48 protein-coding genes are annotated in these 52880 nt (G+C 42.0%); 21 read left to right on the top strand and 27 right to left on the bottom strand.

Annotated elements, in window-relative coordinates; genetic code table 11:
- The first annotated feature begins 253 nt into the window (after positions 1-253).
- The gene (locus RG47T_RS00975; protein WP_139235700.1) at positions 254-850 is read left to right on the top strand and encodes a DUF6624 domain-containing protein; all 597 of its coding nucleotides are present in this window, start codon (positions 254-256) and stop codon (positions 848-850) included.
- Positions 851-1036: 186 nt separating this feature from the next.
- On the opposite strand, the gene RG47T_RS00970 is transcribed toward RG47T_RS00975, so the two are convergent.
- The gene (locus RG47T_RS00970) at positions 1037-1912 is read right to left on the bottom strand and encodes a hypothetical protein (RefSeq protein ID WP_074487466.1); all 876 of its coding nucleotides are present in this window, start codon (positions 1910-1912) and stop codon (positions 1037-1039) included.
- A 718-nt stretch (positions 1913-2630) separates the two neighbouring features.
- Here RG47T_RS00970 and fabG point away from each other — a divergent pair.
- The 4 genes from fabG to RG47T_RS00950 all read left to right on the top strand — a co-directional run bounded on the left by fabG (position 2631) and on the right by RG47T_RS00950 (position 6406).
- Positions 2631-3374, top strand: a complete 744-nt coding sequence (fabG, locus tag RG47T_RS00965) for a 3-oxoacyl-[acyl-carrier-protein] reductase (protein ID WP_074487465.1) — start codon at positions 2631-2633, stop codon at positions 3372-3374.
- Between the two features lie 38 nt (positions 3375-3412).
- Positions 3413-3655 (top strand): DUF3253 domain-containing protein, encoded by a 243-nt coding sequence (locus RG47T_RS00960; protein WP_074487464.1) that lies wholly within the window; start codon positions 3413-3415, stop codon positions 3653-3655.
- A 61-nt stretch (positions 3656-3716) separates the two neighbouring features.
- Positions 3717-5807: a vWA domain-containing protein gene (locus tag RG47T_RS00955; RefSeq protein WP_074487462.1), complete on the top strand. Its 2091-nt coding sequence runs from the start codon at positions 3717-3719 to the stop codon at positions 5805-5807.
- Positions 5804-6406 carry a trimeric intracellular cation channel family protein gene (locus RG47T_RS00950; RefSeq protein ID WP_074487461.1) on the top strand — a complete coding sequence of 201 codons (603 nt, stop codon included), beginning with the start codon at positions 5804-5806 and terminating at the stop codon, positions 6404-6406. Before RG47T_RS00955 ends, RG47T_RS00950 begins: the two co-directional genes overlap by 4 nt.
- A gap of 506 nt (positions 6407-6912) precedes the next feature.
- Here RG47T_RS00950 and RG47T_RS00945 read toward each other — a convergent pair.
- The 16 genes from RG47T_RS00945 to dctA all read right to left on the bottom strand — a co-directional run bounded on the left by RG47T_RS00945 (position 6913) and on the right by dctA (position 21877).
- On the bottom strand, positions 6913-7233 hold the full coding sequence (locus tag RG47T_RS00945) for an FtsB family cell division protein (protein ID WP_317041628.1): 321 nt from the start codon (positions 7231-7233) through the stop codon (positions 6913-6915).
- Positions 7234-7341: 108 nt separating this feature from the next.
- Complete coding sequence (locus RG47T_RS00940; protein ID WP_074487459.1) at positions 7342-8667, bottom strand: DEAD/DEAH box helicase; 1326 nt, start codon at positions 8665-8667, stop codon at positions 7342-7344.
- A 136-nt stretch (positions 8668-8803) separates the two neighbouring features.
- Positions 8804-9730, bottom strand: a complete 927-nt coding sequence (locus RG47T_RS00935; protein WP_074487458.1) for a DUF6268 family outer membrane beta-barrel protein — start codon at positions 9728-9730, stop codon at positions 8804-8806.
- A 32-nt stretch (positions 9731-9762) separates the two neighbouring features.
- Complete coding sequence (locus RG47T_RS00930) at positions 9763-10212, bottom strand: MarR family winged helix-turn-helix transcriptional regulator (protein ID WP_074487457.1); 450 nt, start codon at positions 10210-10212, stop codon at positions 9763-9765.
- A gap of 299 nt (positions 10213-10511) precedes the next feature.
- Positions 10512-11807: a phosphopyruvate hydratase gene (gene eno, locus RG47T_RS00925; protein ID WP_074487455.1), complete on the bottom strand. Its 1296-nt coding sequence runs from the start codon at positions 11805-11807 to the stop codon at positions 10512-10514.
- Positions 11808-11946: 139 nt separating this feature from the next.
- Complete coding sequence (locus RG47T_RS00920) at positions 11947-12678, bottom strand: DUF2490 domain-containing protein (protein ID WP_074487453.1); 732 nt, start codon at positions 12676-12678, stop codon at positions 11947-11949.
- A gap of 73 nt (positions 12679-12751) precedes the next feature.
- Positions 12752-13846 (bottom strand): ABC transporter permease, encoded by a 1095-nt coding sequence (locus tag RG47T_RS00915; protein WP_074487452.1) that lies wholly within the window; start codon positions 13844-13846, stop codon positions 12752-12754.
- A gap of 118 nt (positions 13847-13964) precedes the next feature.
- Positions 13965-14729, bottom strand: a complete 765-nt coding sequence (locus tag RG47T_RS00910) for an ABC transporter ATP-binding protein (protein WP_074493005.1) — start codon at positions 14727-14729, stop codon at positions 13965-13967.
- 154 nt (positions 14730-14883) lie between these two features.
- A complete protein-coding gene (locus RG47T_RS00905; RefSeq protein ID WP_074487451.1) occupies positions 14884-15096 on the bottom strand; it encodes a hypervirulence associated TUDOR domain-containing protein in 213 nt (70 codons plus the stop codon).
- Between the two features lie 52 nt (positions 15097-15148).
- Positions 15149-15568 carry a hypothetical protein gene (locus tag RG47T_RS00900; protein WP_074487450.1) on the bottom strand — a complete coding sequence of 140 codons (420 nt, stop codon included), beginning with the start codon at positions 15566-15568 and terminating at the stop codon, positions 15149-15151.
- A gap of 438 nt (positions 15569-16006) precedes the next feature.
- On the bottom strand, positions 16007-16231 hold the full coding sequence (locus RG47T_RS00895; RefSeq protein WP_074487448.1) for a cysteine-rich CWC family protein: 225 nt from the start codon (positions 16229-16231) through the stop codon (positions 16007-16009).
- A gap of 176 nt (positions 16232-16407) precedes the next feature.
- Entirely contained in the window at positions 16408-16827 is a 420-nt protein-coding gene (locus RG47T_RS00890) for a methionine-R-sulfoxide reductase (protein ID WP_394365250.1), read from the bottom strand.
- 181 nt (positions 16828-17008) lie between these two features.
- Complete coding sequence (locus RG47T_RS00885) at positions 17009-18535, bottom strand: serine hydrolase domain-containing protein (RefSeq protein WP_074487446.1); 1527 nt, start codon at positions 18533-18535, stop codon at positions 17009-17011.
- 328 nt (positions 18536-18863) lie between these two features.
- A complete protein-coding gene (gene sucD, locus RG47T_RS00880; protein WP_074487445.1) occupies positions 18864-19742 on the bottom strand; it encodes a succinate--CoA ligase subunit alpha in 879 nt (292 codons plus the stop codon).
- A gap of 519 nt (positions 19743-20261) precedes the next feature.
- On the bottom strand, positions 20262-20609 hold the full coding sequence (locus RG47T_RS00875; RefSeq protein ID WP_074487444.1) for a DUF7957 family protein: 348 nt from the start codon (positions 20607-20609) through the stop codon (positions 20262-20264).
- Positions 20610-20626: 17 nt separating this feature from the next.
- Positions 20627-21877 carry a C4-dicarboxylate transporter DctA gene (gene dctA / locus RG47T_RS00870; protein WP_074487442.1) on the bottom strand — a complete coding sequence of 417 codons (1251 nt, stop codon included), beginning with the start codon at positions 21875-21877 and terminating at the stop codon, positions 20627-20629.
- A gap of 137 nt (positions 21878-22014) precedes the next feature.
- Between dctA and leuS the strand changes: the two genes are divergently transcribed.
- The 4 genes from leuS (at position 22015) to RG47T_RS00850 (ending at position 29252) form a co-directional block, all read left to right on the top strand.
- Positions 22015-24891, top strand: a complete 2877-nt coding sequence (gene leuS, locus RG47T_RS00865; protein WP_074487441.1) for a leucine--tRNA ligase — start codon at positions 22015-22017, stop codon at positions 24889-24891.
- A 277-nt stretch (positions 24892-25168) separates the two neighbouring features.
- A complete protein-coding gene (locus RG47T_RS00860; protein WP_074487440.1) occupies positions 25169-27664 on the top strand; it encodes a TonB-dependent receptor in 2496 nt (831 codons plus the stop codon).
- 91 nt (positions 27665-27755) lie between these two features.
- Positions 27756-28229 carry a 23S rRNA (pseudouridine(1915)-N(3))-methyltransferase RlmH gene (gene rlmH / locus RG47T_RS00855; protein WP_074487438.1) on the top strand — a complete coding sequence of 158 codons (474 nt, stop codon included), beginning with the start codon at positions 27756-27758 and terminating at the stop codon, positions 28227-28229.
- Between the two features lie 78 nt (positions 28230-28307).
- Positions 28308-29252, top strand: coding sequence for a cation diffusion facilitator family transporter (locus RG47T_RS00850; protein WP_074487436.1), 945 nt, complete (start codon positions 28308-28310; stop codon positions 29250-29252).
- Positions 29253-29370: 118 nt separating this feature from the next.
- Here the strand turns inward: RG47T_RS00850 and RG47T_RS00845 are convergent, their stop codons facing one another.
- Together RG47T_RS00845 and RG47T_RS00840 are read right to left on the bottom strand one after the other, a co-directional pair.
- On the bottom strand, positions 29371-29796 hold the full coding sequence (locus RG47T_RS00845) for a DUF5606 family protein (protein ID WP_074487435.1): 426 nt from the start codon (positions 29794-29796) through the stop codon (positions 29371-29373).
- Positions 29797-29887: 91 nt separating this feature from the next.
- The gene (locus tag RG47T_RS00840; protein WP_074487434.1) at positions 29888-30325 is read right to left on the bottom strand and encodes a peptidylprolyl isomerase; all 438 of its coding nucleotides are present in this window, start codon (positions 30323-30325) and stop codon (positions 29888-29890) included.
- 299 nt (positions 30326-30624) lie between these two features.
- On the opposite strand from RG47T_RS00840, the gene RG47T_RS00835 reads away from it, so the two are divergent.
- On the top strand, positions 30625-31806 hold the full coding sequence (locus tag RG47T_RS00835; protein WP_171972599.1) for an asparagine synthetase B: 1182 nt from the start codon (positions 30625-30627) through the stop codon (positions 31804-31806).
- Positions 31807-31877: 71 nt separating this feature from the next.
- Here the strand turns inward: RG47T_RS00835 and pruA are convergent, their stop codons facing one another.
- Positions 31878-33512: an L-glutamate gamma-semialdehyde dehydrogenase gene (pruA, locus tag RG47T_RS00830; protein ID WP_074487432.1), complete on the bottom strand. Its 1635-nt coding sequence runs from the start codon at positions 33510-33512 to the stop codon at positions 31878-31880.
- Positions 33513-33649: 137 nt separating this feature from the next.
- Between pruA and RG47T_RS00825 the strand changes: the two genes are divergently transcribed.
- Positions 33650-34018: a glyoxalase superfamily protein gene (locus tag RG47T_RS00825; RefSeq protein ID WP_074487431.1), complete on the top strand. Its 369-nt coding sequence runs from the start codon at positions 33650-33652 to the stop codon at positions 34016-34018.
- 5 nt (positions 34019-34023) lie between these two features.
- Here the strand turns inward: RG47T_RS00825 and RG47T_RS00820 are convergent, their stop codons facing one another.
- Positions 34024-34932: a serine hydrolase gene (locus RG47T_RS00820; RefSeq protein ID WP_074487429.1), complete on the bottom strand. Its 909-nt coding sequence runs from the start codon at positions 34930-34932 to the stop codon at positions 34024-34026.
- Positions 34933-35036: 104 nt separating this feature from the next.
- Here RG47T_RS00820 and RG47T_RS00815 point away from each other — a divergent pair, with 104 nt between their 5' ends.
- The 4 genes from RG47T_RS00815 to RG47T_RS00795 all read left to right on the top strand — a co-directional run bounded on the left by RG47T_RS00815 (position 35037) and on the right by RG47T_RS00795 (position 39502).
- Positions 35037-35240, top strand: coding sequence for a DUF2683 family protein (locus RG47T_RS00815; RefSeq protein WP_074487428.1), 204 nt, complete (start codon positions 35037-35039; stop codon positions 35238-35240).
- 342 nt (positions 35241-35582) lie between these two features.
- Entirely contained in the window at positions 35583-36647 is a 1065-nt protein-coding gene (gene lpxK / locus RG47T_RS00805; RefSeq protein ID WP_074487426.1) for a tetraacyldisaccharide 4'-kinase, read from the top strand.
- Positions 36610-37431 (top strand): purine-nucleoside phosphorylase, encoded by an 822-nt coding sequence (locus RG47T_RS00800; protein ID WP_074487424.1) that lies wholly within the window; start codon positions 36610-36612, stop codon positions 37429-37431. Before lpxK ends, RG47T_RS00800 begins: the two co-directional genes overlap by 38 nt.
- Positions 37424-39502, top strand: coding sequence for a putative porin (locus RG47T_RS00795; RefSeq protein WP_245770832.1), 2079 nt, complete (start codon positions 37424-37426; stop codon positions 39500-39502). The genes RG47T_RS00800 and RG47T_RS00795 overlap by 8 nt, the downstream gene beginning before the upstream one ends.
- A gap of 69 nt (positions 39503-39571) precedes the next feature.
- Here the strand turns inward: RG47T_RS00795 and can are convergent, their stop codons facing one another.
- The 5 genes from can to RG47T_RS00770 form a co-directional block, all read right to left on the bottom strand.
- Positions 39572-40243 carry a carbonate dehydratase gene (gene can / locus RG47T_RS00790; protein WP_074487423.1) on the bottom strand — a complete coding sequence of 224 codons (672 nt, stop codon included), beginning with the start codon at positions 40241-40243 and terminating at the stop codon, positions 39572-39574.
- 12 nt (positions 40244-40255) lie between these two features.
- On the bottom strand, positions 40256-41005 hold the full coding sequence (locus tag RG47T_RS00785; protein ID WP_074487421.1) for a YoaK family protein: 750 nt from the start codon (positions 41003-41005) through the stop codon (positions 40256-40258).
- Between the two features lie 111 nt (positions 41006-41116).
- On the bottom strand, positions 41117-41839 hold the full coding sequence (locus RG47T_RS00780; RefSeq protein ID WP_171972452.1) for a carbonic anhydrase: 723 nt from the start codon (positions 41837-41839) through the stop codon (positions 41117-41119).
- A 15-nt stretch (positions 41840-41854) separates the two neighbouring features.
- On the bottom strand, positions 41855-43459 hold the full coding sequence (locus tag RG47T_RS00775) for a SulP family inorganic anion transporter (RefSeq protein WP_083627242.1): 1605 nt from the start codon (positions 43457-43459) through the stop codon (positions 41855-41857).
- A gap of 143 nt (positions 43460-43602) precedes the next feature.
- A complete protein-coding gene (locus RG47T_RS00770; protein ID WP_074487420.1) occupies positions 43603-43938 on the bottom strand; it encodes a hypothetical protein in 336 nt (111 codons plus the stop codon).
- A 476-nt stretch (positions 43939-44414) separates the two neighbouring features.
- On the opposite strand from RG47T_RS00770, the gene RG47T_RS00765 reads away from it, so the two are divergent.
- The 5 genes from RG47T_RS00765 (at position 44415) to RG47T_RS00745 (ending at position 49198) form a co-directional block, all read left to right on the top strand.
- A complete protein-coding gene (locus RG47T_RS00765; protein WP_074487419.1) occupies positions 44415-45956 on the top strand; it encodes an acyl-CoA carboxylase subunit beta in 1542 nt (513 codons plus the stop codon).
- Positions 45957-46060: 104 nt separating this feature from the next.
- On the top strand, positions 46061-46483 hold the full coding sequence (locus RG47T_RS00760) for an endonuclease domain-containing protein (protein ID WP_074487418.1): 423 nt from the start codon (positions 46061-46063) through the stop codon (positions 46481-46483).
- Positions 46484-46562: 79 nt separating this feature from the next.
- The gene (locus tag RG47T_RS00755; protein ID WP_074487417.1) at positions 46563-46979 is read left to right on the top strand and encodes a GNAT family N-acetyltransferase; all 417 of its coding nucleotides are present in this window, start codon (positions 46563-46565) and stop codon (positions 46977-46979) included.
- Positions 46980-47081: 102 nt separating this feature from the next.
- The gene (locus RG47T_RS00750; protein WP_074487416.1) at positions 47082-48200 is read left to right on the top strand and encodes a M42 family metallopeptidase; all 1119 of its coding nucleotides are present in this window, start codon (positions 47082-47084) and stop codon (positions 48198-48200) included.
- Positions 48201-48298: 98 nt separating this feature from the next.
- Positions 48299-49198, top strand: a complete 900-nt coding sequence (locus tag RG47T_RS00745; protein WP_074487415.1) for a nucleotidyltransferase family protein — start codon at positions 48299-48301, stop codon at positions 49196-49198.
- 248 nt (positions 49199-49446) lie between these two features.
- Here the strand turns inward: RG47T_RS00745 and RG47T_RS00740 are convergent, their stop codons facing one another.
- Positions 49447-51843, bottom strand: coding sequence for an ABC transporter permease (locus RG47T_RS00740; protein WP_074487414.1), 2397 nt, complete (start codon positions 51841-51843; stop codon positions 49447-49449).
- Between the two features lie 182 nt (positions 51844-52025).
- Here RG47T_RS00740 and RG47T_RS26560 point away from each other — a divergent pair.
- Positions 52026-52880: TIM-barrel domain-containing protein (locus tag RG47T_RS26560; RefSeq protein WP_253187483.1), on the top strand; the 855-nt coding region annotated here is incomplete at its 3' end.

The following is a 52880-nucleotide window of genomic DNA, read 5'->3' as shown; positions in this document are numbered from 1 at the left end:
TATTTAATAAAATATATAATATATGAAAATGCCTAAACATTTAATTTGCATTCAGCGCCCCATAACTCTTTCCTCCGCGCGGGGTTACTCCGAGAATAAGCTGCAGCGGCATAAAAATTAATCGATTAGATTAATTCCGCAAGGTCCTCTCCCAGAGACCCCGTGCGGGCAAAGAGTCTGTATTTTGCTTTTTAATTTTTCGGCGTTGCCGGAAACAAGTTTTTATTCTATAAATTAATCTAAAAAATTAGTTATGAAATATATCTTGACAATTTGTGTATCCCTAATGCTTTGTGCCAATGCATCCGGTGTATCAAAAATTGACACCGCATTGCAAAAAAAGATTCTGCTGATGTTTAGGCAGGATCAAAAATGGCGCATTGAATCGGACAAAATCAATAATGGGAAATCATCTGCCTATGATGAAGCCACCATCAATAAAAATATGGCAAAAACAGATAGTTTAAACATGATGGAAGCCAAACTAATCATCAAAAAACACGGCTATCCCGGTTACAACCTGGTTGATACCAGCGGTAGTAATGCTTTTTGGGCAATTATACAGCATTGCGATGATGATGTAGCCTTTCAACAACAGGCTTTAACTTTAATGAGCCGGGAGATTAAACGCCACAATGCAAATGGCGAAGATTATGCTTTATTGCAAGACCGTGTATTGGTTAACCAGGGGCACAAGCAGTTGTACGGTACACAGGTACGCATTGATTTAAAGACGCACCATGCCAAACCATTCCCCATTCAGGATTCGTTGCAGGTTGATAAACGACGAAAAGCGGTTGGCTTAATACCATTGCAGGATTACCTTAAAATTTTTGAACCTAAGCAATAGTATTTCATATTGCTTTTCTAAACTTTTAAGTCAGTAAAAAAAGACTTTTAGGTACTAAAAGTGGAACATACACATCAATCAAAAAAAAAATACAATTAGCTGTTATTCAAATAATTAAAATACATTTACATAAAAAAATTTAAGTTTGTAAAATGGACCATGTGGAATGTTCCATCTTATAACATTTTATACTCCTTTTATTTGAGTAATTTTAACATTATTACCTTCATCAGAAAATTCATATATAAACTTACCCAAGCTGTAAATAGTCGGCGTAATTTGCTGATAACGCCCGTGATTTAGCTCTATAAAGTCGTTCAAATCTATATTTCTTCTGTAATGGCAAACTAACAACATTACGAAATTTATCGTTCCAATCTCTGTTGTATGTAATTCGGAATACTTATTCTTAAAAAGTTCTGGCACGTTCGCCAATGCGTCAGACTGGGTATTTACCTCTTTTATAACTTGAGAAATATTATTACCCCAATATTTTTTTGCATATGCTTCCTGTAAGGTTATTGTGCGAGGATTCAATTTCTGAAAATACTTTGCCCACGTGCCTAATCCGTCCAGTGATTGGAAATCTGTTAAATACCCATGGTTAAAATATAAGTAAAATCCGATTTTCTCAACTGGAAAAATCCCATTTGGTTCAGGGTCGTTGATCGGAAGTACCTTGGAAAGAAAATCGATGGTAAGGGATTTATTTGCTACTCCTTTTTCTAAAATATCTCGAACAGTGTAACTATCGTATTCCTCAGCCCAATCGTAACTCCGAAGTCGATGATTAACATCGCGATTGGTCACCTTGAGACAACTGGTTTTAGTCAATACATAAATTATATTCTTAGTGAATGCCTCAAAAATCACATTGCTAATATCATCGTTTTCATTATAATCTGTGTGATAAACCTGAATTTGGTCAGTATGGTAACCCAAGTAGGCGGAGACTCCTACAATCGATGTATCTTCGATATTATCAGTCAATTCACTATAATCGCTACCTTGCGGAATAAAGATCCCTGTTGATTTTTTATTGGAAGAAAAGAAGTATTTCATGAGTAAAAGTAATTGATTTCCGAAGTTCATTATTTTTTTATGCAAGGTATTATCTGCATGAATCCAACATTGTATGTTATTGACTTATTTAGAAGTTATAAATATTGTAATTTTAGGTCCAAGCCAGATGCCTAATAAAAATATTAATATATCTGCACCTATGTTGGTAGCAAAACCAATTTATCTTTCTCGAGCTTTCCTTTATTGAGAGTTTTATCCAATTGTAATAGCAATGATTTGACCTTCTCTTCTTCTAATTCTGCTAATTTGGAATACCTCTCATATTCTTCACTTAATTTCTTTACCTGCTGATTTCTTTATGTAAGTTCAGTTTGTAGTTATGTTAACAAATCTGAAGTTTCTGTTAATGACTCGTATACTTTATTTATTTTTACTTTATAATATCTTTTGATTTTTATGTCTGTAAATAGATTATATATTTCGGTTGCTGGTATGATTGGTATAGACCTTAAAACAAGTTTAATAATCTTTGTTTACTGTATTTTTTGGCAGATCTGCATTCATGCGTTGTAATAGTTAAGTTATTTTATCAAAAATATACATATTAACAAAACAGCCACAAGTATTTTTTCAATTCTGTAAATCATTTCCTGTTTCTTAGTTATTCAACAATTCAAACAGTCCTCCCCCATTCATCCTTTTTCGCACTTCCCGCTTAAATCCTTATCTTCACCGCCCGAAATCATTTTTTTGAATTATGAAACTGTTAGAAGGAAAAACCGCATTGGTTACCGGCGCTTCAAAAGGTATTGGCCGCATGATTGCTCAAAAATTTGCCGAGCATGGCGCCAATGTGGCGTTCACCTACCTATCGTCTGTTGAAAAAGGCGAGGCTTTAGAGCAAGAACTGCAAGCCTACGGCACCAAAGTAAAAGGCTACCGCTCTGATGCTTCGAAATTTGACGAAGCAGAAAAACTGATCTCTGCTATTGTTGCCGATTTTGGCACCCTTAATATTGTTGTAAACAACGCCGGTATTACCAAAGACGGCCTGTTAATGCGCATGACAGAAGAAAACTGGGACGACGTGATGAACGTAAACCTGAAATCGATCTTCAACGTAACCAAAGCTGCATCTAAAATTATGATGAAGAACCGTGCAGGTGTATTCATCAACATCAGCTCGGTGGTTGGTGTGCAGGGTAATGCAGGCCAGGCTAATTATGCGGCTTCTAAGGCTGGTATCATCGGTTTCTCCAAATCTATCGCTAAAGAGTTAGGCTCACGCAATATCCGCACCAACGTGGTTGCACCTGGTTTTATCCGTACTGAAATGACCGATGTATTAGACCCTAAAGTGGTTGAAGGCTGGACAGCCGGTATCCCATTAAAACGTGGCGGCGAAACTACCGAAGTTGCTGACGCCTGCGTATTCCTCGCATCCGATATGGCAACCTACATTACCGGCCAGGTATTGGCGGTTGATGGCGGTATGTTATAGCCCCCGGTTTACGGGATTTAAGTTGAGCGTAAAAGCTAATGGACAAATCAACAATAGCCCAATCTATTATCAGCATGGCAACCGAACGCGGAGCCGATAAATCCATTTGCCCGTCTGATGTTGCCCGACACTTGTTCGCTCCTAACTGGCGTAAGTACATGGATGATGTGAGGGCTGTAGCGATTGACTTGCAGCAGCAGGGTAAAGTTGTGATCACCCAAAAGAATCAACCTGTAGATATCAATCATATCAAAGGGCCTATCCGCATTAAAATTATATAGCTTAACAGCTCAACATACATTTCTTTTAAAAAATAAAAACAGCATATTTGAATTTACAGATATGCTGTTTTTATTTTCGGTAACATGGGGTACAATTTCGGGCTGGTGGTTTTTACCCTGCCTGCTGGCCGGCATATTATATGCCTGGCTGATGTACAAATACCCCACCAATCTCAGCAATAAATTTCGCTATGGCCTGGCTACTGCGCGTGCATTGGTAATAACTGTTATTGCCTTGCTGCTGCTCTCGCCATTAATAAAAACAGTAAGCTATCAGCCGCAAAAACCTTTGGTATTAATTGCGCAGGATAACTCCTCTTCCATTACAAAATTTAATCCTGCCGGTATCAAGCTCAAACAGGTTGTAAGCGATCTGGATAAACTAAAGCAAACCCTGGGCGATAAGTACGACGTGCGTGAATTTCACTTCGATAAAACCTTGCAACAAGGCCTAAGCCCCAACTTTAATGGCCGCCAAACAGACCTTTCGGCCGCCCTGCACCAGTTAAATGAGCAGTACGTAAACCAAAATATTGGCGCAGTAATACTGGCTACCGATGGCCTGTACAACCAGGGTGCCGACCCACAGTACGAAGCCCGCAATTTAAAAGCAAGCATTTATACAATAGCCTTGGGCGATACCACCATCCGCCGAGATCTGCTCATTAGTAACATTAACTATAATAAAACAGCCCTGCTGGGTAATGATTTTGAAGTAGAGGTACAAGCCGAAGCCTACCTAAGCGCCGGCGAAACCATGCTACTCAACATTACCGAAGATGGCAGATCTGTGTTGAGCAAAAGTATCCCCATAGATGCTAACAACTGGCGTAAAACCATCCCCCTGAAACTAAGCGCCGATAAAAAGGGCTTGCACAAATTTACATTTAACCTGGCCCTGGTTAAAAACGAGGTATCGGTACAAAACAATACAGAAAATATTTATATCGATGTGCTGGATGCCCGGCAAAAGATATTGCTGGTTTATAACAGCCCCCACCCCGACATTGCTGCGCTGAAACAATCGATAGAGAACAACCGCAATTATGAGCTAAAAACTATTGAAGTAAGTGACCTGTTTAAAGTTAAACTGGGCGATTATAACCTGCTTGTTTTACACCAGGTGCAATTATCAAATAACCTGGCATTACAGAAGTATATATCGGCAGGCACTACCCCTGTTTGGTACATGGCCGGCGCGCAGACTAATATACTGGACTTCGACCTACAACAAAAGCTGATTAAAATTACAGGGACACGCCCCGATGTACAAGAAGCATTTGCCCAGCCGCAAACAGATTTCGGCAGTTTTACACTGAGCGATTCTACCTTGAATAAACTAAAACAACTGCCACCGCTGCTGGCACCGTTCGGCAGTTATACTGCGGGGTCGACGTCTACTGTGCTCTTTAAACAAAAAATAGGTAACATACCTACCCAGTATCCACTCTGGGCTTTTGAAGACAACCAAGGCCGCCGCAAAGCTACCCTCGCAGGCGAGGGGCTGTGGCGCTGGCAACTATCCGAATACCAGCAATACGGCAACCACAATGCGCTTAACGAACTGCTATCGCAAAGTATACAATACCTAACCGCAAATACCAACAGGCAGCGTTTTAGGGTATACACAGCCAAAAACGTTTTTGATGAAAGCGAACATGTGATCATTAACGCCGAACTATATAACGAAGCCCTGGTATTAACCAATACCCCGGATGTTAAACTTGACCTGAAAGACCAGAAAGGAAAAAGCTACAGCTACCAGTTTAGCCGTACAGGCCAAAGCTACCAACTGGATGCAGGAGTACTTGCGCCCGGTGAATATACTTACACATCAGCCACACAGATTGGCAAGGAAAAACTATCGGCCAGTGGGCAGTTAAATGTGACGTCGATTGATTTGGAAGACAGGCAGAGCACAGCCAATCACCAGTTATTAAGAAATCTGACTAAGCAATCGGGCGCGCAAATGCTGCCACCTGCAGACATAGCTAAACTCCCCGGACTAATTCGCCAGAACGAAAATATTAAGACGTTGGTAAATGAAGATAAACACTACAGCGAGCTGATAGATATTAAATGGGTATTTGTGCTAATACTGGCCTTGCTAAGCACAGAATGGTTTCTACGCAAACGGGAGGGCGAAGTATGATCCTCGATGTAAGCACCATTATTGAAGTGCTGGGTACCATTAGCTTTACTATTTCCGGCGTGTTTTCGGCCATGCAAAAACGGTTGGATATAATGGGCGTTATTATTATCGGCTTTGTTACGGCCATTGGCGGCGGTACCGTGCGCGATGTACTGATTGGCTCTACACCGGTAAGCTGGATGCGCAATATCGATATTCCGCTTATTATCCTCATTACAGCTATTTGTACTATCTTTTTCAAAAAAAGGATTAAAACATTTAAGGTTACCCTGTTTTTGTTCGATGCTTTAGGCTTAGGCTTATTCACTATTATTGGCGTACAGAAAGGGCTTAGCGTTGGCCTACACCCTGCCATTTGCGTAGCACTTGGCACTATTACCGGTTGTTTCGGTGGCCTTATCCGCGATATATTACTCAATACCATCCCACTGATATTACACAAAGAGATCTACGCTTCGGCCTGCATTATAGGCGGTGCTTTTTATTTATTGATGTTACCTTTTATAGATGCGGGCGTAGCTAAAATGGCTGCAGTAATTGTGGTCTGTGGGATCAGGATTGTGGCAGTGAGGTATAGGTTGAAATTGCCGGTTAGTTGATTTTATTCCCTTTTATCATTGCAACCGCCTGTTTAGCAATCTCGTAGTTTACGGAGTCAGTGCCTGAGTTGGCGCAATCGCTATTAAAAGTTGTACAGTACTAATAATTTACGCCAGTCTGCTCATAGCCGCAGTGGCCCAGTTACTTTGTCTTCGACACAAAGTAACCAAAAGTCAAGTCAGAAAAAAGCTTCCCCGCTCTAGGCCTCCGCATGGCCCGCTTTTCTGACAGGCTGCCGCTCCTGATTTGATAGCAAATTTAATCACAGACATTCCTAAGTAACTGCTCAACTACAACTCTCTACAACAATAGGACCCATCTGCGAGCTTTCTTTTGGTTACTATTCTTTGGCGGTCAAAGAATAGTGACATCCACTGACGATCATATACCCCTCTACCCTCACTAATGAAAAACAGATTCTGCGGTATGAATGCCAGTGCTAATGGGTCTGAGATTGCTTCATACCTCGCAATGACGTGTTTTATGAACGTCTTGTTTCTAAAACCTAGTCCTTGCTCTTCTCTTTCACAACCACAAAAATATCCTCATTATCCTTTTTCATGAGATACTTTTCGCGGGCGAACTTTTCGAGTTTGGCTTTGTCGGAGGTTAATTCATCAAGGTCTTTGGATACCTTGGCTGTTTCTTTTTGGTAAAATTCGCTTTCCTGCTGTAGCTTGGTTACCTGCTGGTGGTACTGGTATTGCGAATAGATATCATTTTTATCAAAAAAGATCATCCATACTACAAATGCCACGGTAACCAGGAAGTATTTGTTGCGCAAAAGGTCGAGCAGGCGTTGCATATTAACCGGTTGAATTTTCATTATAAATGTAGTGAAATATATTTAACTGATGCAATAGATTTTATCCAAATAATTGCTTAAACATAACAAAGCCACCCCGACAAGTCGGGATGGCTCTTAAATAATTTATTAGCGTCTGCCGCCGCTGTTGCGGTTACCGCCAGCACTACTACGTCCACTGCCACCAGCAGGCGCGCTATCGCCACTATGGTTACGGCTACGGCCAAAACCCTGCCTGGCTGCGCCACGCTGGCCCGATACCTTTTTAGCTTCTTTTGTTTTCTGATCGAACTTGGCTTTCTCGGCCATAGAAAGTTCGCGCAATGGATAAGGATGTTCGGTTTCAACCGGGATGGCCTTACCAATTACCTTATGAATATCTTTCAGCAGTTCTTTTTCTTCCTCATCGCAAAAAGAGAAAGCAATACCACTTGAACCTGCACGGCCGGTACGGCCAATACGGTGAACGTAAGTTTCGGGAACTTCCGGTAATTCGTACTGAATTACGTGTGTTAGTTCATCAACATCAATACCGCGGGCGGCAATATCAGTAGCTACCAATACGCGTGTACTGCTGTTTTTAAAGTTGGTTAACGCGCGCTGACGGGCATTTTGCGATTTATTACCGTGAATAGCCTCTGCAGTAACATTGGTACGTATCAGATCCTTTACCACCTTATCGGCACCATGCTTGGTACGGGTAAATACCAGTACACGTTTAATGGCTTTATCTTTCAGGATATGTGTTAACAGTAAGCGTTTATCGCCCTTATCAACAAAATAGATAGATTGGTTAATGGTGTCGGCAGTTGAAGACGCGGGTGTAACCTCCACTTTTTCGGGGTTTACCAGTATTGTATTTGCCAATGACTGGATTTCTTTGGGCATAGTAGCCGAAAAGAAAAGCGTTTGTCTTTTAGCAGGTATTTTAGCGATGATCTTTTTCACATCGTGCACAAAACCCATATCCAGCATACGGTCGGCCTCATCCAATACCAAAATTTTGATATGCTCGAGGTTTACATAACGCTGGTTCATCAGGTCTAATAAACGGCCGGGGGTAGCAATTAAAATATCAACACCGCGGCGCAAAGCTTCTGTTTGTGAGTGTTGCGAAACACCACCAAAAATTACCAAATGCTTTAAGCCGGTATGCTTGCCATAGGCAGCAATACTTTCGCCAATCTGGATAGCCAACTCGCGGGTTGGGGTAAGGATAAGCGACTTAATAGTTTTTTGTTCCTTATGTTGTGTACGCTCTTCGTGCAGTATTTGTAAAATAGGGATAGAGAAGGCTGCAGTTTTACCGGTACCGGTTTGGGCGCAACCTAACAAATCCTTACGTTGTAATATAATGGGAATTGATTGTTGCTGTATTGGTGTTGGGGTAGTATAACCCTCGGTTTTTAAAGCCTTGAGGATGGGCTCAATTAAATTTAAATCTTGAAATAACATGTATTCTTTTTAAAGTAAGTATCTGGCTAAATGGGGAGTATATTTACTTTTAAAGATGCCAGATTATGCCGCAAAGATAAGCATTTCTTTTGCAAGCGCCATGTCACAAAAAAACCGGCGAACTTATTGGGATAATTTAAAACTCATAACTAAGCCCAGCCTGAAATATAAATGAGTTTTGACGATAAGATATATTGGCAATCCTATCGTTGAGCTTGCCAAAACCATCAAATGGCACTCTTTGATCCATATTAAATGTTTCCAGTCTTTGCGAAAGAGTATGGCCTGCAATAAGGTTCAGTTTCCAGCGCCGATTAAGTTTAAGGTCATAAATGAGTCCCGCGCTACTTTGCTGTAAATGTATATATTGCTCTTTCGTACCTCCATCAAGGCGGTACATACTGCCACTGAATGATGCTGTAATACCCAGCGAATGCAATTCAGATAGCTTGTATTTTAAAGAAGCTCTGGCTGGTATTACACCCGTGAAGCTCCATTTTTTGTTGATCGTCCAGTCAATGTCAGGTATAGGTAACAGAAACTTACCGGAGTAATTACTGCTGTAAGCGAGCGTGATACCATACCGAAATGATTTGCCGGGGCGAAACCCCAACCGCACACCGGCAGTATAAAGAATATCCGCTGCACCGATACGACCTTTAATATCGGAACCCAAGGTTGCCAGACCTACAAAAGAAATACTGGTAGTCTGCGAAAGCGAATAATTTATTAATAAGGGAACAGTGATCGAATTAAATTCGTTGCTGCTTATATTTTGTTCACCTGAAAGAAATAGACCCTGGTAACGGATGCCTGTTTTTATTAAAAAAGAATGAGCTGCCGAAAAATCCTTGTATACAGGGAAGCCCAGATCTACTATTGGTTGTTGCATAGTAAAAGTATTACCGTTGGCACTAACCGGCGATACAATATTATTTACAGCAACACCGCCTAAAAAAGGCGCTGTAGTAGCCAATTTTTTGTGCAAGCCACTACTGTCAACACCTTGGCAATAGCCAAGTACAGGCAATAGCATACACACCAGAAACAACCTGTTTTTCATTGTGTTAAGTTTTATAGACTAATGTTGGTTTGTTAAAGTGGAGTAACCACCCCGATTAATTTCAGTATTGTTTTATCAAAGTCTTTTCTTTCCTCTGCTGTTAGTTCGGATGACAAGGTGAAATCAAATTTCACAAGAATAGCATCGGCCTGCTTTGCCAGTTTTTCGCCGCTCGCTGTTAATTCTACATAGGTTTTCCGCTTGTCAATGTTATCCTGAATTACATTTACAAAGCCCTGTTTAAGCAAAACTGATATTGTTCTGTTAATTGATGCTTTATCACGCCCCACATTTGTACCGATAGTTTTTTGAGAGGACCCGCCTGAGTAATATAAACTCAAAACAATGGGGATCTGATCCATTTGTAGTGGAAAGTTGTGCTCCCGAAAAATTTTATCACATTCTCTATATATCCTATGATAAAGGGAGCCTATTTGTGCCACCATTGAGGGCGGGATAGGATGATCAATTTTATGACTCATGGTACAAAGATATAATATTGGTTGATATATCAACCAATATTATAAAATATATCTTTCCAGCCCATGAAGCGACCTATTAATGAGATGAAATGCTATTCTTCTCCGACACATATACCTGGTTTTTTTTTGAACCGGGCAATTATGGATTTGGAATGAATACATTTATCGAGGCATTTTTACCAAACCAGTACTAAGGCCAAAATTTAACCAACAAAAAAGCCGGCACAAAGCCGGCTCCTTTTTTAAATATGCTTAAGCAAACCGATCAAATAATAAACCGGTTAACTTTTCAACTTCAATTATTTCTTCAAAAATTTGAAGTTTTTACCAATAAATTTTGCGTTGCTGCCTAATTCTTCTTCGATACGTAATAATTGATTGTATTTAGCGATCCTGTCTGAACGTGATGCAGAACCGGTTTTAATTTGGCCGCAGTTTAATGCCACAGCTAAATCTGCAATGGTAGCATCTTCTGTTTCGCCAGAACGGTGGCTCATTACCGAAGTGTAACCGTTAGTTTGTGCTAAAGTTACCGCGTTAATGGTTTCGGTTAATGAACCGATTTGGTTTACCTTAACCAAGATAGAGTTAGCTGTATCTTCGTCGATACCTTTTTGTAAACGGATTACATTGGTTACAAACAAATCATCACCTACTAATTGCACTTTATCGCCAATTTTTTCGGTTAATAATTTCCAGCCGGCCCAGTCATCCTCAGCCATACCATCTTCGATAGAAATGATTGGGTATTTAGCAGCTAATGAAGCCAGGTAATCAGCTTGTTCTTCGCTGGTGCGGATAGCGCCTTTTTCGCCTTCAAATTTAGTATAGTCGTATTTACCGTCTACATAAAACTCAGAAGCTGCACAGTCAAACGCCAGGTAAATATCTTCGCCTGGTTTGTAACCTGCTTTTTCTATCGCTTGTAAAATGGTTTCAACACCATCTTCGGTACCTTCAAAAGTTGGCGCAAAACCACCTTCGTCACCTACTGCGGTAGAAAGGCCTCTGTCGTGTAAAATCTTTTTCAGGTTGTGGAATACTTCAGTACCCCATCTTAATGCTTCAGAAAATGAAGGAGCACCAACCGGCATAATCATAAACTCCTGGAATGCAATAGGCGCATCAGAGTGTGAACCACCGTTAACGATGTTCATCATCGGGATTGGTAAAGTATTAGCGTTTACACCACCAATGTAGCGGTATAGCGGCTGGCGGCTTTCTTGTGCAGCAGCTTTAGCAACAGCTAAAGAAACACCCAATATAGCGTTAGCACCTAATTTACCTTTGTTTGCCGTACCATCAAGATCGATCATGATCTTATCAATAGCGTTTTGCTCAAACACATCAAGGCCTTGCAGTTCTTTAGCAATTATATCATTTACATTGGCAACGGCTTTTAATACGCCTTTACCCATGTATACATTTTTATCATTATCACGCAGCTCAACAGCCTCATGCACACCGGTTGAAGCACCAGACGGCACTGCAGCACGGCCAAGTGCGCCGTTTTCGGTTAATACTTCAACTTCAATTGTTGGGTTACCGCGAGAATCCAGAATCTGGCGGGCATGGACATCAATGATTAAGCTCATTTTTTATTACTTTTTTATGGTAAGTGTATACAATACAATAATTCGCGCTAAGATAAATCAAAAAGTTAAATTGAAAAGGTTAAAATTAGGTTAAGTTAAAAACACCAATTATATAGAATTGGTTTACTTAACTATAAATTTAATCTTTAGTGGTGGGTAATTGCTCGTGCTGCGGCCCTTTTTTACGCTGAATATTGTAGATAAAAACCATCATCATATTGTCTTTTTCATTGGTTGATGCCGGCAGCTTATTGTATTGGTTTATCCACCCGGCCTGTAAACTAATGGCTTTGGTAAACTGGTATCCCAGGGTTGCAGCAACACGGTTGCGCTCGAAATTTGGGGCTTTGTTATTGAAAAACATCTCATCAAAAACAGATGCAAACACAGTACCCTGTTGTATTTTGGGGTGATTAAAAGGCACTATAAAATTTAATCTGTAGCGGAAACGATTACGGTAATCGCCATTCAGCCACCGCTGCTCAATGCGCACCCTGTTCTCTATTTTTATGCGATCGAAGTATTCCAGCAGGGTAAATTGCTCCCATAAGCGGTTTTCTTTAACGGTTGGCCCGGTATCTACATCGCGGTAATTATAGGTGGTATAATGGCCCGTACCTAATAGGGCAGCAAAATTGTTGGTGAAATTATAGCTTACCCCACCCTTAACTTCATAGTAGTAAAAGTTTTTATACAACAAATCATTGGTACGGGTTTGTAACTCGGTATAACCGCCCCAGCGATGGTCGACACTACCGGGCAAAACTACAGTGACTAATCCCCAACTGCCTGTTTTGTCGAACGACTGGGCCAGGCACTTATCAGCACTGATAAAAAGAACTATAATTAGGGCTATACTTCTAAAAAACATCTTCGGCGTATGTTAATTTAATATTAACAAAGCCGCAAATATAACAACAACGTTACAATTAAGAAATACTAAATTACGCTTCCCAATTAAAAGTTTTAATGGCAATGGCATAAATAATTATACCCCATATACCTAATATCAGCAATTGATGCGTTACATCACCAAGGCCTGCTCCTTCAAATGCTACCTTACGCATGGCATTGTTTAAGTGTGTTAAAGGCAGTGCATTGCTTATAGGCTGCATCCATTTTGGGAATGCACTGGTAGAAAAAAACGTACCCGACAATAAGAACTGGGGCAGCGTAATTAAGTTGGATAGCGGCGGCACCGTACTCTCATTCTTGGCAATGCCAGATACCGTAAAGCCGAAACCCATAAATACAATGAGCCCCGCAATAGCCAGTACCAGCATATTTACAACCGTTACCCAGCCATGTATCAGCGTAAAGCCGAAGGCGAAATGCCCGATCAGGATAATACATATGGCACCCATCAACGCAAAAACTATCCGGGCCAGCATTTCGCCCAAAACAATGCTGTAGCGTTTAACCGGTGTGGCAAAAAAGCGCTTAATTACCAGCGTTTGGCGCAGGCTCAAAAAAACGAATGCCGTACCGAAAACACCTGTGCTTAATAAAGAGAAGCCCAACTGGCCCGGCAATATAAAGTCGATGTATTTGTACTCGCGGCCACTAACAGTTGCTTCGTGAAGTTCGGCAACGGGTGGCGGCGCCTGGCTGGCAGCGGTATTTGCTTTGTATAAGATGCTGTTAAGTAAAGAGCGCAGAATGTTGCCTTTATCCTGCGATGCCTTGGTATACTTTACATTGATGGTGAACGGCGGCAGATGATTATTCTTTTTAATTTCGATAATAGCATCCAGTGTACCCTTCTCCAGGTTCTTTTGCATTTCTGCAGTTGATGATTTGGTTACAAAATTTACCACGCTTACCTTTTTAAGCACCTGGTAAATGGCGTTACTGGTATCAGATGTTTTGGCTACCCCAACATCTACCTTTAAACCGCCGCCGCCCACATTGGCAAACACCACGATAAATATTAACGGAAAAGCCAGCGTAAATACAACCGCCGACGGGCTGCGTAATATGGATACTAAACTAGCTTTGGCAATGGCCAGGGTTGCGTTTAGGTTGCTATATGATTTCATTTTGTGATTGGTTTTAGCTTAACCCTCTCCACAAGAAAGGGAGTAATAAGGAATCTTTTTTATGTGTAATTGAAAAAATCAAGAGCCCTCTCCTTTGGGGAGGATTGGGTAAGGTTCATTAGCCCTCTCTCCACTCCTTGCCTGTTAAATTAATAAACACATCTTCGAGGTTGGCTTGCTTAACTTCTTTTTTACGCTCGAAGCCCGAGGCAACCAGGGTATCGATAAAATGGTCGGGGGTGTCGATACCGATAATGTGACCGCCGTCTACAAAAGCAACACGGTCGCAAAGTACTTCGGCTTCGTCCATATAATGGGTGGTAATTACTACAGTGGTTCCGGCTTTTTGAATTTCTTTAATCAACTCCCAAAGGTTACGGCGTGCCTGCGGATCGAGGCCGGTAGTTGGCTCGTCCAGAAAAACCACACGCGGATTATTGATCAATGTGGTAGCGATAGAAAAGCGCTGCTTTTGCCCGCCCGAGAGGTCTTTATATTTTGCCTTCGCTTTATCAGTAAGGTTAACCTTTTCCAACATGGCCATGGGGCTTACTTTAATGCCGTATAAACCCGAGAATAGGGTAATCAGCTCGGCCAGGTTTAGGTTGGGGTAATAACCTGCGGCCTGTAGCTGCACGCCAATACGCTTTTTAATACTGCCGGCATCAGTATCTACATTAAAGCCATCAACTATAACCTCGCCCGAGGTTTTGTTTCTAAGGGTTTCAATAATTTCCAGCGTGGTAGTTTTACCGGCACCATTTGGGCCCAGCAAACCAAATATTTCACCTTCAAAAACCTCAAAGCTAATGTCTTTAACCGCTGTAAAGTCATCATACTGCTTTACCAGATTTTTAACGGTTATAATAGGGGTTTTTACCATACCTCTAATGTAAGTTTCTGGCAGCAAAAAACCATACACTTTTTCGGCGAACGGAGGTTAAAAAGCGGTAAACGGCATAAAGCCTCAGCCCAAATCTCTCCAGAAAAGTGGCAAGATTAAAGTCCTCTCTTTTGGAGAGCATTTAAGTGAGGCATTATTTCTTTCCTTTTTTTAACTCGCTTTCAGATTTGATCACCTTTTGGCCTTCATCGGTTTTAATTTCGTAGGCTGGCTCTTTTTTGGTGGCGTTCCGTTTAACGGTAGTGCCTTTAATTTGCTTAGAAACGGGCTCTTCGTGTTTCTTTTCAATTTTTCCCTCGGCTTCGCCTTTGCCCCAGCTCCAATGTACGGTATCTCCCTTTTTCATAAACTGTTAGTTTTGAAAATTAGTGATACAATTACGATGCCTGTTTTTTTTATTATTCTACCAACAAAGTATCGGTAATAGGGAGATCATTAGGAGTGGTGCCTACTTTGTAGAATTTAAGGTAGTAGGTACCCGCTTTAGCAGCCTTAAATTTATAGGTAGCAGCTTTAAGTGCGTTGGTATTTATGGCACAAACCGTACAGCTATCGTGCGATGCGTAGGCTTTAATAGCTATTGTGTTATTGCTGGTGTCCTGCTTAAAGTTCACAAACTTATCGCAGTTGTTGGTTGCCCTCCAGCTTACATTAAAAGATATTTCCTGGTTAATTAAGGATTTCGTTACGCCGTTTACACTTACAATATCATGCTGCAGCGTGTCTATACAAGCAATTGTGGCAATAGGCTTAATATCCCCCTTTTTGCAGGCGGTAAAAAACAGCACTAATAATAACAGATAAGTAAAGTTTTTCATAAGCGGCAGTTTGTAACGAGTTTGGTAAACAATTAATTACAATAACCATGCTAAAGTTGCATCAATATTTTTTAGCATACAACAAAGTATAGATAAATAAACTAAATGTATCGACCAATGGTAATTCCATTCAATTAGTTCATCAACTCGCGGAAAATATGCATAAATATTTCGGCGCGTTCTACATAATAAACTAAGAAAGTAATAAGTAATGTTTTCATGACATTGTGTGTTGTTTTACACTACAAAGGTGCCGCACAAGTCATTTAAATTACAGTGCTTTTAGGTAAGCGGGGCTATTTTTTCGGTGAATACGGCTTCGTTATTGGTTAATAGTTATCAGTTATTGTAAACAAGCGGGTTAAAGGGCATTAGATTGTCGGTAGAAATCCTAACGGTATAATACTGAAATACCTAAAAAGCTACAAACAGCCATAACTACTGCTCAAGCGGCAGGTTCATCAACAACCTATACTCATTGCGCAGTGCGGTAAGGCACGATGCACAAAGGCAGCCATCATAAAGTTCGCTGATGTATTGGGTTTCGTTAAGGTTAAGCTGCACCGTCATGCACTGGCATTTGGTAAAAGAGTTGGCCTTGCACTCAAACGGCGAACGGCAGCGTTCGCAGGCAACTATTTCGTGTTTGGTGTGGGCTTGCATTTTGTAAAAGTAGGGTTTATCTTTCTATTGAAATTAAATGGCATTGAATATTGACGTTATAAAAACAAAGCCTTACTATCGAAATAGCAAGGCTTTATAATATCGTGATTGCGAACTTCACCAATCTATATCGCAAATCCTGTCTCGATTCTTAACGCTCGATTCCTGACTTTTTTTTATTTAACCAGGGGCACAAATTTCATCGAAACCGAGTTTACACAGTGGCGTGTATTTTTAGGTGTAAAACGTTCGCCGGTAAATACGTGCCCGAGGTGTGCACCGCAGTTGGCGCATAATATTTCGGTACGGCTACCGTCGGCATCTGTTTCTTTCCGTACTGCGCCGGGTATTTCGTCATCGAAACTTGGCCAACCGCAAAACGATTCAAATTTGGTATCAGAAGTGTAAAGCGCAGCATCGCAACGGCGGCAAACATATAAGCCTTCTGCCTTATTATTGAGCAACTCGCCGGTAAACGGGCGCTCAGTACCTTTGTATAATATTACCCTTTCTTCTTCGGGTGTTAGCTTGTTGTATTCCATATTTTCTTTTGATTTCACCGATGATTGTTGATTCCATCGATTTGATTTTGTTATATAAATATACGCATAATGGCTGGCTTGGTTGGTACCGTATGGTATTATTTACATGGCTTTGACGGTATGCAGCCCAGGTATACCAACTTGTTTTGGCACCCCACAAACCGGGTAGTTACTGTGCAATCTTAGACTTAGCGCGTGGATTCATGAAACAATAAGGATGACATTTAGCTTAAACCTAATTTCCTAACACCTCCAAATGATACTCCTGTATCAAAGCCGGGTTTTCGGGTGTCAATGTAAAGCTGATCTTGATATTAGCCTTTTCGCCCTGCATTATAAAAGAACCGCGCAGTTGGTTTAAGGCAATTATTTCACTCAGCCCTGTTATTTTACCGGCTTTGGCAAAGGCCTCTGTCGCTTCTGCTTTCAATTTATCCGGGAAATAATCCATCCAGAAGTTTTGGGCGAATATGTTGCTGGCTTTGGCGTTATCCCAATTAGGCAGCAGTTTAATCAACTCGCTTTTACGCTTATTTAAAATAGCTGAGGCTGGTAAGACACGAGGCTGAATGCCCGACAAGGCCAGCAAGGTATCCAATGCCTGTTTATTAGGGAAGCCTGCATTAGCATAAGTGAGGTTAACAAACGACACAATACCGATGCCGTACTCGGGCAATATGTTCCATTGGCTCCCGAAGCCCGGCAAGCCGCCTGTATGGCCAACATAAATTCTGTTATCGCAATCTTTAGTCCATCTTAGGCCATAGCAATAGGCCGATACCGTTGGGCAGGGTTTACCATTAGTTAGTTTAGCTGCCAGGTTAAGCGCCGATACATCCCAAGGGTACTGCATCTCGCGGATCGAACTCCGTTTAACCGGTCCTGTCTCTATATCGTCCCTCGGCGGCCGGGCTGCCATATGCAGGGCCATGTATTTACTAAAGTCTTCGATGGTAGTAATCAGCCCGCCCATTGCTCCGTAAGATCCATCGTGCAATAACGGCTGCTCTACCCATTCGTTATTGAGCCAGCGGTAACCAAGTGCCAGTTGCTCTTTAGGTACTTTTGTATACTCCCAATAAGTATGGTTCATGCCCAGTGGCTTCAGAATATTTTCGGTGATGTAGTCTTCATAAGTTTTGCCCGATACTTTTTTAATAATGTACCCCAAAGTGGCAAAGCCCAAATTACTGTATTCGTAACCCAAGCCGGGATCATTAGAGAACGACAAACCTTTTCTGTAGATATTGAGCAACTCCTCGTCGCTGTCGGCCAGTTGGCGGTCACCCCAGGGATTGTCCTCGGGGTAGCCGGCAGCGTGGGTCAGTAGGTTGCGGATGGTTATTGCCGAAGCATCTTTGGTCAGCAGTTTACTATTCTTCATCTCAGGCACGTACATACTTGCCGGGTCATCCAGTTTCAGCTTGCCTTCATCGCGCAGCTTTAGTATCGCCATAGCCGTAAAACTCTTGGTCATTGAGGCAATGCGGAAAGCCGACTTGGAACTCGCTGCTGTTTTATTAACTAGATCTGTATAGCCGATATTACCGGTATGCACCAATTGGCCATCTACCACAATACCGTAGGCCAGGCCGGGCCAATGATTAGCTGCTGCATAATCTTTATAAAGCTGGTCAATCACATCGAAGGTAGCGGCAATTTTTTTACTCCTGTTGGCATCGGTAAATACCGGTGGTTTGTAAGATTGAGCGAAAGTGATAAACGAACAGATGGAGAAAAGGAAAATAAGTTTGTATTTCATGACCAGTAAATTGCGGTGCTTTAAAATACAGATTATTTTGATTTGATTTAAAAAGCAGGCAAAAATGGACAACGAATATTTTTGATAGGTTGAAATAAAGATTATGGATTGGATGAGTGAAGAGTAAATACAACTTCTTGTCCTAAAGAACCCACCCCTGCCAACGCACAGCCACACATGCCCCCCCCAAGGAGGGGAATAGCATTTCTTAGATTCCTAAATCCTGTAAATTAAGACTCTGACAAACAAAAAAACTCCCGGTCCAATGGACCAGGAGTTTCTATAATTTAAAGATCAGGTCTTTATTCCTTACTCTTGCTTGTAATGCTTAAGCTAATTTAGCCAGTTCTTCTGCCATGGCAGCGCCAATTTCGGCAGGTGATTCTACAACGCGGATCCCGCACTCGGCCATAATTTTCATTTTGGCAGCAGCAGTATCATCTGTACCACCAACAATAGCACCGGCGTGGCCCATACGGCGGCCCGGAGGCGCAGTTTGGCCGGCGATGAAGCCTACCACAGGTTTAGTACCATGCTCTTTAATCCATAGGGCAGCTTCTGCTTCCATACCACCACCAATTTCACCAATCATGATGATACCGTGTGTATCTGGGTCATTCATTAATAACTCAACTGCTTCTTTGGTAGGTGTACCTATAATCGGGTCGCCACCAATACCGATAGCGGTAGTGATACCTAAACCAGCTTTAACAACCTGGTCAACGGCTTCGTAAGTTAACGTGCCAGATTTTGAAACCACACCAACGTTGCCTTTTTTGAAGATAAAGCCTGGCATAATACCAATTTTAGCTTCGTCGGCAGTAATAATACCCGGGCAATTAGGGCCAATTAAACGGCTATCTTTATCCGTCAAATATTCTTTAACCGCAATCATATCCTTCGTTGGGATACCTTCGGTAATACAAACAATTACTTTAATACCAGCAGCAGCGGCTTCCATAATGGCATCGGCTGCAAAAGCAGGAGGTACAAATATGATAGATACATCGGCACCGGTTTGGTCAACAGCATCTTGTACGGTATTAAATACCGGCTTATCTAAGTGTTTCTGGCCACCTTTGCCCGGCGTTACACCGCCAACCAACTGGGTTCCGTACTCAATCATTTGCGAGGCATGGTAGGTACCTTCGTTACCGGTAAAACCCTGTACTATAACTTTTGAATCTTTATTTACGAGAACGCTCATGGTTTTTTTCTTTTACTGTGGCAAAGCTAAAGTTATTGACTATAAAGTCAAATTATTTTTGGGTAATCTCTTTGCAACAATTATGGTTAAAATTTGGTGATTTATTAGGTTATTGTTAAATGGTGATTTATGGGGTCATGCGGATTTTATATTAATAAATAGCGCCCAGTCGCATGGTAGTATTTGGGAAATAATCGTATTAGCACCTATGTTGATAGTGAAAGGTTTTTTCGCATAAGTATGTTACGATTGCCAACCACTCACGAATCAACTACTCAACCACTCACTTAATAATGGCATTGCCTTCGGCCCGGGCTTTACGCTCATACGCCTGCAGGCATTACGCGCGAGGCTGGTATCCGCTGCAATCCCTAATGCAAACGCCCATTGGTTCATGCCCCGTAGGGCTACCTATCATTCGACTAAAAGGGTAGCATCTTCGGCGCAAAAAGCACAATCCTATCTGGCTACAAACAGGTGGTCCATAGGGGCATAATGCATGGGGACGGTATTTAGATATTATTTAGTTTGATAAGTGCGGATTACCTCGCCTGTTAGTGGATTTATTACAACTGCTGTATCGCACCAATTAAATAATACTAACTCACTGTCATTATTGACTATTGAGCCAACGTATGGGCAATCGGTTGAACTCTTATCATAAAGCTTTACATGCCCAATTCTCCACAAAAAATTACCGGTTACACTAAATGCAAAAACATTACTGTTATAAATAATTTCAAAAGGGGATTCTATCAATACAATAACAACAGAGTTAATCTGCAACACCTCCTTTATAGGAAATTCAAGATCTAAAGAATAACCATTGTGAAAAGTTATATTATTGATTTTAATAATGTAATTCATTTTATAACTCCCAAAAATCACTTCCCTCCACTTATAGCCGCCTGGTACTTCGCCTCGTCAAATTCTTTTTCGCTTTTGGCAATTACCACACTTGCTATGCCGTTGCCAATTACATTGGTAATAGCCCGCGATTCTGACATAAACCTGTCCACCCCCAGTAAAATGGCGACACCTTCTACCGGGATCACTTTTATGGCTGCCAGGGTAGATGTGAGCACAATAAAGCCGCTGCCGGTTACGCCTGCTGCACCTTTGGAGGTAATCATCAGGATACCAATAATGGTAAGTTCCTGCCCCAGAGAAAGCGGGATATTAAATACCTGCGCCAAAAATATAACCGACATAGACAGGTAAATGGTGGTACCATCCAAATTAAAGGAATAACCGGTAGGGATCACCAGGCCCACTACAGATTTGGAGCAGCCAAACTTTTCCATCTTATCCATCATTAAGGGCAGTGCCGGTTCTGACGATGAAGTACCCAGCACAATCAATATTTCCTGCCTGATGAATTTAAGATATTGCCACAGGCTAAATTTAAACAGGTAACAAATTAAGTTAAGCACCACAAAAATAAACAGGGCCATAGTAAGGTAAACCGATCCCATCAGCATGGCTAATGGCTTAAGGGTTTTAATACCATACGTACTAATGGTATAGGCCATACCGCCAAAAGCCCCAACCGGTGCCAGCTTCATCACAATGTGCATAATATTGAAGAAAACCTTTTGCAGTTTATCAAACAAACTGATTACGCTTTGCCCTGCCTCGCCCATTTTGCTTAACCCGTAGCCGAATAATACAGCGAAAAATAAGATTTGTAAGATGTCGCCTTTGGCAAAAGCTTCAAATACGTTGCCGGGTACAATGTGCGTAAAAAAGTCGCCCCAATGCATTTCACTGGCTTGCTTTTCGTATTGTGCAAGTTTGGCGGTATCCATGTTGGCCGGGCTAACAAAGTTTGCGCCGGGTTTAATAAGGTTGGCCACGGTTACACCAATTACTAAGGCAAAGGTGGTTACCACTTCGAAATATAAAAGCGCCTTGCCACCTACCCTGCCCACCTTTTTCATGTCGCTCATGCCCGATATGCCAAGCACTATCACAAAGAAAATAATGGGTGCAATAAGCATGGTAATCATGCTGATAAATACTTTACTAATGGTTTGCGCTATAGGGGCAAAAGGTTTAAAATAAAGCCCTACTATAATACCGAGTATAATAGCAATAATAACCTGGAAGGTAAGGTTGGATAATAAGCGTTTCATGTACAACAATAATACTTATTTACAGCTTAATAAAACAACTAACCAACTGCTTAAGTGTAAGTAATAAGCAAAGTCTATTATATAAGCCGTCATTTTTCTTAAATTCGCAATCGCATTTTTTTATAGCGTTTGCAATAATGGATTATCAGTTTAAAGACATCGAGAAAAAGTGGCAGCAGTTTTGGGCCGACCATCAAACATTTAAAGCCGACAACCTTTCGCCTAAGCCAAAGTACTATGTGATGGACATGTTCCCTTATCCTTCGGGTGCAGGGCTGCATGTTGGCCACCCACTGGGTTATATTGCTTCTGATATTTTTGCACGCTATAAAAGGCTCAAAGGCTTTAACGTTTTACACCCCATGGGGTATGATTCGTTTGGTTTACCGGCCGAGCAATATGCCATACAAACCGGCCAGCACCCTGCCATTACCACCGAAGATAACATTGCCACCTACCGCCGCCAGTTAGACCAGATTGGTTTCTCGTTCGACTGGAGCCGCGAAGTGCGCACCAGTTCGCCCGACTATTATAAGTGGACGCAGTGGATTTTTATGGAACTGTTTAACTCGTGGTATAACAAAGCTGCCGACAAAGCAGAGGCGATTACCACGCTGGCTGAGCACTTTGAAAAACATGGCTCAAAAGGCATCAACGCTGCGAGCGACGAGGAGGTTTTAACCTTTACCGCCGATGATTGGAAAGCATTTACCAGTGAAGAGCAACAAAAAGAATTATTAAAATATCGTCTTACCTACCTGCGCGAAAGCACCGTAAACTGGTGTGCCGCTTTAGGTACTGTATTGGCAAATGACGAGGTAAAAGACGGCTTCTCTGAGCGCGGCGGCTACCCTGTTGAGCAAAAGAAAATGATGCAATGGAGCATGCGCATTACCGCATACGCCGAGCGTTTACTGCAAGGCCTGGACACCATTGACTGGCCCGAACCGCTGAAAGAAATGCAGCGCAACTGGATAGGCAAGAGTGTGGGTGCAAGCGTAAAGTTTGGCCTCACCCCAACCCTCTCCTCCGGAGAGGGGGCTAACTCGACTAAAGATTCTTCCTCCCTCTCCTCTGGAGAGGGCTGGGGTGAGGCTTATATCGAGGTTTTCACCACCCGCGTAGATACCATTTTCGGAGTAACCTTCGTAGTACTGGCACCCGAGCATGAGTTAGTTTCTCAATTAACTACGCCTGAGCAAAAAGCTACGGTTGAAGCCTACATCGCCCAAACCAAAAAGAAATCGGAGCTCGACCGTATGGCCGATACCAAAACAGTATCGGGCGCATTTACCGGCAGCTACGTATTGAACCCGCTAAACGGCGAAAAGATCCAGTTATGGATTGCCGATTACGTATTGGCTGGCTATGGTACAGGTGCAGTAATGGCCGTTCCATCCGGCGATCAGCGCGATTATTTGTTTGCCAAGCACTACAATTTGCCGATTGTGCCTATCATGGACATCCAGAATATTGAGGTAGAAGCCGACCCTACTAAGGAAGGGAAATACATCAATTCTGATTTCATTAACGGCCTGGAATATAAAGAGGCAACCGCAGCAGTAATTGCTAAATTGGAAGAAGTGGGCGCCGGTAAAGCACGCGTTAACTTCCGTATGCGCGATGCTATTTTTGGCCGCCAGCGTTATTGGGGAGAGCCTGTTCCGGTTTATTTTAAAGATAACCTGCCTCACTTAATCAGCGAAAGCGAATTACCGCTTTTACTGCCCGAGGTTGATAAATACCTGCCAACCGAAAGCGGCGAGCCACCTTTGGCCCGCGCTGCAGATTGGCATTATACCCTCTCCTCTGGAGCGGGCCAGGGTGAAGCATTCTCATACGAACTAAGCACCATGCCAGGTTGGGCTGGTAGCAGCTGGTACTGGTACCGCTACATGGATGCCCACAACGAAACCGAATTTGCATCGAAAGAAGCGATTGAATACTGGAAAGATGTCGACCTGTATATCGGTGGTTCTGAGCATGCAACCGGGCACTTGTTGTACAGCCGTTTCTGGAATAAATTCTTGAAAGATATAGGTAAGGTTGTTGAAGAAGAACCTTTCAAGAAATTGATTAACCAGGGAATGATCCAGGGTAGATCAAACTTCGTTTACCGTTTGGTAGATGAAGAGGGTCGTCCGACTAATACCTATGTATCTCATGGATTAAAAGATCAGTATAAAACAACTCCATTACATGTTGATGTAAACATCGTTACCAACGAAATTCTTGATCTGGATAAATTCAAAAAATGGCGCACCGAATATGAGACTGCCGAATTTATTTTAGAGAACGGCAAATACATCTGCGGTGTTGAGGTTGAAAAGATGTCGAAATCTAAATTCAACGTTGTAAACCCTGATGACATTATCGAGCGTTACGGCGCCGATACCCTGCGGATGTACGAGATGTTCTTAGGCCCCTTGGAGCAAAGCAAGCCCTGGAATACAAACGGTATCGAGGGGGTGTTCAAATTCCTGCGTAAGTTCTGGAGATTGTTCCACAACGATCAATGGGAGTTTACCGTAGCCAACGAAGCCCCAACCAAAGCCGAACTTAAAGCACTGCACAAGATCATTCGTAAAGTGGAAGAGGATATCGAACGCTTCTCGTTCAATACTTCAGTATCCAGTTTCATGATTGCGGTTAACGAACTGACGGATTTAAAATGTAACAAACGTGCCATTCTTCAGGATATGGTTGTAATCCTGTCATCATACGCACCACACATTTGCGAGGAGCTTTGGGTACAATTGGGTAACCCGGCCGGTACTTTATCGTATGCTGCCTACCCTAAATTTAACCCGGAGTATCTGATCGAAGATGATTTTGCTTACCCGATCTCTATCAATGGTAAAACCAAAATGAACCTCAACATCCCGCTTTCGCTGGATGTTAAAGATACCGAGGCATTTGTTTTGGCCAACGCCGATGTACAACGCTATCTTGATGGCAAAGCCCCTAAAAAGGTAATTGTTGTTAAAGGTAGAATTGTAAATATGGTAGTTTAAGCTGCGAGAAACAAGCTACAAGAATTAAGGCATTCAGCTTCAAATCCGTAATTGCGAGGTATGAAGCAATCCCCGATAAGCAGATCTGCTCTGTATGTTTGGGATTGCATCGCACCTCGCAATTGACATTTTATGGCCTTAAACCTCACCCTCAATGTGTTACTTACACACATCTATTTGTAACAATTCTGTCATCCTTGCCAGCATTTACCAATTTCTCCAAATCACCTGTAACATTTAAATTATTTTCGCCTCTAATCTCCAAAATCATTAATAAATGAAACGAATACTTTTACTTTTTACAATATTCTGTAGTGTGATAACTGCCAAGGCCCAAATGGGTGCAGGCGGCGGATCGACTATTACCGGCCGTATTTCTGGTACCGTAATCGACTCCCTTTCGGGCAAACCGCTTGATTATGCTACCGTAAGCATTTTTCGCAGTGGTGGTAAAGTACCGCTTAACGGCGTACTAACCGACTCTAAAGGTGGTTTTAAACTCGATATTAAACCCGGCAACTATAAAATTGCGGTTAGCTACATCGGTTACCCAACCAAGGTAATTGACCCGGTATTAACCACCGGCTCTAAACCCGATAAAAACCTGGGTAATATTGTGGTATCGCCAGGTGCCAAGGCTTTGAAAGAAGTTGTGGTAACCGGACAGGCACCAATTATTGAAAACAAGATTGATAAAATCGTTTTCAATGCCGAAAAAGATTTAACATCAAGCGGTGGTAATGCTACAGACATTTTGCGCAAGGTGCCATTGGTATCGGTTGATTTGGATGGTAACGTATCTTTACGCGGCGACCAAAACGTACGTGTATTAATTAACGGCAAACCATCGGGCGCATTGTCAACCAGCTTGGCCGACGTATTGCGTACCATCCCTGCCGATCAGATTAAAAGCATTGAGGTTATTACCTCTCCCTCTGCAAAATACGATGCAGAAGGCTCTGGTGGTATCATCAATATTATTACCAAAAGCCGCGATGTATCGGGCTTAAATGGTTCGGTGAGTGGTGGTGTAGGTACCCGCCAAAACAATGGTAACGTAAACGTTAACTATAAACATAACCGCTTTAGCCTGGCTGCCAACGTAGGTACCAACTTTGCATGGCCGCAAACATCGCTGGTTGATTTTAACAGTACAGCCGGCACCTTAGTACGCGCTCAAAATTCAACTTCAAAAACCAAACGTTATGGTACCATCGGTTCGGTAACTGCCGGCTATGATGTTAATGAGTTTAACAGCATCACATCAAGTTTCAGGCTTAATGGCGGCGGTATGAATATACACGGCCAATCTATGGCCACCAACAGCAGCTTTACAAATAGCCCCAACTATAACAGTACCAACTACAGCAAAGGCAGCTTTGGTGGTTTTGACTGGAATGCCGGTTATACCCACAAGTTTAAATTAAAAGACGAAGAGTTAAGCTTTGCAGGCCAGTGGAGCCATAGCAAAATTAATACCGATTACTCTACCCTGTACAGCAATGTTGCAGCTGCTTACATTAGCCAAACGCCTAACCAAATGGGTAGTAACGACGGTAAAAACGACGAATACACCCTTCAGGCAGATTATACACTGCCAATTGGCAAAAACATTAAGTTAGAAGCCGGTGGTAAAAGTATCTTCCGCCGTTTAAACAGCACTTCGGAAGTGGACAGGCAGATCTTAAACCAAGGTCCGTTTTTACCTAACGATACCGCATCTTACCTGTACGATTATAACCAGGATGTTTACGCAGGTTATACTGTATTAAGCTTTACCCTGCCAAAAAGTTATACGTTACAAGTTGGCGGCCGTGTAGAGAACACCCAAATTACCGGCGACCCAAACAATGCTACACAGCCAAGTTTACAGCCGTTTAAAAACTCATACACTACTTTTGTACCAAGCTTCATATTGTCGAAAGCGCTTACGCCTACACAAACATTAAAGCTTACCTACAACAAACGTATCCAGCGGCCAAGCTTAACCTTCCTGAACCCGTTTATCAACAAGGCTAACCCCGATAACCAGACAGAAGGTAACCCTACCCTATCACCAGAAATTACGCAGAGTGTAGAGCTGGGTTATACCACCTTTATAAAAAGCTCTGTAGTTAACTTCTCGGTTTATTACAAACACACTAATGATCTGATAGAGGGTATTGCCTCATCTATCCTTGATCCGGATCTGGGCCGCATAGTAACCCGTACCGATTATCAAAACATTGGTACCAACAACTCTTGGGGTACAAGCTTCTTCGGTTCTGTTAACCCTATTAAAATCTTAACCCTCCGCGGTAACATTAATGCTTATACTTATAATCCGCAGGCAAATGCAGCACAATCTGCACAGCAAACCGGCAGCGGAGTTTACTATAACTATAATGCTTTTTTAAGCGCATCATTAGCATTAAAAGGTGGTTTAGCTATTGAAGGCTTTGGTGTGTTTAACTCGCCACGCCGTACCATACAAGGTACTAACCCGGCATTTAACCTGTTTGGCTTTGGTGTTAAGAAAGACATTATTGCAAAGAAATTCACTTTGGGTCTGAATGCATTGTCGCCATTCCAGAAATACCTGATCCTTGATTCTAAGATCAACGGTAACGGGTTCAACCAAAGCCAGAAAATATCTTACCCAATCCGGTCATTCGGTATTTCGTTTACCTACAACTTCGGCAAGATCACTTACGGTGCGCAAAACCAGAAAAAAGGCGTTAACAATGATGACCTTAAACAAGGTGACCAAGGCGGTATGCCAAATAACAACTAACGATACAAACATCACAATTTATATAAAGCCATCCCGACAAATACCGGGATGGCTTTTTTGTTATAAGCTGTATATTTGCCTTATAATTACGATGAAGATTACCCTGCTAACCGTTGGAAAAACCGAAGATACTTACCTGAAAGATGGTATTGATAAATACACTAAACGGCTAAAGCATTACATTAAGCTGGATATTATCGACCTCTCCGAGTTAAAGAATACTAAGGCGCTGACCACCGATCAGCAAAAAACCAAAGAAGCCGAGCTCATCTTAAAAAAACTCGCCAATACAGATCATGTGATCCTGCTTGATGAAAAAGGCATGGAATTTACCTCACAGAAATTTGCAAATTTCCTGGATAAGAAAGCCATAGGTTCTGTACAAAACCTGGTGTTTATTGTAGGCGGGCCTTACGGTTTTGACCAATCGGTTTATGACCGTGCAAACGATAAGCTCTGCCTTTCCAGGATGACTTTTTCACATCAAATGGTGCGCCTGTTTTTTATTGAGCAGCTTTACCGTGCCTACACGATTTTGAAGGGCGAACCCTACCACCACGAGTAGTATTAAAATATGCTGTTTTTGAGGCATCTAATCATTTTTTTATAATAGCCTGTAAAGATTTATAAGTAGTTTTGCGCCATGGCACACGACCACGGACACTCACATGATCATGACCACTCGCACGGGTTTGGGCACCATCATGATCATACCCCAAAACTCGATCATCTTAACAAAGCTTTTATCTGGGGCATTGTCCTTAATTCGGCATTTGTAATTGTAGAAGTTATTGTAGGCTGGATACAAGGCTCACTTTCGCTGCTTACAGATGCTGGCCATAACTTAAGCGATGTAGCCAGCCTGGCATTAGCATTGCTGGCTTTCAAACTTACCAAGGTTAGCGCTAATGATAAATATACTTATGGTTACAAGCGGTCTACCATTATGGTATCGCTGTTTAATGCCATTATTTTACTGGTGTCTATAGGGTTCATCGTTTACGAGGCAATAATCCGCTTTACGCATCCGCATCCATTAGAGGGTATCACCATTGCCTGGGTGGCATTTGTGGGTATCGGCATTAATGCCTTTACTGCCTACCTGTTTGTGCAAGATAAAGACAAAGATATTAATGTAAAAGGCGCATACCTGCACATGGCTATGGATGCTATTGTATCATTAGGGGTAGTCATTTCCGGTATAATCATTTATTTTACCCACTGGTATGTAATAGATAGCATTGTGAGCTTAATTATTGCAGTGATTATACTTGCCGGTACATGGAGCCTGCTCAAGCACAGCATCCGCCTGGAAATGGACGGCGTACCGGTAGCTATTGATTTAACCAAAACCAAGCTGGAACTTATGAAGGCTAAAGGGGTGGTAGATGTGCATCACATACACGTTTGGGCGCTAAGCACTACAGAAAATGCACTTACGGCACATATTGTGATTAACCCTGATGACATGTCGCTCTTTGATAAAATAAAACACGACCTGCGCCACAGGCTGGAGCACTTAGATATTACCCACTGTACATTCGAAGCCGAATTTGTTGACGAGAAGTGTCAGCAGCAGGATTGTTAATATTTGGACGTTCGATTTAGGATTTAAAATCCATCGAACCAAACTGCAAGCATAAAACAAATGGGCGATGAAACAATTTCATCGCCCATTTTATCTTTTAAATAAATCCGTAATCAATTTATTTAGCTTCTTCTTCAGTCGGTTGTGCTGGTGCAGCTGGCTCTTCGTTAAACTCCGGTCTTTCTTTAAGAATACTGAACCAGGTTAACACCTTTTTAATGTCAGAACTGTAAACACGATCTTCATCGTGGTCTGGCGCTATTTCAAAAAAGTATTCGCGCAATTTTTTTCCGTCAGCTTTAGCATCGGGCGCTGCAGTGGCAGATGCTTTCATGGTTTCTAAAACATCCGTCAACTTAATATCTTCATCTGTACCAAAAATGGTGATCTCGTCTAAAGCAGCTAATTTAGCTGTAGACACGTTAACCACTAACTTGGTTTTCTGCGCATCAAGGCTTTCTAAAATAAAGCCTGTTTTGTTTTGAGCTAAAGCTTTCCACAAACCCGGCCTGCCGGTTACAGCAACTATTCCGTGTAAATTCATATCGTTTCCATTGTTTGTTATCAGTTGTCTGTCGTCGGCATAACCTGGGTTTTCCCAGACACCCCGACAACAGATAACCGACAACTAATTTTTATTCTTCAATTATTTCAATACCGGTGATTTTATCACCCTGGCGGATAGCGTCAACTACGTCAACGTTTTCAACCACTTTACCAAAAACGGTGTGGTTACGGTCTAAGTGTGCAGTATTATCGCGGCTATGGCAGATAAAAAACTGAGAGCTACCAGTGTTACGGCCAGCATGTGCCATTGATAGCACACCACGATCGTGATATTGGTTACCACCGGTTAACTCGCAATCAATTTTTTTATCAGAGCCACCTGCACCGGTACCGGTTGGGTCGCCACCCTGAACAACGAAGTTAGGGATTACACGGTGAAAAGTTACACCATCATAAAATCCCGATTTTGCTAAACCTAAAAAGTTAGCCACTGTATTTGGCGCATCCTGATCGTAGAACTGAACAGTCATGTCGCCTTTTTCTGTTTTTATTATTGCTTTGCTCATTTTTATATTTTATAGAGGAGTGCAAAGTTAACAATTTGATTTTGAAGATAACGATTGGAGAATTTGGTAATTTGAAGATTTGAAAATGCCATATTGTTTAAAAATTAGTGACTTGAAAATTTGAGAAATAACCTGTGCTAGGTTAACTTTCAAATCGGCATATCCTCAAATCTTCAAATCATAATGTTCAATTTTCTTCGTTACATTTGAGTATGCATCTAAAACGAATAAGCGTACTGCTGTCTTTTATCCTTCTTCTTTTATGTGCCGCAGGCAAGGCTGCATCAATCCTTATCCCCATGGATGAGATCCAGAAAGATCACCTTAAATCGTACGGGATAGCTTTTTGGGTATTGAAGAATAATCAGGAGGTAGATTGGCTGCTTAACTATCGTGGAGGCAGTTTTATGGTGCCATATGATAAAAAGATTGAGGACGAATGCAAAATTCGCGGAGTGAGCTTTGAGGTTTTGGCAGATGTAAAGGTTAACGCCATACTGGCCGAAATCAGTGATCCGTCTGTAAATATGGATATGATTAGACTGGAGAAGGCCCCCAAAATGGCTGTTTACTCGCCCAAAAATAAACTACCATGGGATGATGCCGTTACCCTGGTTTTAAAATATGCAGAGATTCCATACGATGTGGTATACGACGAAGAAGTAATCCGCGGCGACCTGCCCAAGTACGACTGGCTGCACCTGCACCACGAAGACTTTACCGGCCAGTACAGCAAATTTTTCGGAGCTTTTAGGTATGCCCCCTGGTATGTAGATGATGTTAAATCGCAAGAAGCTACAGCTCATAAGCTGGGCTTTAAAAAAGTATCGCAAATGAAACTGGCCGTTGCCCAGCACATCCGCGATTTTTGCTCGGGCGGGGGCTTTTTGTTTGCCATGTGCTCGGGCACCGATACTTTTGATATTGCCCTGGCCGCTGCCAATACAGACATTTGTGAAACCATGTTTGATGGAGACCCCAGCGACCCGCAGGCGCAAGGCAAACTGGATTTTAGCCAGACTTTCGCCTTTAAAAATTTCACGCTCGACCAGAACCCAACATCGCACTCATTCAGCAATATAGACGTAACCCCTACCCGTCAGGTAGACCGGACTAATGATTTTTTTACTTTGTTTGATTTCTCTGCCAAATGGGATGTGGTACCAAGTATGCTAACGCAGGACCATGACAAGGTGATTAAAGGATTTATGGGCCTTACAACTGCCTTCAATAAAAACATGCTTAAACCGGGTGTTACCGTAATGGGCGAAATGAAAACAGGCAACGAAGCACGCTACATCCACGGCGAGTATGGCAAAGGCCAGTGGACATTTTACGGCGGCCACGATCCCGAAGATTACCAACACGCCGTTGGCGACCCACCAACAGACCTTAAACTGCACCCAAATTCGCCGGGGTACCGGTTGATATTAAATAATGTATTGTTCCCTGCTGCGAAGAAGAAGAAACAGAAAACATAGCGATCAAAAAGAAAGGCGTCGATTTTATTGACGCCTTTCTTTTTATCTTGATTCTTTCTTGACTCTTTATCTTAAAGTTCTTTAGTCAAAAACGGGTACCTGTAATCTTTTGGTGGTTCAAACGTTTCTTTGATGGTACGCGGAGATACCCAGCGAAGCAGGTTTTGCATAGACCCGGCTTTATCATTAGTACCAGAGCCACGGGCACCGCCAAATGGCTGCTGACCAACTACTGCACCGGTAGGCTTATCGTTTACATAGAAGTTACCGGCTGCATTACGCAAGCGATAGGTTGCCTCTGCAATGGCATAACGGTCTTGCGAGATGATAGAACCTGTAAGGGCATATTTCGAGGTAGTATCGATAATGTCCATTACGTTGCTAAATTCTGCATCTTCATAAACAAACAGCGTTAATACCGGGCCAAAAAGTTCATCGCACATGGTTACATAATGCGGATCTTCCACCTTTAATACCGTAGGGTTAATAAACCAACCCTGGCTTTTATCATAAGTACCACCTGCAACAACCTCTACACTCGGGTCGACAACGGCAGCATCAATGTATTTAGCCAATTTATCGAACGAACGTTCGTCGATAACGGCGTTAATAAAGTTTTCAAAATCTTCAACAGGGCCAACTTTAAAGGTGGCCATCTCGGCTTGCAATTTTTCTTTCAACGCAGGCCATAAGGATTTAGGGATATATGCCCTTGAAGCGGCAGAACATTTTTGCCCCTGGTATTCAAAAGCGCCGCGCAGTAAGGCAACGTTCAATACGTCGACATTGGCACTTGGGTGCGCCAGTACAAAGTCCTTTCCGCCGGTTTCACCCACAATACGCGGGTAAGTTTTGTATTTATCGATATTAGTGCCAATGGTTTTCCATAAGTTCTGGAAAACACCTGTTGAACCGGTAAAGTGTAAACCTGCAAAATCAGGGTGGCTAAAGATGATATCACCCGCAACCGGGCCATCGGTATATATCAGGTTAATAACACCAGCCGGTAAACCCGCTTCGATGAAAACCTCCATAATTACATTCGCAGCATAAATTTGCGTAGGCGCAGGTTTCCAAACAACAACGTTACCCATCATGGCGGCCGAAGCGCACAGATTACCTGCAATAGCCGTAAAGTTAAATGGGGTAATGGCGAAAATAAAACCCTCTAACGGGCGAAATTCTACACGGTTCCAAATGCCTTTGCCGCTGGTTGGCTGCTGGGCATAGATCTCTGTCATGTAGTGTGCGTTAAAACGCAAGAAATCTATAAACTCGCAAGCCGCATCAATTTCGGCCTGGTATGCGTTTTTAGATTGGCCAAGCATGGTAGCCGCATTGATCTTAGCGCGGTACGAGCCTGCTAATAAATCGGCTGCTTTTAAAAATATAGCAGCACGATCTTCCCACGGCATATTTTCCCAGGCTTCTTTAGCATCGAGGGCGGCTTTAATAGCAGCATGCACATGCTCTGCATCACCTTCATGGTAGGTTGCTAAAATATGTTTATGATCGTGTGGCGGGCGTATCTCCAGCGTTTTCCCGGTACGCACCTGCTCACTGCCGATGTACATCGGTATATCTGTTTGTTTGGCACGTCCTTCTTGTAAAGCAGCGGTTAAAGCGGCACGCTCAACACTGCGCGGGCCATAGTTTAAAACCGGCTCATTAGTCGGCGTGGGTACATTAAAAAATCCTTTTAACATATATGATTATTTGTTGCGCACAAAGATAACGCTTGTATACGGGTATTTTGTTTTGGAATCGTAAATTTGAGTAAACGGGTAAATTCCGTTTATGTTATTACAATATTTGATAAGTTTAAAGTATAAATCACAGAGTCATGCCAACCGTCATCCCTGTTCTCCGCATTTATGATTATAATAAAACCATAGAGTTTTATGTAAACTGGCTTGGATTTAAAATAGACTGGGAACACCGGTTTGAAGACAATACGCCTGTTTATATGCAGGTATCTAAAGGTGATATTTTGCTGAACCTATCAGAGCACCATGGCGACGGTTCGCCTAATGGCAGGGTGAGGATATTGAATTTTAAAGGACTCCGTGCATATCATCAAAGCCTGAACAACCCCCAATATAAATACAACCGCCCGGGACTGGTTATTCCCGAGTGGGATCCCTCAGCAATTAACATGACAGTGGTTGACCCGGTAGGTAACCGCTTGACCTTTGAGGAGCGGGAAGGGTAATAGGCTTACTCATTTTTCATAAATTTATCTACACCTGCTGCAGGTTTCCATTTGCTATGGGGTTCATAGTAGTTCCACAACAGGGCTGAAATCTTTTTGATCATTTGATCTGCTTCGTTATCGGGTGTCCAGCGTTGGTCTTTAATGTTATTGGTCATTACAGAAAATACATAATCGCCATGGGGCGCGTTCACCAACACGGTTTCAGACCGGGCCTGGTTTACCGCACCTTGTTTAGAGGCAGCCTGTACATAAGGCGGTATTTGCGAAAGCGCATTTTCATCCCAATAAATGCGGATCAGGTTGCGGTACATGCGTTCGCTGGCTGCCTCGCTTACAGCTTTACCTTCGTGTATCATGGTAAATAACCGGCACATTTCGTAAGGGGTGCTCATACCCCAGCCATACTGCTTTTGTTGCTCCTGCCTGCCCGGCGTACGCGAGTTTACCCTAAATACCTTGAAGCCATTTTGAGCAAGCCAGTTGTTAATGTATTCGCCACCCACCAGTTTTTGCAGCCAAAGGCTGGCTGTATTGTCGCTCATTGTTATCATCAGCATGGCTACTTTGCTCAACTGAATGGTATCACCGTTTTTAAAAGAGCCCAGGATGTCCTCACCTGCATACAGCAACGAATCGCGGTATACCAGTTTCTGATTATATTGCAGTTCGCCTTTTTCTATTTTATCCATTACCGCACATTGAATACCTGTTTTAATCATACTGGCCGTAGGGAATATGGTATCGGCATTTAATGAAACCGTTTTACCGGTTTTTAAATGATGTACATAAATGCCGTACTCCCCCTGAAAACCACTTACTGCTTCCTGTAATTTGGCAGTCAACTTTTTATCGGTTTGGGCCATGGCGGGGATGGAAAGTAAGATGAAGATGTAGAGGAGAAAGTATTTCATATATAAAAAAATTGTAGGCGTAATTTACAAAAACTGATGCCTATTGCGAAAAGTCCAGACGTTTTCTAAACATTGTTTTGTTTAAGGAATAACTATATTTGTGTATGGACTCTTTAATTGTTTACCCTGAGAACAAACAACAATTAACTGCCTTGAAAGCAGTTATGAAGGCTATGAAAATTTCTTTTGAACAAAAAAGTGAAGTATACCCTAATCACATAATAAACGGAATTAAAGAATCTTTAAAAGAAGCTGACCAAAATCAGTTATCTCCATATACAGGAATTAAAGATATGTTGAACCTGTAATGGGGTTGCAAATTCTTTACACACCCCGTTCAAGAGAAACGCTGGTTTCTGTTTATAACTTTATTAAGGACAAATTCGGAGCACCGTCAGCTGATAAATTTGTAGTTAAGGCAGACAAAATAATTGTACTCATAGCAGAACAGCCCTTTATGTTTAAGGCCACCAATATTGATGAAAATATTAGAATTGGTTTCATCACTAAACAAACATCCTTGTTTTATCGGGTTACAGAATCTTCTATACATTTATTATTCTTTTGGGATAACAGGCAAGAGCCGGTTTCTTAAGTAAGATATAAGGCGATAATAATTCTTTCCCCTATCTTTACAGGTTCAAAATCTAATGAAGAAACTGCGCTGGCTTTTGTTACCCTTTTCGTTATTATATGCCTTGGTTGTGGTTATCCGCAACTGGTGTTATGATGTGGGCTGGTTTAAAAGCACCTCATTTAATTTACCTGTAATATCGGTAGGTAACCTTGCGGTGGGCGGCGCAGGTAAATCGCCCATGACGGAGTACCTGGTACGTTTATTAAAACCCGAGCATCAACTAGCTACCCTAAGCCGGGGCTATGGCCGCAAAACAAAAGGCTTTTTAATAGCTACGGGAGAAAGTACCGCAACCGATGTTGGCGATGAGCCTGCACAGTTTAAACACAAGTTTCCGGATATTACCGTAGCTGTTTGTGAAGAAAGGGTTAATGGGATCAATCAGCTTAAAGATGACTACCGCCCCATTATCCTGGACGATGCCTATCAGCACCGGGCGGTTAAACCAGGGCTAAGTATTTTATTGTTTGATTATAAAAAGCTGGACGAGCCGAATTTATTGCTCCCTGCCGGAGATCTGCGCGAACCCTTCAGCGGTAAAATGCGGGCTGATATTATTGTAGTAAGTAAATGCCCCGAGCAACTACATGCAGAAGAACGGGACCGGATAGCAGTAAAAGTAAAGCCCTACCCCTATCAGCAGTTATTCTTCACATCGATAAATTACTTGGGGCTTAAGACTTTAGAAGGCACTGATGTTGAAAATACGCTTAGGGGCGATACCAAAATCTTCCTGCTTACAGGCATTGCCGGGGCAGCGCCGCTGAAACAGTATTTACAGGGTATTAGCCCGCATATTATTCATCATAATTATGCCGACCACCACCGCTTCAGCTTAAAAAATATTGCTAAACTTGCTGATGAATTTTCAGCCGAACCCTCATTAAATAAGGTTGTGATTACAACAGAAAAGGATGCAGAACGTTTAAAACAACCCGAACTGTTACCGCTTCTAAGTAAACTGCAAATTAGGGTACTACCCATTAGTATTGCGTTTCTTAATAACGGCCAGGAGCAATTCGATCAACTGATAATAAATTATGTTACAAAAGATAGAAAGCACAGCAACATACATTAAAAACCGTATCGGCGATTTTGAGCCCGAAATTGGTATTATACTGGGTACAGGACTAGGCGGATTGGTTAACGAAATTGAGGTAGAAAAGCAATTGTTATATGCTAACATCCCCGATTTCCCAATCTCAACGCTGGAGTTCCATTCTGGTAAATTGATCTTCGGTACGCTGTCGGGCAAAAAAGTAGTAGCTATGCAGGGCCGCCTTCACTATTACGAAGGCTATAATATGCAGCAAATCATATTCCCGGTGAGGGTAATGAAATGGCTGGGTATTAAAACCCTCTTTGTATCAAACGCCAGCGGGGCGCTTAACCCCGACTATAGAAAAGGTGATCTGATGATTATCCATGATCATATTAACCTGCAGCCGCAAAACCCGCTTATTGGCGAAAATGAAGAAGAGCTTGGCCCACGTTTTCCGGATATGAGCGAGCCTTATAAATTAAATTTAATAGAAAAGGCGCTTGATATTGCAAAAGCCAATAATATAACCTGCCACAAAGGCGTTTATGTAGCCGTAACCGGCCCGAGTTTAGAAACCCGTGCAGAGTACAGATACTTACGCATTATTGGTGGCGATGCAGTAGGCATGAGCACCGTACCCGAGGTAATTGCTGCAAACCATTTAGGTTTACCTGTTTTTGCCGTATCTGTATTAACTGACGAGGGGTTCCCTGAAACATTGAAACCGGTTTCAATTGATGATATACTGGCCGTTGCACATGAGGCCGAACCCAAAATGACAAAAATACTTAAAGAATTGATTGCCGGCCTTGATGCTTAACAAGCTGAAATATTTTCTAATACTGCTGATATGCCTGCAAGCGGCATCAGTAATGGCACAGGTAAACCCTTACTCGAGCCAGCAACAGCAAGGCTATATGCGGGATACCGTTAAAACGGCACCTAAAAAGCTAACTGACGAGCAAATGATGGATACCTTGCGCAAAAAGGAAGACCATAAAAAAGACACCGTGGTTTTTAATTCTAAGTTTGTTAAGGTAACCAGCGAGCGCCTGCTTACAGACAGTACCCAGGTTTTTGCATTGGATACCGGCCTGGTTAATTTTGAAAACTATAATCCGCTTTATCAACCCCGCAGCCCGCGTATTGGGTTGGGTATTACCGGGCTTCCGCAACGTTCGTTACTGTATGAACCCGCTAAAACCGTAGGCTTTGATGTAGGGCAGCACGCGCTGGATCCTTATATGCTAACCACGGCAGATATACAGTATTACCGCGCCAGGGTGGCTTATACCAACCTGAGTTTATATACCGGCGGCAGCGCCGAGCAAATATTTAAAGTTGTTCATTCGCAAAATATTAAACCTAACTGGAATGTGGGCTTTGTTTTCAATACCATTGGCTCTAAGGGGTACTATTTGCGACAGGGCGTAAGCGATATAAACACGGGTGTTTTTAGTTGGTACGAATCAAAAAATAAACGATATAATATCCTTACCAACATATTATTTAATACACTTAAAGCACAGGAAAATGGCGGCCTTGTGAATGATAATATTTTTGTAACAGGCACAACCGGTTTAACCAGCAGCAACGACGCCGTAAAATTAAGCGGAACTTCTGATGCCTGGACATCTATGGGCGTATACGTTAAACAGTTTTACTACCTGGGGCGTATAGATAACATGCGGAAAGGTTCTGATACCTCGAAAGTATTGCCTACCAACAGGGTATCGCACACGTTTTATTACAATACCCGTAAGTATAAATTTTTACAAAATGACCCGGATACATACAGGGTATTTCCAGACTACTACTTCAGTTCTCATAACTCGCGCGACTCGCTAACCATTCAGCATTTGCAAAATGAGTTTACTTACTCTTTTTATTTAAGGGGTAAATCAAGCAGCTTTGTTAAAAACGAGTTAAAAGTTGATTTGGGCCTGTCGTATGATTTTTATCATTATAACCAAAGTGTGCTTGATTCTGTGATTAATAACTTCGGCACCAAGATAACGCAGGCGGTAACCAAGTCTGAAGGCAATTTCCAAAATGCTACACTTAAAGCCAAACTGGGGTACCGGTTTAGCGATAAAGCCGGCCTGGATGCCGACTTTCAGCAAGTAGCAGAAGGCTATAATTTTGGCGATTTTTTGTACGATGTAAAAGTAAACCTTGCCGGCAGTAAAAGAGCAGGCCGTATTGTATTAGAGGCCTACTCGCAAAGCAACAAGGCTCCGTTTGTTTATACCAACTGGATCTCTAACCATTATATATTTACTGGCAATAGTTTCAATAATCAAAAAACTACCAGCCTATCCTTTAACTACATCAACAACCAGTTAAGGTTAGATTTTAAGGCCGAATACTTTTTAATAAATGACTACTTGTATTTCGAGGCGCAGCCTAATGGTATAGATGCTACACCAAAGCAAGCCAGTACGCCTATTAGCTTACTAAAAGTAAGTTTGGGTAAAAACTTAACCTGGCACAGGTGGCACTTTGATAATTATGTGGTTTATCAAAAAACAGACAATACAAGTATCTTACGTACGCCAGAGGTTTACACTTACAGCAGTTTATATTACGCAAAGTTGCTGTTTAATGTACTTAACTCTAATATCGGCTTTAATGTGCGTTACAATACGCCATACAAGGCCCCATCGTATGCAGTAGGTCTGGGGCAGTTTTATAATGGGCCCGACGTTACTTTTACTTCCTACCCGGTAATGTCTGTATTTGCCAAGGGTACGCTGTTTCGTACTAATCTGTTTGTGCAGTATGATTATGCCAACCAAGGGTTATTTAGCCAGGGGTTTTACACCGTAAACCGCTATCCTATGTTTAACCATCAATTAAAGTTTGGGGTAAGCTGGACGTTCTACAACTAGGAGAATAAAAATCAGTATTATATTAAAACATTACGCATTGCCATACAGGCAATGCATAATGTTTATTGTTTATTCAAACTTAAAAACCCCGCCCAGATGCGAATCATTGGAGGCACTTACTTTAAGGTCTTTAATAAAACCTGTACCCAGGTCATATACCCAACCATGTATGCTTAGATTATGTTCGTGTTTCCAGGCATTTTGCACAATAGATGTTTTGCAGAGGTTGTAAACTCCTTCTATTACATTACACTCTACTAAGCGGTCTACACGTTCTTTATCGTCAGTTATAGCATCCAGCTCTTTGGCGTGGATGCGGTAAACATCTTTAATATGGCGTAGCCAATTATCAATTAAGCCAAATTGTTTATTACTCATGGCTGCTATTACACCGCCGCAACCATAATGGCCGGTAACTATAACGTGCTTTACTTCTAATACATTCACGGCATAATCCAATACCGAGAGCATATTCATATCCGAGTGTACTACCACGTTGGCAATGTTACGGTGTACAAATATTTCGCCCGGGTTGGTATTGGTGATCTGGTTGGCAGGCACACGGCTATCTGCACAACCAATCCAAAGTATGGGTGGCTTTTGCCCGCTGGCCAGTTTATGAAAATAGTCAGGATCTTCATCCAGTGTTTCGGCAACAAATTGTTTATTTCCCTCTAAAAGAGATTCATAGCTTATATGACTAGTGTCATGAGCGTGATATTTTTTAACTTTTGCACACATAATGTTTAATAATTAAGATACCTGCCGTTTTTTACCCCACATAAATAAGCGATCTAGCTTATGCAGGGCAAGTGGCGTCAGGTCGTAATATAAAATAGTGATTAATATAAGTGGTATAACGTAAAATATAGCAAAATTGTAACGGTCGAAAAAATACCCTCCGGCTACTCCACCAATAATGTAAAAAGACAATATGGTTAAACGTACCAGTATTTTATTTCTTACCACAGTACTTTTACCAGTTTTCGGATGCAGCCATTCTGATACTTCACCCCCCAAATCTGTAAATAGCCCTGTAAGGTGCGATGATTTAATGAGCCCGCCAGATACGGTAGAAACCATACTGTTTTGCAATCCCATAGCAAATAATAGTGCCCCGATCACAATTTCACGTTCTATCTGGGTTTCTTTATAAAAAGTAGAACCATAAAAAGCTACCAGTAACAAAATGATCATTTCTATGATAACTGGCGATGCATGAGCTGTGTACGTACTTTTATGCTCGAGCGAGCGGATTAGGAAGTTTGCTATAAAAGCCCCCATAAAAAACATGAAGAGCCAGATTACAAAAACCATAATTTCGCGGTAGTTTTGCTGTACAAGGTGATTAGCCAGGTTGGCCACATGCCCCGTAATATTAGAGGTAAAAGCCAGAAAGGCAACCATCCCTGCCACATTAATAACGCCCGACACAAATGCCGTTGACGATGCCAGCATTAAGTTTTCCCTAAGTGTTCTGTGTTCTTTTGCTTGCCTTAGCATAAATTATTTTTGCGCACACAATTTAATATAAAAAACAAACTCCCGGCTCACTATTGTGTAACCGGGAGCAAAAACTACTAAAAACTGGCTACTAGTGGTTGGCCATTCTCTTTAATGTGCAACAATCTTCGCATCATTAAGCTCATACACATAACCTAAATGCTGGGCACCGCTATTGGTAACACCTAAATCTTTAACCAGGCCTGTACCTATATCAATTACCCATCCGTGTACTTCAAGGTCATGCCGTTCTGTCCAGGCGTTTTGTATAATGGTGGTTTTGCACAAGTTGTAAACCTGCTCCACCACATTAAGTTCAACCAGGCGGTTAACCTTGGCAGTTTCATCGGTAATACGGTCAAGTTCGTGGCTGTGCAAACGGTATACGTCTTTAATATTACGTAACCAGTTATCTATTAAACCAAACTGTTTTTTACTAAGTGCGGCTGCAACACCGCCGCAACCGTAATGGCCTGCCACAATCACATGCTTTACTTTAAGCACGTTTACGGCATAATCCAACACGCTCAGCATATTCATATCCGAGTGTACACATACGTTGGCAATGTTACGGTGTACAAAAACTTCGCCCGGTTTGGTGCCGGTTACCTCATTGGCAGGTACGCGGCTATCTGAACAACCTATCCACAATACTTCCGGGTGCTGGCCTTTTGCCAGAGTGTGAAAATACTCGGGGTCTTCTTTAAGGCGTTTTTCAACCCAATCTGCATTTCCTTTAATTAAAGATTCATAACTGCTTTTTTGCGCTAATTGTATATTTTTGGCATCTATAGCCGGCTTAATTTCTTTTTTTACTTCTCCGTTTACTAACATGATCTTTTTGGGGTTTTAGTTAGATTGAAATTTCAATTCCTGTAATTTGGGCACATCGTATTTGTCTTTAATATCTATTAATGATACGATGATACCTTTGGTATAAGCATGATGCTTATAGTTATGGATAATCTCCAGTACATCAGGATCGATATACCTGGAATTAGACCCATCAATGTATACTTCTGTTTCTTTAGGTAAGCTGGTTAGCGTTACCTGTATAGCTGCTTTATTTAAAAACGATACCTCTTCGGCCAGCTGAATGCGAATCACTTTCTTATCCCCATTTTTAATGATCTGGTAGAAGTATGGGTTACGCAAATTGGTACGCAGGATATAGAAGATCCCGATCATCATACCAATCCCCACACCTATAAGCAGATCCGTTAAAATTACCGCCAGTATAGTTACCGCAAAGGGGATAAACTGGTTTAGTCCCTGGTGCCACATGTGTTTAAACAAGGCTGGTTTAGCCAGCTTGTACCCCGTAGTTAACAAGATAGCCGCCAGGCACGAAAGCGGGATATAATTAATGAGCGCCGGGATAAACAACAGGGCCATTAACAGCATTACACCATGTGTAATAGCACTTATTTTGGTACGGGCCCCTGCGTTAACATTGGCAGATGAACGTACGATAACCGCTGTCATGGGTAAGCCGCCTAACAAACCGCTGATAATATTACCTGCACCTTGTGCCAGCAGTTCGCGGTTGGTTGGCGAGATCCGCTTAATGGGGTCTATCTTATCAACAGCTTCTAAACTTAACAGGGTTTCTAAACTGGCAACTACCGCAATGGTGAAGGCCGTTATCCATACCTGTTTATTACCAATAGCACTAAAATTCGGCGATTTAAACAGGCCGAAAAATTCACCGGTACTGCCTACCACCGGGATATGTACAAATTGCTTATCGCGCAAGGCAAGGCCGCTGTGGGCAAACAACAGGCTCAAACCAACACCTGCTAAAACAACCATTAAAGGCGCAGGCACAGTAGCCAATTTTTTGAAGCGCGGCCAGTAGATCATGAGCAATAAGGATACTGCTGCAATAATTACCGCACCGAAATTGATTTTGTTGATAGCGCTTACAATCCCAGAGAAGGTATTATTGGCATCCACCTGTAAAAAACCTTCATCGCCCTCAAAATCTGCATCAAAGCCTACCGCATGCGGAAACTGTTTCATGATCAGGATAATACCTATCGCGGCCAGCATCCCCTCAATTACTGCCGAAGGAAAATAGTTGGCAATTGTACCGGCTTTAACCAAGCCCAGTATCATTTGGAAAACGCCTGCAATAACAAGCGCCAACAAAAAGGTATCGAACGAGCCTAAACCGGTTATGGCATTTAAAACGATAACCGTTAGGCCCGCAGCCGGACCGGCTACACTTAACTGCGAACCGCTTAATGTACCTACTACTATCCCGCCGATAATGCCGCTAAGCACGCCTGCAAATAAAGGCGCTCCGCTTGCCAGTGCAATACCCAAACAAAGGGGCAATGCCACTAAAAACACAACGAGGCTGGACGGAAGATCCTTTTTTAAATTTTTGGGCAGAAAATATTTTTTGAGGTTAAGATCGCCCGCAGCAAACCCACCTTGCTTAATTTGCATGGTAATAAATATTAAATTTAATTGAATAAGATTGACTTACGCAGAGGGCAGTTGGAATAGTAAGGTCCAAAATTGGCCAGCCCGATCTTTTAAAAAAGACAAGTATACCATTGCTGCTCCCGGCATATCGGGATTACATTAAATTAAACGTTAGGAGGCGGGGTAGGCACCACAGGATGATATACCTGTGTATACAGCGATTTCTCTAAGCGGTGCAATACATTGATCTCTACCACTAGCGGCTTGTAATCATGTATAGAGAAAGTGAAATCTTCATCAAAAAACTTCTTTTCTTTTAAAGATCCTTTGTCAGGGTCTTCCTTGTCATTTTTCGATTCGAGTTCCAGTTGGGTAATTACAGCATTAACTGTTTTGTTGTTGAGACTCATAAATACAGGCGCAACAGATATAAACATCTTCGTCATGAAGATGCCCATAAACATGATGCATAAGCCTAATTTAAAATCTCTAAGTTTCATACTTGTTTAGCAAATATACTAAAAACATGCTACAGTATGTTTAAATAGATAATTGGTCTGTCATTTTAATAGAAAGCCAAACACGGAATGTTATTAATCAATTACGCTTAGCCCAATATTTGATTTTATCAATTAAATAGAGCACACATATTAATACAATAATAAGATGAAGTAAAAGGCTATACCAGTAAAACAATCCGGAACCTGACCCTGTAAGAAAATTCATAATACCAACAAACAGCATATACCAGATACATAAAATGACTATTGTAGTAAGAATTATAGATTTGACCCAAAAGCTGGTTGTTTTCATTATTGAGAATGCTTGGACGAAATATATAAATTATTTACTGACACTTCCACATGGTACGCTACGCTAAACTTGCGGAAGCATTTATCTTCTACCTTAGCAACCTTGCATTTATCACCCAACAATTACTACATTTAACCACTAACCCAATTTTACTACCAGTATTGTGGATAAGAAGATAGAAACCCTGCATAAAAAACGCGAACAAGCACTGGCCAGTGGCGGCGAAGCGCGGATAGCCGGTCAGCATAAAAAAGGAAAACTAACCGCACGCGAACGATTACACTTTTTAATGGACGAAGGCTCTTTCCAGGAAATAGGGATGCTGGTGGTACACCGCTCTACCGATTTCGGAATGGAAAAAGAGAACTACCCCGGCGACGGTGTTGTTACCGGTTATGGCACTATTAACGGCAGGCCGGTTTACGTGTTCTCTCAGGATTTTACCATTTTCGGCGGATCGCTCTCTGAAACCCATGCCGAAAAGATCTGTAAGATTATGGATTTGGCCATGCAAAACGGCGTGCCTTTTATCGGCCTTAATGATTCGGGCGGTGCACGCATTCAGGAAGGTGTGGTATCACTAGGTGGTTATGCCGATATTTTTTACCGCAATACCAGGGCATCGGGTGTAATCCCGCAGTTGTCGGCCATTATGGGGCCCTGTGCGGGTGGAGCAGTGTACTCACCTGCTATTACCGATTTTATTTTAATGGTAGAGCATACTTCTTACATGTTTGTAACCGGGCCCAATGTGGTTAAAACGGTAACGCACGAAGTGGTAACATCAGAAGAACTGGGCGGGGCTAATACCCATGCCACCAAGTCGGGCGTTACGCATTTTGCCCTGGCTAACGAGATTGATGCTATTCAGCACATTAAAAAGCTGCTGAGCTATATGCCGCAGAACTGCGAAGAAACCGCCCCAAATTTGGCTTACGAAAGCAAAAATGAAAAGCGGCCTTCGCTAAACTCCATTATGCCCGAAAACGCCCTGCAGCCATACGATATCCGCGAGGTAATTGACGAGGTGATAGATGAGGGCTCCTTTTTAGAAGTACATAAAGATTTTGCACCCAATATTGTAGTCGGCTTTGCCCGACTAGCGGGGCGCAGCATTGGTATCGTAGCTAATCAACCTGCTTACCTGGCCGGCGTGCTCGACAGGCATTCATCAACCAAGGGCGCACGCTTTGTCCGCTTTTGCGATAGCTTTAATATCCCGCTGCTGGTATTTGAAGATGTGCCGGGCTTTTTACCGGGCACCGACCAGGAGTGGAATGCAATTATTACCAATGGCGCAAAACTGCTTTATGCCTTTTGCGAAGCCACCGTTCCGCGCATTACGGTAATTACCCGCAAGGCTTATGGTGGTGCTTACGATGTAATGAACTCCAAACACATCGGCGCAGATATGAACTATGCCTGGCCATCTGCAGAGATTGCCGTTATGGGGGCTAAAGGCGCAGCCGAAATTATCTTTAAACGCGAAATCACAGCCGCTGCAGACCCCGAAGCTAAATGGAAAGAAATGGAGCAGCTATACTCTGACAAGTTTGCCAACCCCTACCGTGCTGCCGAACGCGGTTTTGTTGACGAGGTAATTGAACCCGCCGAAACCCGTTTAAAATTGATCCACGCCTTTAAAATGCTGGAAAATAAAGTGGTAAATGTGCCGAGGAAAAAACACGGGAATATACCGCTATAAGAGAGTCAAGAATCAAGAGCCAAGAAACAAGACTTTAAACACTAGAACGGAAAGTTCCCTCCCTTGGGAGGGTTAGGGAGGGGTTTCTAAAAGCGATAAAACCATTGGCAAAAATCATCCCATATAATCCAAAATTAAAAGCACTAGCCCGGCAACTTCGCAAGAACATGACTTTTGGAGAGACGTTATTATGGAATGAACTAAAAGACGATAAATTATTAGGTTTTGATTTTGACAGGCAACGCTGTATCGACAATTACATTGTAGACTTCTATTGCAAAGAACTAATGCTTGCGATAGAAATAGACGGTAATTATCACGAAAATGAAGATAAATTATTGAAAGATAGTGATCGGCAACAACGCTTGGAAGAACTTGGAGTTAGATTTATAAGATTTTCTGAAACTGAAGTAAAAGCTGATACTTTTAATGTTATCCGAACTATTGAAACATTGATCATAAATCTCATTAAAGAAAATCCGGATATCAAGTTACCACTAAGCTTTGATTTAAGTTTGTTGGAATAAATATTCCCGAAACTTTATTATTGTAGAAACCCCTCCCTAACCCTCCCGAGGGAGGGAACTAAAAAGAATAGCGAACGTAATGACTACATCTCTCTACATCGAACAAATAACCCCACAACTAACCTGGCGTTTACGCCGCGACGAATTGTACCCTGGCGAGTATATGTTTAATATGGAGATGGAGGAAGACAACCATGCCATGCATTTTGGTGGATTTATGGATAACAAATTAATTGCCGTGGTATCGCTTTTTCAAAATGGAACCGATTTCCAGTTTCGTAAGTTTGCTGTACAGGCAAACCAGCAGGGCAAGGGCATAGGGCGCGAGCTATTGCAGTATATTACCGACTTCGCCAAAGCCGAAGGCGGTACCCGTATCTGGTGTAATGCCCGCGATACGGCAATACAATTTTATATCAAAGCCGGCTTTACATCTACCGGCGAGGTGTTTGCCCGTAAAGGTGTCAACTTCGAGATATTAGAAAAGGCAATATAAATCTGCCTCAAGTGCAACCATTTTAGGTATATATCGTTACCTATCTTTAAACTGCTTTATTATATTTGTTGACTGCATATGCAGTAAGTGTTATTAATTACTATGTCTGAAAAACAAAATGAGAAAAAACAGCATGTTGCTGTTGTTACAGAATCTTCTTTAGCTTTCTTAGCAAAATATATCAATAATCCCTCTCCTACCGGTTTCGAATGGAAGGGCCAGCAAATGTGGCTGGAATACATTAAGCCATATATCGACGATTATTATGTAGATAATTATGGCACCACGGTTGGTATCATTAACCCGGATGCGCCTTATAAAGTAGTAATTGAAGCCCACGCCGATGAAATTTCGTGGTTTGTAAATTACATCACCAGCGATGGTTTAATTTATGTGATCCGTAATGGTGGCTCAGATCACCAGATAGCGCCATCAAAACGTGTAAATATCCATACCGACAATGGCGATGTGGTTAAGGCTGTTTTCGGCTGGCCTGCTATACACACCCGTTTAGGCGGTGAAAAGGAAGAAGCTCCAACCCTGAAGAATATCTTTTTAGATTGTGGCTGCACTTCAAAAGAAGAAATTGAAAAACTGGGCATCCACGTAGGTTGTGTAATAACTTACGAAGATGAATTTATGGTGCTTAATGATCGCTATTACGTTGGCCGAGCCTTAGATAACCGTGCCGGTGGTTTTATGATTGCCGAAGTTGCCCGTTTACTGAAAGAAAACAACATAACCCTGCCATTCGGTCTTTATATCGTAAACGCGGTACAGGAAGAAATTGGACTTCGCGGTGCCGAGATGATAGCACACCACATTAAACCAAATGTGGCCATTGTTACAGATGTAACCCACGATACCCAAACCCCGATGATCAACAAGATTGTTCAAGGCGATTTGGCTTGCGGACGCGGCCCTGTTGTTTCTTATGCCCCTGCGGTACAAAATAACCTCAACAAGCTGCTGGTAGAAACTGCTGAGAAAGCAGAGATCCCATTCCAGCGCCAGGCATCATCACGTTCAACAGGCACAGATACCGATGCTTTTGCCTACTCTAACGGTGGTGTACCATCAGCATTAATCTCTTTACCGTTGCGCTACATGCACACCACTGTAGAAATGATCCACAAGGAAGATGTTGACAACGTGATTCGACTCATTTATGAAACCTTGCTGACCATTGAAAACGGACAGGACTTTAAATATTTTAAATAAGATTTTAAAAGATAAACTGAAAAGCTTTATTTTCAAACAACGTACTCTTAATTTCCGTATATAGAATCATCTAATAACAAGCTTAGCTTTAGAAAAATATGAAACCTACTTTATTGATATTGGCCGCAGGGATGGCCAGCCGTTACGGCAGCATGAAACAAGTTGACGGCTTCGGCCCTAACGGCGAAACCATTATTGATTATTCTATCCACGATGCCATCAGAGCGGGTTTTGGTAAAATCAGCTTTATTATCCGCGAAGAATTCCTGGATAGCTTTAAAGCCATTTTCGAGCCTAAACTAGCCGGTAAAGTAGAAACTGATTATGTTTTTCAAAACTATGACCTGGAGCAATTTGGCATAGATTATAAAGTTGAACGCGCTAAGCCATGGGGAACCGCCCACGCTGTATTAGCTGCACGCAACCAAATCAATGAGCCTTTTTGCGTTATTAATGCCGATGATTACTACGGTTATGATGCCTTTGAAAAAATGGCTAAGTTTTTAACCACAGAAGTTGCCGATGATAAATATTCGCTGATCGGTTACCAGATAGACAGAACATTATCTGAGCATGGTTCCGTATCACGCGGTGTTTGTAAAGTGAATGAAGAAGGTAACATGGTTGAAATTAACGAGCGTACCCAGGTATACTTTAAAGGCGACGGCGTTGTTTATGAAGATGGCGGCGTTGAAACCGAATTGCCTACAGATACCCGTGTATCCATGAACTTCTGGGGTTTTACTCCTGCTGTTTTTGAGCAAAGTTTACCAATGTTTCAACGTTTTGTTGAGAAAAACAAAGACAACCCTAAGGCAGAGTTTTTTATCCCTTTAGTGGCCGACGAGCTGATTAAATCGGCTACGGCTACTTTTAAAGTGATCCCAACTGCATCGAAATGGTTTGGCGTAACTTACAAAGAAGATAAACCAATTGTACAAAAAAGCATTGCCGATTTAGTTGCTAATGGTACTTATCCGGCTAATCTTTGGTCGTAATAAATTAAAATCACGTCATGCTGAACTTGTTTCAGCACCCCACGGGACAGGCCGATTAGCTTAGCATGTGGGATCCCGAAACAAGTTCCGGGATGACGGCTTCAACATTATAAAAACTAGTATGGCCCTTAATAAGGGCCATACTAGTTTTTATAGAACTTAAATAAGAGTTCTGCAACAGATTTCAGCTTTAATCCACTTGATAATATTGGGGCTATTATTACAGACGGGGATTCTTTAGTTTATACCTATTCGCTTCTTAAACTCTTTATTGGGTTAGCCACTGCTGCTTTAACAGATTGAAAGCCTACCGTAACAATGGCAATCGCCATAGAACCTAAGCCTGCTGCTAATAATATCCACCAGGATATTTCTTGCCGGTAAGCAAAACCCTGCAGCCACTTTTGCATAGCCAGCCAGGCCAGCGGCGATGCAATTATAATCGCAATCATCACCAGTTTAACAAAATCTTTGGTTAATAAGGCCATAATGGTTGTTACGCTGGCACCTAATACCTTGCGGATACTGATTTCCTTGTTGCGCTGTTCTGCCGTGTAAGCAGCCAACCCTAATAAGCCCAGGCAGGCAATAAAAATAGCCAATACGGTAAATACTAAAAAGATATTCCCGGTGCGTTGCTCTGCCCGGTAAAGGGAATCAAAATCCTGGTCCATAAATGAGTATTCAAATCGCTGATTAGGAGATACGGCATTCCATTTCTTCCCGATCTGATCTATCAGTGCAGCTAGGTTACCCGGTTTAACACGGATACTCATAGAAGCCCGCCAGTCGGGCGCCATAACCATGGCCAGTGGTGTAATATTATCGCGCAGCGAATTAAAGTTAAAATCGTTGACCACAGCCAGTACCTGGCAAGCTATTTTACGGCCCGACCTATCGGGATAATAAACTTTTTTACCAATTGCATCACCAGAATACCCCAGCATCTTAGCCGCTGTTTGGTTAATGATAATTCCCGACGAGTCGGTTTTCATCTGTTCAGAAAAGTCACGGCCGGCTGCCAGGCTCATCCCCATGGTATTGAGATAGTCGGCATCAATGGCCCACAGTTCGGCCATAAATGAAGTGGTATTGCCATCACCCGAAAGATTTGCGGGCTGCCTGTTATCAGATGTTGGCAAAAACCCTGTTATTGTAGCGTTGGCAACGCTGGGTAACTGCTTAATTTCCGCTTTCAGGATTTTTGGATCTTCGAGCAGGTTAACATTTTTCACAATCAACACATGGTCGCGTTTAAAGCCCAGGTTTTTATGGCGGATGTAATTAAGCTGATTATAAATGGTAAGCGTACCGATGATTAAAAATATGGTGATAGTAAACTGAAAAACTATTAAAAAACTACGCAGGCTGCCGCCCTTTAAGCCGGTTAATTTACCTTTTAAAACATTTATTGGCCGAAAAGCCGACAGTACAAACGCAGGGTAAGAGCCGGCTATTACACCTACAATAATAACAATGCCCAACAATGCCGGGAGTAAATATATAACTGTGTGACAAGTAACTGCTAATGCTTTCCCCGACATTTGGTTGAAAGGATGCAACAGCGCCCAAGCCAGTAATACAGCCACAACAGCTGCAAACAAAGTAATTAATATCGATTCGGACAAAAACTGATAAATTAGAAATGCGCGGGAAGAACCTAATACTTTCCTTACCCCCACCTCGCGGGCACGATTTGCCGAACGGGCGGTAGATAAGTTCATAAAATTAATACAAGCTATCAGCAATATAAAAAGCGCAATAGCGCCAAAAATATAGATGTAACCGATATCTCCGTTAACACCCAACTCCCGCTGGCGGTTAGAGTGCAGGTGAATGGCTGTAAGCGGTGTAAGGTTAATGCGAATAAAGTTGCCGCTGCCCGCAAACTTATTATAATTAAAGGTTGCAGTGTTTAAGTGCTGCCGCATAAAGCTGCCAAACTTGGCTTCCAATTTCTGCGGATCGGCACTTGGTTTTAGTAAAATATAGGTTTGATAATTAAAATGATTAAAACCATTATCTCTACTATTCGGGCTGGAGGTCATCGACAAAAAGAAATCAAAATTAAAATGCGATTGTGCAGGCATATCGCGCATTACCCCGGTTATCTTATAGGCCAAGCTATCATTGCTAAGCGTAAGCATTTGCCCTAAAACATCAGTACGGCCAAAATATTTTTTTGCTGTACTTTCATTAATAACAACCGTATTGGGCTCGTTTAATGCTGTAGCCGGGTTGCCTGCTATAAACGGTAAAGTGAAAATATTAAAAATGCTAGGGTCACTATACACTACTTTATACTCCTGTATGTTTTCGTTAGCTTTTCTAACCCGCACATTGGGTGCCGGGGTTAGGCGTGCAGCTTCGGTTATTTCGGGGAAGCTTTGCTTTAATGCCCTGGCTACGGGCGGTGCTGCAATGGCATAAGAAGTGGTTAATTCATTATATTTTAAATCACTGTTCACCCGGTAAATTCTGTCGGCCCTGGTGTTATACCTATCATAGCTCAGTTCATCAGCTATATAAAAAACAATTAGCAAACAGGCAGCCAGGCCCAAAGCAAGCCCCATAACGTTTAATAAGGTAAAGCCTTTATTTTTTAAAAGGCTGCGAAAGGCAGTTTTAATAAAGTTTCTAATCATTGTTGGCAAAGGTTAACATTGGTTATTACACGCTTCTAACAAAACTAAATAATTAGTTTATAAAATAACTAATTATTTAGTTTAAATTAAAAACAACGACTTATAAACAATTACATATCCACCGGGAACGTTCCCGATAATTAATTACATTTGACTTCGTAACCAATTTTATTAAATCTCTAATGAAACGATATTTGCTCTTAGTCGTTGTTTTACTAACTACGTACAAATCATTATTTGCCCAACAACATATGCAGGTTGAAATTTTAGGTAATACAGAAAATACCTCCAAGCAAAACAATGCTTTAGTAATAAAAACCAAAGAAGCTGTTGCCCGGGTTTGGGTTTACAGCCCTACCGTTATTCGGGTTAACATCAGTAAAAACACCGGCGTGGCAGATACTTCCTTTGCTGTGATACAAAAACCGACTGATGCTATCGATTATAAAGAAATCAGCAATGATATCGAAGTAACCACTTCGGCCTTAAAACTACGGATACAGAAATCGCCATTGCGGTTTAACTTTTACACCGCAGATGGCAAGGAGTTAAGCCAGGACGACGAGCGTTTTGGTGTTAACTGGCAGGGAAGCCGCGTGGTTAACTATCGTAAGCTATACAAAGACGAGCGGTTTATTGGCCTGGGCGAGAAAACCGGCGACTTAGACCGTCGTGGTAGTAACTATACCAACTGGAACACTGATGCACCCGATCACGGCCCTAAGACAGATCCTTTATACGAAACCTTTCCGTTTTTTGTGGGCATACACACCGGCCTTACTTACGGCTTGTTTTTTGACAACACCCATAAAAGTTATTTCGACTTTGGCGCAACTACAGATAACCAGATGAGCTGGTTTGGCGCCGATGGCGGTGACATGAACTATTACTTTTTTGGTTCGCAAAACGTAGCTGATATTATTAAAGATTATACATGGCTTACCGGCCGTATGGAAATGCCGCCGCTTTGGAGCTTAGGTTACCAGCAATGCCGCTGGAGTTATATGAGTGCGCAGGAGATTCTAGACATAGCCCAA

Origin of the sequence: Mucilaginibacter polytrichastri, from assembly GCF_001911425.1 — a bacterium.
In the GTDB taxonomy this organism is placed as follows: Bacteria; Bacteroidota; Bacteroidia; order Sphingobacteriales; family Sphingobacteriaceae; genus Mucilaginibacter; species Mucilaginibacter polytrichastri.
This window is presented reverse-complemented; position numbering and strand designations above follow the sequence as displayed.

Bases quoted from the DNA above. Each gene is read 5' to 3' on its own strand.
- RG47T_RS00975 (WP_139235700.1), top strand. From the start codon at position 254: ATGAAATATATCTTGACAATTTGTGTATCCCTAATGCTTTGTGCCAAT.
- RG47T_RS00970 (WP_074487466.1), bottom strand. From the start codon at position 1,912: ATGAAATACTTCTTTTCTTCCAATAAAAAATCAACAGGGATCTTTATT.
- fabG (WP_074487465.1), top strand. From the start codon at position 2,631: ATGAAACTGTTAGAAGGAAAAACCGCATTGGTTACCGGCGCTTCAAAA.
- RG47T_RS00960 (WP_074487464.1), top strand. From the start codon at position 3,413: ATGGACAAATCAACAATAGCCCAATCTATTATCAGCATGGCAACCGAA.
- RG47T_RS00955 (WP_074487462.1), top strand. From the start codon at position 3,717: ATGCTGTTTTTATTTTCGGTAACATGGGGTACAATTTCGGGCTGGTGG.
- RG47T_RS00950 (WP_074487461.1), top strand. From the start codon at position 5,804: ATGATCCTCGATGTAAGCACCATTATTGAAGTGCTGGGTACCATTAGC.
- RG47T_RS00945 (WP_317041628.1), bottom strand. From the start codon at position 7,233: ATGAAAATTCAACCGGTTAATATGCAACGCCTGCTCGACCTTTTGCGC.
- RG47T_RS00940 (WP_074487459.1), bottom strand. From the start codon at position 8,667: ATGTTATTTCAAGATTTAAATTTAATTGAGCCCATCCTCAAGGCTTTA.
- RG47T_RS00935 (WP_074487458.1), bottom strand. From the start codon at position 9,730: ATGAAAAACAGGTTGTTTCTGGTGTGTATGCTATTGCCTGTACTTGGC.
- RG47T_RS00930 (WP_074487457.1), bottom strand. From the start codon at position 10,212: ATGAGTCATAAAATTGATCATCCTATCCCGCCCTCAATGGTGGCACAA.
- eno (WP_074487455.1), bottom strand. From the start codon at position 11,807: ATGAGCTTAATCATTGATGTCCATGCCCGCCAGATTCTGGATTCTCGC.
- RG47T_RS00920 (WP_074487453.1), bottom strand. From the start codon at position 12,678: ATGTTTTTTAGAAGTATAGCCCTAATTATAGTTCTTTTTATCAGTGCT.
- RG47T_RS00915 (WP_074487452.1), bottom strand. From the start codon at position 13,846: ATGAAATCATATAGCAACCTAAACGCAACCCTGGCCATTGCCAAAGCT.
- RG47T_RS00910 (WP_074493005.1), bottom strand. From the start codon at position 14,729: ATGGTAAAAACCCCTATTATAACCGTTAAAAATCTGGTAAAGCAGTAT.
- RG47T_RS00905 (WP_074487451.1), bottom strand. From the start codon at position 15,096: ATGAAAAAGGGAGATACCGTACATTGGAGCTGGGGCAAAGGCGAAGCC.
- RG47T_RS00900 (WP_074487450.1), bottom strand. From the start codon at position 15,568: ATGAAAAACTTTACTTATCTGTTATTATTAGTGCTGTTTTTTACCGCC.
- RG47T_RS00895 (WP_074487448.1), bottom strand. From the start codon at position 16,231: ATGCAAGCCCACACCAAACACGAAATAGTTGCCTGCGAACGCTGCCGT.
- RG47T_RS00885 (WP_074487446.1), bottom strand. From the start codon at position 18,535: ATGAAATACAAACTTATTTTCCTTTTCTCCATCTGTTCGTTTATCACT.
- sucD (WP_074487445.1), bottom strand. From the start codon at position 19,742: ATGAGCGTTCTCGTAAATAAAGATTCAAAAGTTATAGTACAGGGTTTT.
- RG47T_RS00875 (WP_074487444.1), bottom strand. From the start codon at position 20,609: ATGAATTACATTATTAAAATCAATAATATAACTTTTCACAATGGTTAT.
- dctA (WP_074487442.1), bottom strand. From the start codon at position 21,877: ATGAAACGCTTATTATCCAACCTTACCTTCCAGGTTATTATTGCTATT.
- leuS (WP_074487441.1), top strand. From the start codon at position 22,015: ATGGATTATCAGTTTAAAGACATCGAGAAAAAGTGGCAGCAGTTTTGG.
- RG47T_RS00860 (WP_074487440.1), top strand. From the start codon at position 25,169: ATGAAACGAATACTTTTACTTTTTACAATATTCTGTAGTGTGATAACT.
- rlmH (WP_074487438.1), top strand. From the start codon at position 27,756: ATGAAGATTACCCTGCTAACCGTTGGAAAAACCGAAGATACTTACCTG.
- RG47T_RS00850 (WP_074487436.1), top strand. From the start codon at position 28,308: ATGGCACACGACCACGGACACTCACATGATCATGACCACTCGCACGGG.
- RG47T_RS00845 (WP_074487435.1), bottom strand. From the start codon at position 29,796: ATGAATTTACACGGAATAGTTGCTGTAACCGGCAGGCCGGGTTTGTGG.
- RG47T_RS00840 (WP_074487434.1), bottom strand. From the start codon at position 30,325: ATGAGCAAAGCAATAATAAAAACAGAAAAAGGCGACATGACTGTTCAG.
- RG47T_RS00835 (WP_171972599.1), top strand. From the start codon at position 30,625: ATGGATGAGATCCAGAAAGATCACCTTAAATCGTACGGGATAGCTTTT.
- pruA (WP_074487432.1), bottom strand. From the start codon at position 33,512: ATGTTAAAAGGATTTTTTAATGTACCCACGCCGACTAATGAGCCGGTT.
- RG47T_RS00825 (WP_074487431.1), top strand. From the start codon at position 33,650: ATGCCAACCGTCATCCCTGTTCTCCGCATTTATGATTATAATAAAACC.
- RG47T_RS00820 (WP_074487429.1), bottom strand. From the start codon at position 34,932: ATGAAATACTTTCTCCTCTACATCTTCATCTTACTTTCCATCCCCGCC.
- RG47T_RS00815 (WP_074487428.1), top strand. From the start codon at position 35,037: ATGGACTCTTTAATTGTTTACCCTGAGAACAAACAACAATTAACTGCC.
- lpxK (WP_074487426.1), top strand. From the start codon at position 35,583: ATGAAGAAACTGCGCTGGCTTTTGTTACCCTTTTCGTTATTATATGCC.
- RG47T_RS00800 (WP_074487424.1), top strand. From the start codon at position 36,610: ATGTTACAAAAGATAGAAAGCACAGCAACATACATTAAAAACCGTATC.
- RG47T_RS00795 (WP_245770832.1), top strand. From the start codon at position 37,424: ATGCTTAACAAGCTGAAATATTTTCTAATACTGCTGATATGCCTGCAA.
- can (WP_074487423.1), bottom strand. From the start codon at position 40,243: ATGTGTGCAAAAGTTAAAAAATATCACGCTCATGACACTAGTCATATA.
- RG47T_RS00785 (WP_074487421.1), bottom strand. From the start codon at position 41,005: ATGCTAAGGCAAGCAAAAGAACACAGAACACTTAGGGAAAACTTAATG.
- RG47T_RS00780 (WP_171972452.1), bottom strand. From the start codon at position 41,839: ATGTTAGTAAACGGAGAAGTAAAAAAAGAAATTAAGCCGGCTATAGAT.
- RG47T_RS00775 (WP_083627242.1), bottom strand. From the start codon at position 43,459: ATGCAAATTAAGCAAGGTGGGTTTGCTGCGGGCGATCTTAACCTCAAA.
- RG47T_RS00770 (WP_074487420.1), bottom strand. From the start codon at position 43,938: ATGAAACTTAGAGATTTTAAATTAGGCTTATGCATCATGTTTATGGGC.
- RG47T_RS00755 (WP_074487417.1), top strand. From the start codon at position 46,563: ATGACTACATCTCTCTACATCGAACAAATAACCCCACAACTAACCTGG.
- RG47T_RS00750 (WP_074487416.1), top strand. From the start codon at position 47,082: ATGTCTGAAAAACAAAATGAGAAAAAACAGCATGTTGCTGTTGTTACA.
- RG47T_RS00745 (WP_074487415.1), top strand. From the start codon at position 48,299: ATGAAACCTACTTTATTGATATTGGCCGCAGGGATGGCCAGCCGTTAC.
- RG47T_RS00740 (WP_074487414.1), bottom strand. From the start codon at position 51,843: ATGATTAGAAACTTTATTAAAACTGCCTTTCGCAGCCTTTTAAAAAAT.